The 57671-nt window shown below is 47.2% G+C and carries 48 protein-coding genes and 1 tRNA gene (1 of these 49 cut by a window edge); 17 read left to right on the forward strand and 32 right to left on the reverse strand.

What is annotated here, in order from left to right; all coding sequences use genetic code 11:
• Window positions 1-145: 145 nt before the first annotated feature.
• Both HMPREF0663_RS00015 and HMPREF0663_RS00020 read right to left on the reverse strand, forming a co-directional pair.
• Window positions 146-1315, reverse strand: a complete 1170-nt coding sequence (locus tag HMPREF0663_RS00015; RefSeq protein WP_004367934.1) for a glycoside hydrolase family 5 protein — start codon at window positions 1313-1315, stop codon at window positions 146-148.
• A gap of 170 nt (window positions 1316-1485) precedes the next feature.
• Window positions 1486-2484 (reverse strand): hypothetical protein, encoded by a 999-nt coding sequence (locus HMPREF0663_RS00020; protein ID WP_004367936.1) that lies wholly within the window; start codon window positions 2482-2484, stop codon window positions 1486-1488.
• Window positions 2485-2621: 137 nt separating this feature from the next.
• On the opposite strand from HMPREF0663_RS00020, the gene HMPREF0663_RS00025 reads away from it, so the two are divergent.
• Window positions 2622-2694: transfer RNA gene (locus HMPREF0663_RS00025), tRNA-Met, on the forward strand.
• A 58-nt stretch (window positions 2695-2752) separates the two neighbouring features.
• On the opposite strand, the gene HMPREF0663_RS00030 is transcribed toward HMPREF0663_RS00025, so the two are convergent.
• The 3 genes from HMPREF0663_RS00030 to HMPREF0663_RS00040 form a co-directional block, all read right to left on the reverse strand.
• The gene (locus tag HMPREF0663_RS00030) at window positions 2753-3436 is read right to left on the reverse strand and encodes a GDSL-type esterase/lipase family protein (RefSeq protein WP_004367937.1); all 684 of its coding nucleotides are present in this window, start codon (window positions 3434-3436) and stop codon (window positions 2753-2755) included.
• A gap of 1 nt (window position 3437) precedes the next feature.
• Complete coding sequence (locus HMPREF0663_RS00035; protein WP_004367938.1) at window positions 3438-4445, reverse strand: M48 family metallopeptidase; 1008 nt, start codon at window positions 4443-4445, stop codon at window positions 3438-3440.
• 305 nt (window positions 4446-4750) lie between these two features.
• Window positions 4751-5311, reverse strand: a complete 561-nt coding sequence (locus tag HMPREF0663_RS00040) for a LemA family protein (RefSeq protein ID WP_004367939.1) — start codon at window positions 5309-5311, stop codon at window positions 4751-4753.
• Window positions 5312-5597: 286 nt separating this feature from the next.
• Between HMPREF0663_RS00040 and HMPREF0663_RS00045 the strand changes: the two genes are divergently transcribed.
• Window positions 5598-6527 carry a hypothetical protein gene (locus HMPREF0663_RS00045; protein WP_004367940.1) on the forward strand — a complete coding sequence of 310 codons (930 nt, stop codon included), beginning with the start codon at window positions 5598-5600 and terminating at the stop codon, window positions 6525-6527.
• A gap of 348 nt (window positions 6528-6875) precedes the next feature.
• Here the strand turns inward: HMPREF0663_RS00045 and HMPREF0663_RS00050 are convergent, their stop codons facing one another.
• Window positions 6876-7310, reverse strand: a complete 435-nt coding sequence (locus HMPREF0663_RS00050; RefSeq protein ID WP_004367941.1) for a transglycosylase SLT domain-containing protein — start codon at window positions 7308-7310, stop codon at window positions 6876-6878.
• A gap of 440 nt (window positions 7311-7750) precedes the next feature.
• Here HMPREF0663_RS00050 and HMPREF0663_RS00055 point away from each other — a divergent pair, with 440 nt between their 5' ends.
• The 5 genes from HMPREF0663_RS00055 to tamL all read left to right on the forward strand — a co-directional run bounded on the left by HMPREF0663_RS00055 (window position 7751) and on the right by tamL (window position 17442).
• Entirely contained in the window at window positions 7751-8344 is a 594-nt protein-coding gene (locus tag HMPREF0663_RS00055) for a TetR/AcrR family transcriptional regulator (RefSeq protein ID WP_004367942.1), read from the forward strand.
• A gap of 35 nt (window positions 8345-8379) precedes the next feature.
• Entirely contained in the window at window positions 8380-9132 is a 753-nt protein-coding gene (gene fabG, locus HMPREF0663_RS00060) for a 3-oxoacyl-[acyl-carrier-protein] reductase (protein ID WP_004367943.1), read from the forward strand.
• Between the two features lie 12 nt (window positions 9133-9144).
• Entirely contained in the window at window positions 9145-9846 is a 702-nt protein-coding gene (locus HMPREF0663_RS00065; protein ID WP_004367944.1) for an RluA family pseudouridine synthase, read from the forward strand.
• A gap of 604 nt (window positions 9847-10450) precedes the next feature.
• Window positions 10451-15085, forward strand: coding sequence for a translocation/assembly module TamB domain-containing protein (locus tag HMPREF0663_RS00070; protein ID WP_004367945.1), 4635 nt, complete (start codon window positions 10451-10453; stop codon window positions 15083-15085).
• Window positions 15082-17442: a translocation and assembly module lipoprotein TamL gene (gene tamL / locus HMPREF0663_RS00075; RefSeq protein ID WP_004367946.1), complete on the forward strand. Its 2361-nt coding sequence runs from the start codon at window positions 15082-15084 to the stop codon at window positions 17440-17442. The genes HMPREF0663_RS00070 and tamL overlap by 4 nt, the downstream gene beginning before the upstream one ends.
• 394 nt (window positions 17443-17836) lie before the next feature.
• Here the strand turns inward: tamL and HMPREF0663_RS11550 are convergent, their stop codons facing one another.
• Window positions 17837-18031 (reverse strand): hypothetical protein, encoded by a 195-nt coding sequence (locus tag HMPREF0663_RS11550; RefSeq protein ID WP_016665593.1) that lies wholly within the window; start codon window positions 18029-18031, stop codon window positions 17837-17839.
• A gap of 209 nt (window positions 18032-18240) precedes the next feature.
• Here HMPREF0663_RS11550 and HMPREF0663_RS00080 point away from each other — a divergent pair, with 209 nt between their 5' ends.
• From HMPREF0663_RS00080 to glmM, 4 genes are all read left to right on the forward strand, one after another.
• Window positions 18241-19152 (forward strand): glycosyltransferase family protein, encoded by a 912-nt coding sequence (locus HMPREF0663_RS00080; protein ID WP_016665594.1) that lies wholly within the window; start codon window positions 18241-18243, stop codon window positions 19150-19152.
• Window positions 19153-19432: 280 nt separating this feature from the next.
• Window positions 19433-20473, forward strand: a complete 1041-nt coding sequence (locus HMPREF0663_RS00085) for a DHH family phosphoesterase (protein ID WP_004367949.1) — start codon at window positions 19433-19435, stop codon at window positions 20471-20473.
• 111 nt (window positions 20474-20584) lie between these two features.
• Window positions 20585-21223: a BamK family beta-barrel-assembly machinery protein gene (gene bamK / locus HMPREF0663_RS00090; RefSeq protein WP_004367950.1), complete on the forward strand. Its 639-nt coding sequence runs from the start codon at window positions 20585-20587 to the stop codon at window positions 21221-21223.
• 30 nt (window positions 21224-21253) lie between these two features.
• Window positions 21254-22639 carry a phosphoglucosamine mutase gene (glmM, locus tag HMPREF0663_RS00095; RefSeq protein ID WP_004367951.1) on the forward strand — a complete coding sequence of 462 codons (1386 nt, stop codon included), beginning with the start codon at window positions 21254-21256 and terminating at the stop codon, window positions 22637-22639.
• Window positions 22640-22849: 210 nt separating this feature from the next.
• Here glmM and HMPREF0663_RS00100 read toward each other — a convergent pair whose 3' ends face one another.
• From HMPREF0663_RS00100 to HMPREF0663_RS00155, 12 genes are all read right to left on the reverse strand, one after another.
• Window positions 22850-23128 carry a hypothetical protein gene (locus HMPREF0663_RS00100; RefSeq protein WP_016665595.1) on the reverse strand — a complete coding sequence of 93 codons (279 nt, stop codon included), beginning with the start codon at window positions 23126-23128 and terminating at the stop codon, window positions 22850-22852.
• Window positions 23097-24053, reverse strand: a complete 957-nt coding sequence (gene queG / locus HMPREF0663_RS00105) for a tRNA epoxyqueuosine(34) reductase QueG (RefSeq protein ID WP_004367953.1) — start codon at window positions 24051-24053, stop codon at window positions 23097-23099. Before queG ends, HMPREF0663_RS00100 begins: the two co-directional genes overlap by 32 nt.
• Window positions 24031-24642, reverse strand: coding sequence for a polysaccharide deacetylase family protein (locus tag HMPREF0663_RS00110; RefSeq protein WP_004367954.1), 612 nt, complete (start codon window positions 24640-24642; stop codon window positions 24031-24033). Before HMPREF0663_RS00110 ends, queG begins: the two co-directional genes overlap by 23 nt.
• A gap of 14 nt (window positions 24643-24656) precedes the next feature.
• Entirely contained in the window at window positions 24657-27986 is a 3330-nt protein-coding gene (locus HMPREF0663_RS00115; protein WP_004367955.1) for a protein O-mannosyl-transferase family, read from the reverse strand.
• Between the two features lie 798 nt (window positions 27987-28784).
• Window positions 28785-29564 (reverse strand): metal ABC transporter ATP-binding protein, encoded by a 780-nt coding sequence (locus HMPREF0663_RS00120; protein WP_004367957.1) that lies wholly within the window; start codon window positions 29562-29564, stop codon window positions 28785-28787.
• A gap of 3 nt (window positions 29565-29567) precedes the next feature.
• Window positions 29568-30401: a metal ABC transporter solute-binding protein, Zn/Mn family gene (locus HMPREF0663_RS00125; RefSeq protein ID WP_004367958.1), complete on the reverse strand. Its 834-nt coding sequence runs from the start codon at window positions 30399-30401 to the stop codon at window positions 29568-29570.
• 6 nt (window positions 30402-30407) lie between these two features.
• Window positions 30408-30851 carry a YqaA family protein gene (locus HMPREF0663_RS00130; protein ID WP_004367959.1) on the reverse strand — a complete coding sequence of 148 codons (444 nt, stop codon included), beginning with the start codon at window positions 30849-30851 and terminating at the stop codon, window positions 30408-30410.
• Window positions 30845-31780 (reverse strand): hypothetical protein, encoded by a 936-nt coding sequence (locus tag HMPREF0663_RS00135; RefSeq protein WP_004367960.1) that lies wholly within the window; start codon window positions 31778-31780, stop codon window positions 30845-30847. The genes HMPREF0663_RS00130 and HMPREF0663_RS00135 overlap by 7 nt, the downstream gene beginning before the upstream one ends.
• Before the next feature lies 1 nt (window position 31781).
• Window positions 31782-33050, reverse strand: a complete 1269-nt coding sequence (gene purD, locus HMPREF0663_RS00140) for a phosphoribosylamine--glycine ligase (RefSeq protein ID WP_004367961.1) — start codon at window positions 33048-33050, stop codon at window positions 31782-31784.
• Window positions 33051-33353: 303 nt separating this feature from the next.
• Entirely contained in the window at window positions 33354-35519 is a 2166-nt protein-coding gene (locus HMPREF0663_RS00145) for a S9 family peptidase (RefSeq protein WP_004367962.1), read from the reverse strand.
• Entirely contained in the window at window positions 35509-36924 is a 1416-nt protein-coding gene (locus HMPREF0663_RS00150) for a THUMP domain-containing class I SAM-dependent RNA methyltransferase (protein WP_004367963.1), read from the reverse strand. The genes HMPREF0663_RS00145 and HMPREF0663_RS00150 overlap by 11 nt, the downstream gene beginning before the upstream one ends.
• A gap of 151 nt (window positions 36925-37075) precedes the next feature.
• The gene (locus tag HMPREF0663_RS00155) at window positions 37076-37996 is read right to left on the reverse strand and encodes a serine O-acetyltransferase (protein WP_004367964.1); all 921 of its coding nucleotides are present in this window, start codon (window positions 37994-37996) and stop codon (window positions 37076-37078) included.
• Window positions 37997-38469: 473 nt separating this feature from the next.
• On the opposite strand from HMPREF0663_RS00155, the gene HMPREF0663_RS00165 reads away from it, so the two are divergent.
• Window positions 38470-39231 (forward strand): head GIN domain-containing protein, encoded by a 762-nt coding sequence (locus HMPREF0663_RS00165; RefSeq protein ID WP_004367965.1) that lies wholly within the window; start codon window positions 38470-38472, stop codon window positions 39229-39231.
• Window positions 39232-39423: 192 nt separating this feature from the next.
• On the opposite strand, the gene HMPREF0663_RS00170 is transcribed toward HMPREF0663_RS00165, so the two are convergent.
• From HMPREF0663_RS00170 to HMPREF0663_RS00185, 4 genes are read right to left on the reverse strand one after another with little or no spacing between them, the layout of a single operon-like run.
• Entirely contained in the window at window positions 39424-40260 is an 837-nt protein-coding gene (locus HMPREF0663_RS00170) for a phosphatase PAP2 family protein (RefSeq protein ID WP_004367966.1), read from the reverse strand.
• Window positions 40261-40896, reverse strand: coding sequence for a CDP-alcohol phosphatidyltransferase family protein (locus HMPREF0663_RS00175; RefSeq protein ID WP_004367967.1), 636 nt, complete (start codon window positions 40894-40896; stop codon window positions 40261-40263). It abuts the gene before it with no gap.
• Window positions 40886-41293, reverse strand: a complete 408-nt coding sequence (locus HMPREF0663_RS00180; RefSeq protein WP_016665600.1) for a GtrA family protein — start codon at window positions 41291-41293, stop codon at window positions 40886-40888. The genes HMPREF0663_RS00175 and HMPREF0663_RS00180 overlap by 11 nt, the downstream gene beginning before the upstream one ends.
• Window positions 41281-41751: a phosphatidylglycerophosphatase A family protein gene (locus tag HMPREF0663_RS00185; protein ID WP_004367969.1), complete on the reverse strand. Its 471-nt coding sequence runs from the start codon at window positions 41749-41751 to the stop codon at window positions 41281-41283. Before HMPREF0663_RS00185 ends, HMPREF0663_RS00180 begins: the two co-directional genes overlap by 13 nt.
• Before the next feature lie 133 nt (window positions 41752-41884).
• On the opposite strand from HMPREF0663_RS00185, the gene HMPREF0663_RS00190 reads away from it, so the two are divergent.
• From HMPREF0663_RS00190 to HMPREF0663_RS00200, 3 genes are all read left to right on the forward strand, one after another.
• Window positions 41885-44425 (forward strand): DUF5686 and carboxypeptidase-like regulatory domain-containing protein, encoded by a 2541-nt coding sequence (locus HMPREF0663_RS00190; RefSeq protein WP_004367970.1) that lies wholly within the window; start codon window positions 41885-41887, stop codon window positions 44423-44425.
• A 206-nt stretch (window positions 44426-44631) separates the two neighbouring features.
• The gene (locus HMPREF0663_RS00195; RefSeq protein WP_004367971.1) at window positions 44632-45117 is read left to right on the forward strand and encodes a PaaI family thioesterase; all 486 of its coding nucleotides are present in this window, start codon (window positions 44632-44634) and stop codon (window positions 45115-45117) included.
• Between the two features lie 6 nt (window positions 45118-45123).
• Complete coding sequence (locus tag HMPREF0663_RS00200) at window positions 45124-45765, forward strand: response regulator transcription factor (RefSeq protein ID WP_004367972.1); 642 nt, start codon at window positions 45124-45126, stop codon at window positions 45763-45765.
• Between the two features lie 1392 nt (window positions 45766-47157).
• Here HMPREF0663_RS00200 and HMPREF0663_RS00210 read toward each other — a convergent pair.
• Both HMPREF0663_RS00210 and HMPREF0663_RS00215 read right to left on the reverse strand, forming a co-directional pair.
• On the reverse strand, window positions 47158-47817 hold the full coding sequence (locus HMPREF0663_RS00210) for a DUF4230 domain-containing protein (protein ID WP_004367976.1): 660 nt from the start codon (window positions 47815-47817) through the stop codon (window positions 47158-47160).
• On the reverse strand, window positions 47807-48478 hold the full coding sequence (locus tag HMPREF0663_RS00215) for a DUF4230 domain-containing protein (protein ID WP_004367978.1): 672 nt from the start codon (window positions 48476-48478) through the stop codon (window positions 47807-47809). Before HMPREF0663_RS00215 ends, HMPREF0663_RS00210 begins: the two co-directional genes overlap by 11 nt.
• Before the next feature lie 164 nt (window positions 48479-48642).
• Here HMPREF0663_RS00215 and HMPREF0663_RS00220 point away from each other — a divergent pair, with 164 nt between their 5' ends.
• Together HMPREF0663_RS00220 and HMPREF0663_RS00225 are read left to right on the forward strand one after the other, a co-directional pair.
• The gene (locus HMPREF0663_RS00220; protein WP_004367980.1) at window positions 48643-49161 is read left to right on the forward strand and encodes a DUF4890 domain-containing protein; all 519 of its coding nucleotides are present in this window, start codon (window positions 48643-48645) and stop codon (window positions 49159-49161) included.
• Window positions 49162-49313: 152 nt separating this feature from the next.
• Entirely contained in the window at window positions 49314-49904 is a 591-nt protein-coding gene (locus HMPREF0663_RS00225; RefSeq protein ID WP_004367982.1) for a DUF4738 domain-containing protein, read from the forward strand.
• Between the two features lie 379 nt (window positions 49905-50283).
• Here the strand turns inward: HMPREF0663_RS00225 and HMPREF0663_RS00230 are convergent, their stop codons facing one another.
• From HMPREF0663_RS00230 to HMPREF0663_RS00265, 7 genes are all read right to left on the reverse strand, one after another.
• On the reverse strand, window positions 50284-50814 hold the full coding sequence (locus HMPREF0663_RS00230; RefSeq protein WP_004367984.1) for a 5-formyltetrahydrofolate cyclo-ligase: 531 nt from the start codon (window positions 50812-50814) through the stop codon (window positions 50284-50286).
• On the reverse strand, window positions 50807-52531 hold the full coding sequence (locus HMPREF0663_RS00235; RefSeq protein WP_004367986.1) for a S41 family peptidase: 1725 nt from the start codon (window positions 52529-52531) through the stop codon (window positions 50807-50809). The genes HMPREF0663_RS00230 and HMPREF0663_RS00235 overlap by 8 nt, the downstream gene beginning before the upstream one ends.
• Window positions 52518-52964 (reverse strand): dCMP deaminase family protein, encoded by a 447-nt coding sequence (locus HMPREF0663_RS00240; RefSeq protein WP_004367988.1) that lies wholly within the window; start codon window positions 52962-52964, stop codon window positions 52518-52520. Before HMPREF0663_RS00240 ends, HMPREF0663_RS00235 begins: the two co-directional genes overlap by 14 nt.
• Window positions 52961-55057: a M3 family metallopeptidase gene (locus HMPREF0663_RS00245; RefSeq protein WP_004367989.1), complete on the reverse strand. Its 2097-nt coding sequence runs from the start codon at window positions 55055-55057 to the stop codon at window positions 52961-52963. Before HMPREF0663_RS00245 ends, HMPREF0663_RS00240 begins: the two co-directional genes overlap by 4 nt.
• 760 nt (window positions 55058-55817) lie before the next feature.
• A complete protein-coding gene (locus tag HMPREF0663_RS00255) occupies window positions 55818-56591 on the reverse strand; it encodes a Crp/Fnr family transcriptional regulator (RefSeq protein ID WP_309545627.1) in 774 nt (257 codons plus the stop codon).
• Window positions 56549-57580 (reverse strand): FAD:protein FMN transferase, encoded by a 1032-nt coding sequence (locus tag HMPREF0663_RS00260; RefSeq protein WP_004367992.1) that lies wholly within the window; start codon window positions 57578-57580, stop codon window positions 56549-56551. Before HMPREF0663_RS00260 ends, HMPREF0663_RS00255 begins: the two co-directional genes overlap by 43 nt.
• Window positions 57577-57671, reverse strand: partial view of a DUF6048 family protein gene (locus HMPREF0663_RS00265; RefSeq protein ID WP_023984955.1) — the final stretch only. 601 nt of this gene lie beyond the right edge of the window; the window shows 95 of its 696 coding nt (coding positions 602-696); the start codon falls outside the window, past its right edge — the gene reads right to left on this strand; the stop codon is at window positions 57577-57579. The genes HMPREF0663_RS00260 and HMPREF0663_RS00265 overlap by 4 nt, the downstream gene beginning before the upstream one ends.

The following is a 57671-nucleotide window of genomic DNA, read 5'->3' on the forward strand; positions in this document are numbered from 1 at the left end:
GTTGACACGCTGAAGCACGGAGGTTGACGCGATGAACCACGGAGGTTGACCTTGCGGAATAATTCATTACACAATATTTCCTCTTCCTTCTTACAGGAAGAGGAAACGTTAGGAATGAAAAGTGAATGTTTTTTATAAGGTTTTCTTACTGTTCGTTTTTCTTAAATCCTGCTTTAACGATTTTTGCCCTTTCGGTTTCGTATGCCACAGGGGCAGGTGTCGGATCTTTTTTAAACCAGAAAGCATCTGTGCCTTCTGCATGTTCTAAGCTCCAACCTTGCCACTCACGGAAAGCATGATAGCACCACGAGAAGTTATATTTCTCAAAAGTGTAGATTGCATCCGTCAGCCATGCTTTTGAGCTCTCGATGGGTGCCCATGCTATAACGCTGAATTCGCCGATGAGTATGGGGACGTTGTTTTTCTCTGCAAAATCGGCAACAGGACGTAAGTCTGTTTCCATAGCAGAACGGTTCCAATTCCCATTAGGGTACTTGTTTTGGATAGCGGCAAGTGCCTGTTCGCGCGACATGTTTTCAGCTCCGTATATTTTTTCGACACCCTGATGAGTAAAGCTGAAAGGTTTATAGAAGTGAATACTGTAGATAACGCGTTTATCTTTCAGTGGAACATAAGTTTTATATTCGTTATCGTTGATACCGGGTTGATAAACAATCCATACATCTTTATCGATTGCTCTGATAGCTGCGATGATATCGGGAGACATCTCTCCCCATTGCTTTGGTGGATGTTGCCAGTTGATCTGCGGTTCGTTGAAAAGATCGTAGCCCCAAATCACGTCATTGTATTCATTACCTTTGAATTTCGTGGCAATCTCTTTCCACATCCTAATAAAATTAGTTTTGAGTTCAGGATTTTTCCAAAAATCTTCCGTTCCTTGTGTCGTAGTTGAAGGGACTTTTCCATCAATCGTTATTGGTGGCTCATGTAAATCTATGATAACTTTTATACCAGTACTACGGGCTGCATCGATTTTTGTTTGAACCATATTGAGATAATCCGGCAGAGCTTCCCAAAAGTCGCGTTTCCGCTTTGTTGCATAATTCACGGGGTTAAACTGCATTCTGATAACATTAGCACCCCATGATTTAGCATCGCTGATGGCTTTTTGGTCTAAATATTCTGCGCTGCTCACCATAAAGCCGCGCACTCTTGGAGGTGTAACAATCTCTTCGGGAGGTGTGGGGGGATTGGGTTTAGGATCCGGTTTAGGTGTATCGGGGACAATGGGAGAGTCTTTACCTCCGCATGCAATTAGTAAGGATAGCGTAAATAATACAATGACTTTTCTCATAATTAATAGGTTTTAAGTTAAGAATTAAAGTATAAATCTATAAATTGTATTTAGGGATGGCAGATATGTTTTGAAAATAATTTGCTCACGATGTCTGTTTGAGTTACTTCGTTATGAGTAAAAATCTTTATAAAATAAAAGATATCTCTTGTGCCTCTGATTTCGTTGTTTTAGTCGTTTGGCAAGGTTGTACTTAGAATACGTTCTTTACTCAGCACCTTGTCGCTGCAATCTCTCGCACCTTGCCCGCCTTCGTAGTTTATCCAGTTAATGGTTTTCCATTTAGTGGAAATAGTAATAACACGTGAAACTCCGAAGCCATGAGCCCATGGCTTGTCAATGCCGATATAACCTCCGTTCATGCTGATATCCATGCCTACCTTGCCATCGGGAGTGCTCGGATCTAAGCGTACATCCACTGAAATGTAGATACCCTCTATACGAGTTTGGTCTATATCTTCGGGGAGATGCATACTGTTGGTTCCGAAATGGTTGATAATTACTTTGGCATCACACCATTTGTTTCCGTAATAATAGTAATTACCTGATTTGGGAATGGGGATAACAGAATATCCGTCGCGCTGGATGGGCTTATAGAAACCGAAAGAGTTAGAGTCACCCGGTTTATAAAGTACGTTAACATAGTCCTTGTCGTATGCGCCCGACCATCTGATAGGTGTCTCGTCGGTTATCTGCGACTCGGGGAAATTTATGCGTCGCCATACGTTTTCACCTTTGTAAAGTATGTATGCACGATAGTTTTTTACGTTTATCAAAGTGTTAGGATTGGGGTTGTTAGCGTCTATGAATAAGCCTCCTGTGAGACAATAACGATCCATGTTGCGATTTTCATCGGGATAGACACATGCCCCTTCTTCACCGTAAAGTCCCCATCCACACGTCTTGTAAAAACGCGAATTATGGTTCCAAGAAGCGATGTTAAGAGCTGCACCCAAATCTACCGTTCCTCCTTTTTGCCATAATTGCCTTGGATTATCAAAGCCCTTGAACACAAAAGGGGTGCCATCGTTATTGGCTTCGTGCCCTGCTTGAGTGTTACGTATGGCTTGTTCGAATAAGATAATGGATTTAGAGTGTTCGTCTGTTTCCGAAGTACTGCAACCCGTAATAACGATAACAGATATAATCAAACAATATATTTTTCTCATATAGCTAAGAATTTTATAGTTACTTTAGTCGTTTTAAAAGCGATGTGCGGAATATAGGCATTTAAGATAAATATGTTGGAATATATTTGGAGATATCAAATAAAAGCCTTATCTTTGCATCCGCAATTAAGAAATATCGCGGAGTGGAGCAGTTGGTAGCTCGCCAGGCTCATAACCTGGAGGTCGCATGTTCGAATCCTGCCTCCGCAACTTAAAACGCTCAAAGGTCTTATTTAACGGACATTTTGAGCGTTTTTTATGTTGGTTGTTACTCTATGGCGTATTTACGAAGCTCGAATGCCCAGACTTTATAGCCGAAAGGTGTCAGGTGCAGGCCGTCTACAGTGAGCTCCTTACGCATTTCATTAGTACCATGACGCACGAATTTTGCAAAAAGATTGATGTATGTAATGCCTTGTGCGGCACAATAGATGCGTAATGCTCTGTTGATACGTGCCACATCATCGGTCTTTCCTTCGAGCGTTTTCCATCGGCCAAACGACTCGTTGATGGGCAGCAGACTCTGCACATAGAGCTTCGTTTCGGGCGCTTCGCGTCGTATCTTTTCAATTACTTGCTTGCACAATTCCACCACCTGTTCGGGCGATAGGTTGTGACTAAGGTCGTTAACGCCCACCATCAGGAACAGTTTCTTGGGTTTTCCGGGCAATATCTGTATCAGTCTGCCCATGATACCCGCTGCGTCATCGCCGGCTATACCGCGGTTACGTATGCGTTTCCACCTTAATAATTTGTTCCAATCTCCGCCAAGTTCCGTTAAACTGTTGCCCAACATCACAATGTCGGTGCTGTCTATGGGCCTCATTTTCTCAAATTCTGCCACCCGTTCATTGTAGTGCGGAAACGATTTGTACGTTACTTTTTGCTGTCCATACATGCCCATCGCCATGCCTACCGATAGCGTTATCATCGCCAATCTTATCCCTTTCATCTTAGAATTGCTCAAGTATTTCAATCCTTTTCTTAGTATCCGGATGGGTACTGAACAGCGAATTCATGAACCCCATGATACCTGTAGCCATCTCATCCGGATGCATTATGAACAGTTGAGCTACATCCTCGCGCCCTACATTGTCCAATCCGGGATCATCGGATATCTTTTTTAGCGCCGAAGCCAGTGCCAACGGATTGCCCGAAAGTTCCGCCCCGCCCGCGTCGGCCATATATTCGCGTTTGCGAGAGATGGCAAATCGGGTAATCAACGTGAAGAAGTAAGCAATGGCGCAGCACACTATACCGATGAGAAATATCACGATAATAGAGCCTCCGCTGCCTTTCCCGTTGCTGTTGCTGCTGCGTCTGCCGCCGCCATACAGCATGGTGTTGTACATTAAGCGCACCGCCAAGCTCATTATTGTAGATACGATACCCACGAAGATGATGCTTGTTATGAGCAACCGAGTGTCGTGGTTGCGGATATGGGTGAGCTCATGACCGATCACGCCAGCAAGCTCTTCGTCGTTTAAACGGCTCATCAGTCCTGTTGTAACGGTTACCGTATAGCTGTTCTTGTTAATTCCGCTGGCGAAAGCATTCAGTTGCGGATCGTCTACAACGTTGATCTTCGGCATATCCATGTTACATGTGATGCAGAGATTTTCCACGATATTGTAAATCCGAGGGTTCTCCTTGCGTGTCAGCGGGCGCGATCCGGTAGCATGACTGATCATGCTTGTATTCGTAAAATAGGCGATTGCGAACCACAAGGCCACGCCCCCGATTACCCAAGGCACTGTGGTTACGAAGTAATAATTCACCGTTTCCACGTCGAGGGTGTATATTCTGTTTCCCATTTCGTCGTAGTATTCCGCACCGAAATAGTTTACCAATGCCAGAAATACCCATACCATGCCTAAGATAATAATGGGAAACATCATCAACAATATTAGGCTCAACAGGTTATTCCGGCGTATCTGAGTTTGTATTCCTACATATTTCATGTGTGTAAGAGTTAGTTCTTTATTCGTAAGGAGATGGCCTCTTTATCGTAAGGAGATGGCCTTTTTACTGTAAGGAGATGGCCTCTTTATTGTAAGGAGACGGCCTCTTTACCGTAAGGAGACGACCTTTTTACTGTAAGGAGACGGTCTTTTTACTGTAAGGAGATGGCCTCTTTATTGTAAGGAGACGGTCTTTGTAACACTGAACAAGTGTAGAGAAACGGCATAGTCCTTAGGTTCGAGTAAACCAAAGGGTGCTTCTCTGCCTGTAGATGCGGTGGTGCAGAAGTGCCGTCCGCACCCTGTCAGAACTTTACTTCGGGTGCCTTCTCGTAACTGTCGCGCTGTTCTTGCGGCACTTCATACATCGGTTCTTTCTTAAAACCGAACATGTTGGCAAAGAGGTTCGAGGGGAAAGTCTGCACGGCATTATTCAGTTCGCGCGTTGCCGAGTTGAAGTAACGGCGCACGGCTGCCAGTTTGTTCTCGATATCGGCTATCTCTCCCTGCAACTGCAGGAAGTTCTGGTTGGCCTTCAGTTCCGGATAAGCCTCTAAAGACACCTTGAGTCCGGCCAGTGCACTGGTCAGTGCGTTGTCTGCGGCCATCTTATCATTAATCGTAGTTGCACTCATTGCGGCCGCCCGCGCTTCGGTTACGCGCTGGAATACTTCTTTTTCGTGTTCGGCATAGCCTTTGACTGTTCCTACCAACTGCGGCACAAGGTCGTAACGTTGCTTCAGTTGAACATCGATATTTGCAAAAGCATTTTCTCGATTATTACGCAACTTAACGAGGTTGTTATAGATGCTGATTGCCCAAAGTGCCAGTAGCACCACCACTGCCAATACGATAATTCCTGTCATAATATTTTGTTTTTAGTTGATAAATCGTACGTTTCCGCCCGACGGCATACCCCTATAGAGGTTTGCAGGCAAATGTATGTACCGATTGCAAAGATACGATTTTATTCTGAAAAATGCTAAGTATAAGATTTATTAACAGCCGGTGGCCCCTGTATAGCTGCGATATGAGTTTATTTTTCGTACCTTTGTCTGCGGTTAGTAACCTTATATATAATATGTAGATGCGCTCCCTGAAAACTCGCAGGTATTTATCCGACCAAAGTTAGATTGGTGATTTTCTATCGATATGACACAGGTACAACTCTCGTTCATAGCCATGTGTGTGGTTTTTGTGCTGCTCATGGCTGCCATATATTATGGTTTTTACAGATTTTTGAAACGTCCTCAAAGAGATGAAGAGGGGCGTCTGACCTCGCAATGGGATGTTATTTTCGGCATCGATACGCGTATCGATGTTTCACCTGAAGGTAAGACATTAGGTATCAAGCATCGCGATATCGAAAGTATGCGTGCGGTTGTTGTGGCTCTTTTCGTGTTGATACTTTTCTTGAGCGGCGTGTTTGTTTATACTCTCATCGGCTTTCCTGTTCGCCCGCCCGTCTTCCGAATAGGACAAACTGAGTTGGTTATCGGTAAAACAACGGTACGAGATTTGATGCAGGAAGGTTATGTGCTTTATCTGAAAAATACCGATACGCCCGACACCATACGTGCAGAACGTGGCCGGAGCACAGTTGTGTTGGGCCTGTACACCCCGCAGAAAAGAACCATAACGTTTACCTGCAAGCACGAAACATCGGCAGAGAACAGCGATTTAGCCCTTGTTAAAGACGGTATTGTGGTGGCCTTCGTTAATCTCTACCCCGAAGAGGGCGAAACATCTCCCCTCGAACGTTGCGCTATCAAAGAACTGTATATGTATGAGAGCAACCTCGCTGCATTGCAAAAGGCGCATGTCGACGTATCTGTAGATCGTGTTTTGCTCACCGATTTCCATCGTAAACAGTTCGAAGCCACGTTCGGTAAACGCATTTGGCTGTATCCCTCTTACGCCGATCATACGCGTACGAACGACTCATACTGTGTGGCGAAGACGTCGATAAGTGACGGTCTCTTTTGGAACCGCTATAATTTTTGCGTGAAAGTAAACCCTACCGGCACTGTTGTAACCGGCTTCGAACTGAATTGCCGGTATCGGAAAGATAAAGAAGAGTAGGCTTTCTTGAAAGCAAAAGCTACGCCCTGTAAAAGGCAGATGTGCCATTTAAGCCCGATAGAGTGCCTGTGTAAGGCGGTTAGGTAGGCAACATGAGAAATGAGTTTGCAATGTGTTTGTAATAAACAAGTTATAGGTGTGAATTATAGAGTGTACTCCTGTCTTTGGTAAAGATGGGCAAGGACAGGGCGATATCTTTCTGAAATAAGAGACGGGCGTTATATTAGGGAGCGGCAGCTATAAGAGGCGGCGGAAGAATGTTGACCGAACGGGCCCGACGGAAATGAAAATCCGGTTGTTCGAACCCTGTAAGCAGTAAGAACAACCGGATTGTATAGTTGCAATATTTTATTTCATTGCTCGCATAACCTTCTCGAAATATCGCTGCGTTTTCTTCACGCTATAATGGGTACCCCCATTCCATGAACGAATTGCATGTTCGATATTGTTCGTTGGATTATGTACAGACTGGATGAGAAGGAACATTTCTTTCGACTTAGCAATGCTGAATCTGTCAGATAATTTGTATCTCTTTTTGCTTTTTTTCCTTTTAAGAATCTGGTTACATTCAGCTACCAAGATCGGTGTTATCTGCATTACGCCCACCGAGTTGCCATGTTTAGCGTAGCGTTGCCCACCGCTTTCTACTTGAATAATGGCTTCTATCACGGGGTTCCAGTCTACTTTGTTTGCCTTTTTCCCCTTGCCTGCTGCCGAAACAGCGCTTGGGAATCCTGAAAATACAATTAAAATTATTACTACATACGTTATAAATCTCTTCATACTTTGTTGTTTATGGAGTTCTGAGTATAGGAAAAAAGCAAAGATTACTCGCGACTGTAGCTTATGTGAGAATGAGTTGTGCCAACAGTCTAAACTCCGTTCAGATACCTTAGTGAATAGCTTTTCCGAAACAAAAAGAATGTGCTATCCTTATTCTTATCGGGCGCAAAGATACGAAAAAAATACGAACAGGCCAAATAATTTATATAAATATCGGCGATAGGCTATGAGTATAAGGCAGTTAAACGGCCTGTCTGTCGGGCATAGACAGTACTTATGTTGTAAGTGGAAAGTACGTAAAAAGTGTTCGCTTTTACCAATAAATTTGATCGAAGAGCAATAATAAAATGTTTATTTGCTTGCATAGTCCGAATAAAAATAATATTTTTGCACAACGATAATACATGTGCATTTAACATAAAGCCACGGAGGAGCTGAATATGTCGATATCTAAAACACGGCAAAAACTGGTAGATGTTGCCCGTCAGTTGTTTGCCAAAAACGGGATAGCCAATACTACAATGAACGATATTGCCGTGGCTTCCGGCAAAGGACGGCGCACACTCTACACGTATTTCAGCCGGAAAGAAGACGTATATTCGGCAGTTATCGAGTCTGAACTGGAGCGTTTGTCCGATAAACTCGACGAAGTAGCAGCCATGAAAATGCGTCCACAGGACAAAATCATAGAGCTTATCTACACTCACCTAAGCATGATCAAGGAGACTGTGGTACGAAATGGCAACTTAAGAGCCGAGTTTTTCCGCAATATATGGATGGTGGAAAAGGTACGGAAGAACTTCGACGAGGACGAGATAGAGCTTTTTCGTAAGGTATATGTCGAGGGTAAGGCTGACGGAGAGTTCGATATCGACGATGTGGACTTAGTGGCAGACATTACACATTATTGTATTAAAGGGCTCGAAGTGCCGTTCATTTACGGACGTTTGGGGCACGGACTCACGGAAGAGTCAAGCAAACCCTTGGTTGCCAAGGTGGTCTATGGCGCTTTGGGTAAAGCAAGTCTGAAGTAAAATCAATCATATAAACAATTTAATCGATTAGAAAAATGGGATTATTAACAGGAAAAACGGCGCTTGTAACGGGTGCCGCACGCGGTATAGGCAAGGCTATAGCACTGAAATTTGCGGCAGAAGGCGCAAATATAGCATTCACTGATCTCTTTATTGACGAAGAACATGGAGGCTTAGAGACCGAACGCGAGATCGCTGCACTTGGTGTGAAGGCGAAAGGTTTTGCCAGTAATGCGGCCGACTTTGCACAGACTGAAGAGGTTGTAAAGCAGGTAAAAGAGGAGTTCGGATCGGTAGATATTCTGGTAAACAATGCAGGTATTACCAAAGATGGGCTGATGTTGCGCATGACAGAGGCACAATGGGATGCGGTAATTGCCGTGAATTTGAAGAGCGCATTCAACTTTATCCATGCTTGTGTGCCGGTAATGATGCGCCAGCGTGGCGGCTCTATCATCAATATGGCGTCTGTTGTGGGCGTACATGGCAATGCCGGACAGGCGAACTATGCGGCATCTAAGGCCGGTCTTATTGCCCTTGCGAAGAGTATCGGGCAAGAAATGGGACCGAAAGGGGTGCGTGCCAATGCCATTGCACCGGGCTTTATCGACACTGCAATGACGCAGGCGTTACCGGAAGAAATCCGTAAGGAGTGGATTAGCAAGATACCCTTGCGCCGCGGGGGTACGGTAGAAGACATCGCAAACACAGCTCTTTACCTTGCTTCAGACCTATCCAGTTACGTCAGTGGGCAGGTTATACAGGTAGATGGCGGTATGAATATGTGATGTAAACCATTCATGGAGGTTCTCTACGAAGACAATCATATTATCATAGTCTCTAAGCGTAGCGGCGAAATCGTGCAGGGCGATAAGACCGGCGACGTGCCTTTGAGCGAAACGGTAAAGCAATATATCAAAGACAAATATGCCAAACCGGGCAACGTGTTCATAGGTGTAGTGCACAGACTCGACCGTCCTGTGGCCGGTATAGTGGTGTTTGCCAAGACTTCTAAGGCACTCTCGCGGTTAAACAGCATGTTTAGAGACGGTGAAGTGCACAAGACTTATTGGGCTATAACCAAGAACTGTCCGCAGCAAACCGAGGGAACGCTGACCGATTGGCTTGTGCGTAACGAGAAACAAAATAAGAGTTACGCCTACGATCATGAGGTTCCGAACTCGAAAAAGGCCGTATTGAAGTACGATATAATAGGCAAATCGGAGCGATATACCTTGATCGAAGTGCAATTGATGACCGGTAGACACCATCAAATACGGTGCCAATTGGCTCGTATAGGGTGCCCCATCAAGGGCGATCTGAAGTATGGAGCGCCGCGAAGCAATACTGATGGCAGCATTTCTTTGCTTGCCCGTGGGGTAGAGTTCGTGCATCCGGTTTCTAAGAAAACCATCTCCGTAACCGCTCCTTTGCCCGATGATAACCTGTGGCAGGCCATTGCGCCGCAAACAGAGAACGGGCGAAGCGATAATATGCAATAGGTTTATCGGCGATAGACGAGGCTTCTATTGCCGATAAACTATCCGTATATCTTGCACAGACATACGGTGTGTTTTTCTGTATTCAACTCTCATCTTTCATTTTTCATCCCGTACATCTTGCACAGACATGCCCCGTATTTCCGTAATGTGTAATTAAAAATGGCATGAAAACGTCATCCTGTCTCTCCCAAGTAGAGGAAACATGTCCGTAAAATATCTGAAAGGCGGGCTGTAAAGCCTCATCTTATATAAACCAAACCCTTACGATACAGCCCTCCCTCATCCTTCATCCCCCATCCTTCATCCAAAAGTAGGCTAAGCCCCTGCATTACAGCCATTACTCCCTCATCCTTCATCTCTCATCCCTCATCCAAAAGTAGGCCAAGCCCCTGCAATACAGCCATTACTCCCTCATCCTTCATCCCTCATCCCTCATCCATATCGCCCTCCTCCGTAGGGGGTAGGGGAGATTTACCCCCTCCTCGTTGCAGAAAACCCGCATAAATAATGCCGCTAAAACCATAGACTTTCACGAAAAAATACCTATATTTGCACGAAATATCTTTTTAGTACATTCATTGCAACCAATGTATATACGTCGTTTATGAGAAAAGCCCTGAAGTGGATAAGCATTGCTCTGGCCGTGCCCATTCTGCTGTTTATCATACTTTCGCTGTTGTTTTACTTCCCCCCGTTCCAGCATTGGGCAGTGAAACAAGCTACTTCTTACGCCTCTGAAAAGACCGGCATGCAGATCAGCATAGCCCATGTAAACTTAGAATTTCCGCTCGATCTGGGTGTCGAGGGCATCGAAGTAATCCGGCAGAACGACTCTTTGCCGCAGATGAAAGATACCGTTGCCAGTGTCGGCAAGGCGGTGGTCGACGTGCAGTTGTTGCCCCTGTTGCACAAACAAGTAGAAATCGACCGTCTCGAACTCAACGATATGAAGGTGAATACCGCCAACTTTATTCACGAAGCCCGTGTGAAAGGCACCATCGGCCGTTTGGCCTTGCAGAGCCACGGCATCGATCTATCGGGCGAAACCGTAAGAATAAACTCTGTTACTTTGGCCGATGCAAAGATGAATATAGAACTGAGCGATACCGTTCCTCCCGATACTTCGCAGAGCAAGAACTATTGGAAAATCTATGCAGACCATCTTGATATAGGTCGTACAGACGTCACCGTGCACATGCCGGGCGATACTTTACAGGTGCAAGCCTATCTGGGTAAAACCGTTGCCGAGGGCGGCTTTTTCGATCTCTACAAAGGACTGTACCGTGTAAAGCGTTTGGATTGGACGGGCGGACGGCTGAAATACGACAATAGTTTTGAGACCTATGCCAAAGGACTCGACTATAATCATCTTTCATTAAGCGGCATTACGCTCGGTATAGACTCTTTCTTGTATTGCAGTCCGCAGCTTTCGATGCGCTTGCGTGCCTGTGCTTTCAACGAAAAGAGCGGGCTGCAGGTAACACAGATGGCCGGACCTGTGGCGATGGACTCGCTGCGTTTGCACCTTCCGTCGTTTGTTCTGTGCACACCGGAGAGCAGTATAACGGCGCAATTCTCTATGGATTTGAATGCTTTCGATGCCCGTCGCCCGGGCAAGATGAATGCCACAGTCCACGCATCCATAGGTAAGCAGGATATTATGCGTTTCATGCAATCCATGCCGAAGGCCTTCCGGCAGCGGTTCCCCAACTATCCGTTGCAGATAGACGGCGTGGTACGCGGCAATATGCGGCGCATGCAGATCGTTGGGGCGAGCCTGAAACTGCCCACGGCCTTTACTTTCAAAACCGCCGGATATGTTGAAAATCTTGCCGATATAGACCGTCTGCGGGCCGATATCGATGTGAATGCGCGTACTTACGACCTCTCTTTCGTGGCTTCGATGCTCGATCGGGAGCTGATGAAAACCATTCGTATCCCCCAAGGAATAAGCCTGAACGGGCACTTAAAGGCCGACCGGAAAGATTATCAGGCCCGTTTTATAGCCCGAGAGGGGCAGGGTAGCCTGAACGGAACGGCCCGTTTCAACCTCGATCGCATGGCTTATCAGGCGAAACTTACGGCTGCCAATCTGCAAATACAACACTTCGTGCCCAATATGGGGTTACGTCCGTTTACGGGATATGTAGAGGCCGACGGCGTTGGAACCGACTTCATGTCGCCCCGAACGCGCCTTGCAGCCAAAGCACGTGTTACGAATTTCAGCTACGGAGGTTACAATGTAGACCGTCTTACGGCCGATGTACGGGTGGCAGGGGGCAAGGCCCATGCATTCATCAGCAGCAACAACCCGTTGTTGAAGGGCGACATAACGCTCGATGCCCTGCTCCATACCAAGAATATACGCGCCACGGTATCGTGCGATTTGGCCAAAGCAGACCTTTATCGCCTGCATCTAACCGACGTACCCGTTACGGCTGCTTTCTGCGGGCATGTGGATTTGGGCACCGACATGAAAGATTATTATAAGGTACAAGGACTTGTAAGCGACATAAGCGTAGTGGAGAACGGGCGTACAAGTAGACCTGAAGACATAGTACTCGATGTGTTGACGCGACGGGATACCACTCATGCTGTGGTAGACTGTGGGGATTTTCATCTTAAACTGAACGGCAAGGGCGGTTACGAACATCTAATGAAAGCCGCAAACCGCGTGGCCGGCGAGCTTCGGCGGCAGTACAAGAATAAATACATAGACCAAGTAGCCCTGCGAGAACGACTTCCGTACATGCAACTTTACCTGTCTACGGGCAACGATAACTTCTTTATCCGTCTTTTAAATAGGTATGAATTTGCACTGAAAGGCGCTTTGGTAGACATGACCTCGTCGCCTGTTGCCGGTATCAATGGCAAGTTGCAGGTCGATTCGCTCGTAGCATACGGCGTGCGCCTCGATACTATCCGGTTTAATGTGGCTTCTACCGACGACAAGATTACCTATTCGGGCCAGATACGTAACGGAAAGAACAATCCTCAATATGTGTTCAATGCTCTTTTTGGCGGGGGAATGACGGAGAGAGGCACATCGCTTACGGCTCGTCTTTACGATATCGATGAGCAGTTGGGCATCGACCTCGGCATGACGGCCGAAATGGAAAGCGGCGGTATTCGTGCCCACATTCTCGGGCAGAACACCGTATTGGGGTACAAAGAGTTCGGCGTAAACGACGATAATTATATCTTCTTGGGCAACGACAGGCGCGTTTCGGCAAAGGTGAAACTGCTGGCCGCCGATGGTACGGGTATTATGTTGCAGAGCGATGACGATAATCATGATGCCCTGCAAGATATAACCGTCAGCCTCAATAAATTCGATTTGGAGAAGATTTTATCGGTAATACCCTATACACCCAATATTTCCGGCAGCATGAACGGCGATTTCCATGTTATCCAGACTGCCGACGTGGTAACCGTGTCTTCTGCCGTTTCTGTGGATAATATGTATTATGAACACTGTCCGATCGGCAATGTAAGTACAGAGTTTGTCTATATGCCGCGGTCAGATGGCTCTCATAGCGTGAACGGCATGCTGATGAGCGAGGGCAATGAGGTAGCAACGATTGAAGGAAGTTATGATAAAAACGGCTATCTGCATGCCGCCTTGGGCATGAATCACCTGCCTCTACAGGTCGTAAACGGTTTTATTCCCGAGCAAATTGTTGGCTTGCGAGGCTACGGCGACGGCGAACTAACCGTGAAAGGCACCCTTTCTAAGCCTTACGTAGATGGCGAAGTGTACTTAGATTCGTCGTATATTGTAAGCGTACCCTATGGAGTTGAGATGCGTTTTGCTAATGATCCGGTACGCATAAAGGGCAGTAAACTGCTGTTTGAGAACTTTGAGATGTTCGCTAACAATGCCAGTCCGCTGAACCTTTCGGGCAGTTTCGACTTCTCGGATATGGATCGTATGATGCTCGATGTGCGTATGCGTGCACAGAATTTCGAACTCATAGATGCCAAAGAGAATGCACGTTCCACAGCTTATGGTAAGGCCTTCGTCAACTTCTTCGGCTTTATGCAGGGCCCGATAGATAATTTAAAGATGCGTGGAAAGCTGGATGTGCTCGGTACAACCGATATGACGTACGTATTGAGAGATACTGAACTGACGACAGACAACCAACTCGACGAGCTTGTAAAGTTCACCAACTTCAAAGATACGGCCCAACAAGTGGTGAAAAGGCCCCCTCTAACGGGCTTAGATATGCAACTTGCCATGAGTATAGACGAAGCTGCGCACATTACATGTATGCTCAATGCCGAACACTCCAACTATATAGACCTGATGGGAGGCGGCGATTTGATCATGAGTTATAATACTGTAGATAACATACGTCTTACGGGTAGGTACACTTTAGATAACGGAGAAATGAAATATTCGCTGCCTGTAATTCCGCTGAAGACCTTTAAAATCAGGAACGGAAGTTACATCGAGTTCACCGGAGATGCCCTGAATCCGAAGTTAAGTATTACCGCTACCGAGCGTGTAAAGGCCTCCGTGAACGCCGAGACAGGCTTGGGAAGGTCGGTAGAGTTCGATTGTGGAGTGATACTTTCACGGTCTTTGCGCAGTCCGGGTATACAGTTCGTTATTTATGCGCCCAATGATGTATCCACACAGGATGAACTTAACACCATGACAACCGAGGAACGTGGCAAGATAGCCATTGCCATGTTGGTGTCGGGTATGTATCTTACCGACGGCAACACGAGCTCTTTCTCCATGAACAGTGCCCTTAGTTCGTTCCTGAACACCGAAATCAACAACATTGCAGGTACTGCCATGCGCTCGATGGGGCTCGATATAGGCATGAGTGTTGATAACTCTACTACCTCTACAGGTACCATACATACCGATTACAATTTCAGTTTTGCCAAGCGATTATGGAACAATAGGCTCAGTGTTATAGTGGGTGGAAAGGTTTCTTCGGGCACTGAAACCGACCAAGAGCGTAACGATACCTTCTTTGATAATGTGGAATTGGAGTATCGTTTGGACCAAAATTCAAGCAAATATCTCCGTCTGTTCTACAATAACAATACGTATGATTGGCTTGAAGGCCGCATCGGGATGTACGGAGCGGGCTTTATGTGGAAGCGAAAGCTGCAACATTTCTGGGATATTTTCCGTTTCAAGAGCGAGAAGCCGGTACTTCCGCCGGAGCCGGAAGTAAAATCCGACTCAGCAACAATTAAAAACAATCAGAAGAAATGAACAAATCCAAGACGCGTATATTTGCTGTATTGCTGTTGCCGGCAGCAGTGTTGTCGGTGCTGTCGTGCTCGTCTACGCGTGCCATACCCGAGGGCGAACAGCTCTTTACCGGCCTGAAAAAGATAGAATATACCAATTATAGTAAAAACGAACATGCCGTTAAGACGCAGGAGGAGATGGAATATGTGCTCGCATCGGCCCCTAATGGAGCCTTGTTCGGCAGCAGTTATTACCGTACACCGTTCCCCATTCGCCTGTGGATATGGAATGCGTTTTCGCAATCTACGTCGGGTATCGGCAGATGGATAGGCAACACCTTCGGTTCAAAGCCCAAGCTGATGAGCCAAGTCAATCCGAATTTGCGTGCCAGTGTGGCCGAATTGCAGTTACGGAAGTACGGTTATTTCCGCGGAGATGTGGATTATAAGGTCGTTACAGGGCGAAATGCCAAGAAAGCTAAGATTGCCTATACCGTGAATATGGGCCCCCTGTGGACGGTAGACTCCATAGAATACCTTCGTTTCCCGTTGGTGGCAGACAGTTTGATACGTGCTCATCGTGGCGAAGCTGTTATCAAAAACGGCGATCCCTTCAGTGTTTCGGCCCTTTCGAACGAGCGTCTGCGCCTGTCGAAACTATTTCGCAACAACGGTTATTATTACTACAACGAGGGGTATGCCTCATATCTGGCCGACACGGTGAACGTGCCCGGCAAGGTTTTACTGCACTTCCAGATGGCCGACAGCTTAGATGAAAGCGTGAAAAAGAAATGGTATATCGGGAACGTGGACATCAACCTCCGCCGACAGTTTACCGATGTACTCCAAGATTCCATACGTCGCCGCAGCGTTACAGTGCACTTCAATGGGCGCAAACCGCCTATAAGAACGGGTGTTATCCTGCGCGAACTAAGGTTGAGGCCGCACCAGTTGTACAGCGTAGACAATGAGGATATCTCGAAAACAAACCTGCAGAACATGGGACTCTTCAGCTATAGTGCCCTGCGATTTACGCCACGCGATACCACTGCAACTACCGACTCGCTCGATTTAACGCTCGACTTGGTGCTCGATAAGCGTTACGATTTCTATATCGAAGCCAATGCCAAAGGCAAGACTTCGGGCAGGATAGGGCCCGAACTTGTGGTAGGTTTCACCAAACGCAATGCTTTTCGTGGCGGCGAGAAGGTAGATATAAACATGCATGGATCGTATGAATGGCAGACCGGACATAATGCCGAAGGCTCTTCTTCGGGCGTAAATTCTTACGAATACGGTGGAGATGCCGCACTTATCTTGCCCCGTATCTTTACACCTTTCAACCTTTTCGGACGCTCAAGAATAAGGCGCGACAGTCTTCCGCGCCGCAGAAATCTGCTCTCTTATACCACACCGTCGACCACGCTCAAGGCATCTACCAACACTTTAAACCGTGCCGGATACTTCAAGCGCCATATTGTATCGGGCGAACTTACCTATGATTTCTGGACTTCAGAACGCTCTCATCATACTTTCAGCCCGCTTATACTTTCTTATGAGTATATGAACAGCAAAACCGAAGAGTTCGAAAATCTGGTGAATGCCAACCCTTATCTGAAGATATCCATGCAAGATCAGTTCGTGCCCAAGATGAGTTATACTTATCATTATACCAATGCATCGGCAACAAACAACCCCATCGTGTGGGATGCGACTGTGAGCGAGGGCGGAAACCTTGTATCGCTGGGCTACATGATAGGCGGCTATAAGTGGAGCAACAAAGATAAAAAGATGTTCAAGAACCCCTATGCGCAGTTCTTCAAGGTAGAGACCGACTTCGTTAAGATGTGGCGCTTTTCGGAACATTCCACCCTTGTGGGGCACCTGAATGCGGGCATTGTTTACGCTTATGGCAATTCTTCGCAGGCTCCTTACTACGAACAATTCTACGTAGGAGGTGCAAATAGCATTCGTGCATTTAATGTTAGGAGCATCGGACCGGGCAAATACGTGTCGCGGCAGTCGCGTATGTCGTACATAGAGCAGACAGGTGACGTTAAAATATTGGGAAATATAGAATATAGACCGCGCCTCTTCGGCAGTTTGTTTGGCGCTCTATTCCTCGATGCCGGCAATGTGTGGACGGTACATGCCGATTCCGGCAGACCTGACTCGCAGTTCAAGTTCAAGAACTTCATATCTCAAATGGCGGTAGGAACCGGTGTAGGCTTGCGATATGATATGGGTTTGTTCGTTATCCGCGTGGATTGGGGTATCGGGTTGCACGTTCCGTACGACACAGGCAAGAGTGGTTTCTACAATATCAAGAGCTTCCGCGACGGACAGAGCATACATCTCGCTGTGGGATATCCGTTCTAAAGCAGTGATAGGGGAGAACTGTGGTGACCTCCCCCAGCCCCTCCAAAGGAGGGGTGTGCCTTGCGGAAGACGGGTAATTGGACGGTATGACGGCCTCCCCCAGCCCCTCCAAAGGAGGGGTGTGCCTTGCGGAAGACGGGTAGATGGGTGGTGTGGTGACCTCCCCCTGCCCCTCCAAAGGAGGGGTGTGCCTTGCGGAGGACAGGTAGATGGGTGGTGTGGTGACCTCCCCCTGCCCCTCCAAAGGAGGGGTGTGCCTTGCGGAGGACAGGTAATTGGACGGTATGACGGTCTCCCCCAGCCCCTCCAAAGGAGGGGTGTGTCTTGCGGAAGACGGATAGGGGTATTGGTGCTTTGGGGAGTTAATTCCATGCGATGAGAATAGGCCGTACGTTTATTGGTCATGGATGGCGTGCCTATCGGGCGTAAGTTGTACATCTAACGAAAATATGTTGTAGGTGTTTGCCGGTTGCTTCCAACCTCTCTCAAAGAGAGGGATAAAGAATTGGGATGAATTATGATAGATGAAGGGCAGATGGCTGTGTCGCATGTTTTTAATCGGTATAATCCTTTTCAGGAAAACCATCATACTTTTGCCTCTTTACTTTTAGAATATAGAAGATTTAGACGAGCCAAATCACAACTGCACAGCCATTAATCGCCCATCCTTTATTCTGCATCTTTCTTCTCTATTTGCCTCGAACAAACAAAAACATGATGCGGTTGGGCCCGTTTTCAATTAAAAACGTTACTTTTGCAGACAGTAACTCATTAAATCATTTAATAAACAATATTGACATGAAACCTACATTATTGCTCCTTGCTGCCGGCATGGGTAGCCGTTACGGAGGCTTGAAACAGTTGGATGGTTTAGGCCCTAACGGCGAAACCATTATGGACTACTCGATTTACGATGCCATTAAAGCCGGCTTCGGCAAGATAGTTTTCGTAATTCGCAAGGACTTCGAACAAGACTTCCGCGATAAAATTCTTTCGAAATACGAGGGACATATTCCTGCCGAACTGTGCTTTCAGGCGCTCGACAACTTGCCTGCAGGCTTCACAGTTCCCGAAGGCAGGCAGAAACCTTGGGGCACCAATCATGCTGTGATGATGGCTAAAGATGTGATAAAGGAACCGTTTTGCGTAATCAATTGCGACGATTTCTACAATCGTGATGCATTTATGGTGCTCGGAAAGTTCCTGTCTGATCTGCCCGAAGGCTCTAAGAACAATTATGCTATGGTAGGTTTTCGTGTGGGAAACACACTGTCTGACAACGGTACAGTGGCCCGCGGCATTTGCTCGAAGGACAAACAGGGGAACTTGACCACCGTTGTAGAGCGCACGGAGATAATGCGTGTAAATGGCCCTGTGTGCTATAAAGATGAGCAGGGGGCATGGGTAGCCGTGGAGGACAGCACTCCGGTGAGCATGAACATGTGGGGTTTCACGCCTGATTACTTCGAATATAGCGAACAGTACTTCAAAGAATTTCTGTCGGATGCTAAGAATATGACCAATCTGAAGGCCGAATTCTTTATTCCGCTGATGGTAAATAAGCTGATAAACGACGGTACAGCCACCGTAAAAGTACTTGATACTACGAGTAAATGGTTCGGTGTAACTTATTCGGCCGACCGTCAGAGTGTGGTAGACAAAATTCAAAGTCTCATCGATGCGGGCGTATATCCCGCTAAGTTGTTCTAATCTTTGGATGAAAATGAGGACGGAAAGGTGAATGTGAACCCCTCCTATCCTTTCTGAAGGGGAGGAATACAGATAAAAGATGAGAAGTTGGGGGCAAATGCTTGGCGGTTATGCCGTAGAGACTTGGCTCGCCTAAGTGGTTTATGTTTCTAAGACAAGAGAGCCGAGGTGCGTTTGTTCCTTTAATAAGATTTGAATATGTCAAGTTTCTGCAGCACGACGTTCAATCCTTCATCCCTCATCTTTAATCCCTATTCCTCCTGATCACCATAAACACATTATGCAAATAGACATTCTAAATGAACAAGAACTGTGCTTACTTGTACAGCTTATAACCGATGCACAGCGCATCGTGGTGTGTTGTCATAAAAGTCCGGATGGCGATGCCTTAGGTTCTTCGTTGGCTTGGACCGACTATCTGCGCACACAGCACGGCAAACAAGTGAGCCTAATGATACCGGATGCCTTTCCTGATTTCCTGAAATGGATGCCGAATACCGAGAAGGTAGTGCGTTTCGACAAGCATCCCGAGGCTTGTAAAGAGGCTTTTGCCAATGCTGATCTTGTGTTCTGTCTCGATTTCAATGCCACTTCGCGCGTAGATGACATGCAGCCTTTGCTCGACGGAACACCTGCCAAGCGGGTGATGATAGACCATCATCTGTCGCCGGATATGGATACCGTGCTTACTATATCGCACCCCGAAATGAGCAGTACATCGGAACTGATCTTCCGAATTATATGGCAGATGGGAGGTTTCGATACTATGACGAGCCAACAGGCCGTACCTATATATTGCGGAATGATGACGGATACCGGCGGTTTTACCTACAATTCGTCGCGTCCGGATATCTATTTTATTATCGGACAGCTACTGACTAAGGGTATCGACAAGGACAAAATCTACCGCAATGTGTACCATAATTACAGCTCATGGGCCATACGTTTGCGCGGTTATTTGATGAGTCAGAAGCTTAATGTGTTCGAAGAATTGCATTCGGCATACTTTACAATATCGCGAAAGGATATGTCTGATTTCCATTTCGTTAAGGGAGATGCCGAAGGTTTGGTAAATGAACCGCTGCAAATCAAGGGACTTAAGCTCTCTATATCGTTGCGCGAAGACGATCGGAAGGATAATCTCGTATGGGTAAGTCTGCGTTCTGTAGACGATTTTCCTTGCAACAAGGTGGCACAGGAGTTCTTTAACGGAGGCGGGCACCTTAATGCCAGCGGCGGAAAACTGTACTGTTCGCTTGCCGAGGCAGAACAGATAGTGCGCCGAGCCATTATTCATTACGACGATATGTTGAGGCGGTAACTCCTATATGGCTGTGAAGAAAGAATAAAAAAATGAAATCGTAAGGCATACATATATCGTCTGTCGTCTTTTTTTCTTACCTTTGCGTAGTAATTTCATATTATGTAAACAATGAGAAAACTTAGCTATTTAGTGCTTTTTACAGCCGGTTTGCTGCTGATAGCATCGTGCAGTCACAGGGAAACTTATGCCGATCAGAAGAAGAGGGAGCGCGAGGCAATCAGCCGATATATTACCAAACATAACATTAACATAATCTCGGAAGCCCAATTCGAAGCCGCCGGATTTAAGACAGATACGGCAAAGAATCAATATGTACTGTTCACCAGTTCGGGCGTTTATATGCAGATAATAAACGAAGGTTGTGGCAATAAGCTCAATAGCGGTGAGACCGCGACGGCTTTGTGCCGCTTTACAGAGCGCAATTTGCTTACTGATACGATTCAATTATCTAATAACATTCTGCGTTTTTCGTCTATTGTAGACAAGATGACCGTAAAGAATACTTCCGGCACGTTTACCGCATCGTTCTTGAAGGGCAGTAGTCTGATGTACACGGCCTATAACAGCGCGAGCGTTCCCACGGGTTGGTTGGTGCCACTCACATACGTAAAACTGGGCCGACCTGTTACGGCTACCGATCAAATAGCTAAGGTAAAACTCATCGTACCGCATACTTCAGGCCAGCGATATGCCACACAAGGCGTGTATCCATGCTCTTATGAACTAACTTATGAGCGCGGTCTGTAATGGCCATGCCCAAACTTAAATAATGATATTATGACGCTGATCAAGTCGATATCCGGCATCCGAGGAACGATAGGCGGGCATGCCGGCGACACTCTCAACCCCTTGGATATAGTGAAGTTTACGTCGGCATATGCCACATTTATACGTAAAAGCCGTGCTGAGGGGGCAACCAATAAGATCGTTGTAGGCCGTGATGCACGCATATCCGGTAGTATGGTGAAGAATATAGTATGCGGAACGCTCATGGGGATGGGCTATGATGTGGTGAATATCGGCCTTGCTACCACGCCTACAACCGAGCTCGCGGTGCGCATGACGGATGCTGATGGAGGCATAATCATAACGGCCAGCCATAATCCGCGGCATTGGAATGCGTTGAAACTGCTCAATCATGAGGGCGAGTTTCTTACGGCTGACGATGGTAAAGAGGTGCTCGATGCGGCTGAGAAAGAGGATTTTGATTACGCAGATGTAGACCATATCGGCAGTTATACGGACGATAACTCGTTCAACCGCCGCCATATAGACAGCGTACTCGCACTGGATTTGGTAGATACGGAGGCCATCCGTAAGGCGCATTTCAAGGTTGTAGTCGATGCAATCAATAGTGTCGGCGGCATTATATTGCCCGAATTGCTCGATTCTTTGGCCGTTGAGTACAAGATTTTGAATGGTGTACCTAACGGAGACTTTGCACATAACCCCGAACCATTGGCCAAAAACCTTGGCGGTATTATGGGTGAAATGGCGAAAGGCGGGTATGATCTCGGTATCGTAGTGGATCCCGATGTAGACCGTTTGGCATTTATATGCGAGGATGGCAATATGTTCGGCGAAGAATATACGTTGGTTTCGGTGGCCGATTATGTACTTTCGCATACGCCGGGCAATACGGTTTCGAACCTTAGTTCTACGAGAGCGTTGCGCGATATTACCGAGAGACATGGCGGAAAGTATGCTGCTGCTGCCGTTGGAGAGGTAAACGTGACTACGAAGATGAAAGAAGTAGGGGCGGTAATCGGCGGTGAAGGCAACGGTGGAGTAATCTATCCGGCCAGTCATTACGGCCGTGATGCGCTCGTAGGCATTGCTCTTTTCTTGAGTTCATTAGCCCATAAAGGATGCAAGGCAAGCGAGTTGCGTGCCTCGTTTCCCAACTATTTCATTGCTAAAAACCGCATAGACCTGACACCGAGTACCGATGTAGATGCCATATTGAATAAGGTGAAGGAGATGTACAGTAATGAACGTGTGACCGATATAGACGGTGTAAAGATAGATTTTGCCGATAAATGGGTGCATCTTCGTAAGAGCAACACCGAACCGATCATACGTGTATATAGCGAAGCTCCCACTATGGAAGCCGCCGATGCATTGGGTAAAACGCTTATGCAAGTGGTTTACGACATGCAATAAGCGGGCATCCGAGGCATACGTTATGCAGATAAAAGGCCGCTAAGAGCCGTGGCTGCCTGTAACGAGAAGGTTATCATCAGAAAGAAGGCGATAGAAATATCAATACCGTTCTATCAATCTTTCTGATGATAACCTTATTTTTATAGATGATAAGAGATGGGTTTATTTGACTTAGACCGACAATCTAAGACTGACAGACAATAGGTTTGTTCAAGGTAGGATGCCCGACAACAGCAGACTGAAATTGCCTCTGTACTCTTCGACCATTATTTCGTGCAACGCTGTACCATTGCACCGGCGGAATATTTCGGTTGTGCTGAAGCGGGGATATATCTCTTCTAAATGGTCGATCAAGGCCATTTTTACGGCTTGGGGATTATCGGGATCGGCATTGGCAGCCATGATCGTCTGCCACGCAAAGTCGTGGAAAAAGGCGTTAACCTTGTCTTTAATGTCTTTATGAGTGCTGTCGTTCATCCGTATATTCATTGCCTGTTTCTTCTTGATGCTTGTTTGCAGCTTGTATATTGCGCATTAAACCGGCGTATTTTGCACGCTTTACCGCGCTTCCTTTGAATATCTGCCGGTATTCCTCCTCGCTAAGATTGTGCCAACGTTCCTTGGTCATGCCGAGCAGAGCCTCGTTGGGCTGCAGTTCGGGTGTGGTGTTAGGCGTGGCAAAGCGGTTCCACGGGCACGCCTGTTGGCATCTGTCGCAGCCGTAGATGGTATTTCCCATCTTGCAGGCAAAAGCATCTGTCAGCTCTCCGCGGTTCTCTATCGTTTGATAGGAGAGGCATTTCTCGGCGTCGAACTCCCTATCCGGCAGTATCGCCTGTGTAGGACAAGCGTCTATGCAGGCATGGCAACGGCCGCATTTCGATACTTGCGGGCGGTCGTATTCTAACTCCACATCGAGAAAGAGCTCGCCTAAAAAGAACATACTTCCTGCTTTCGGAATGATTAGCTGATGGTTTCGTCCGGTCCATCCCAAGCCTGCACGCTCGGCCCAATAGCGTTCCAGCACCGGTGCAGAGTCGCAGAAGGCGCGATAGTTTTCGAATCCGAAGATGGCGGCCAGCCGGTGTAGCTTTGCTTTTACGATGTCGTGATAGTCTTTTCCGAGCGCATAAGCGGCGAATTGATATTCACCTTCGGGCAGTGTTCGGGCAGGAGCGTAGTTCAAGGCCACGCATACGATAGATTTAACCTCGGGCATCAGCAGTCTCGGATCGAGCCTCTTGTCGGTGTAGTTGTTCATGTAAGCCATGCCGGCATAATCGCCTTGCGCTAACCAACGCATCACTTTCTGCGCCGTGAAGTTATCTACAGGCTCGGCTTTTGCAATTCCACAAGCAGTAAAGCCGAGACCTATCGCCTCGGCTTTTATGCTATTCGAAAGTTCTGAACTCATAACCTTGCTCTTTTAACCACCTTATAGCTGCAGGAAGTGCATAGTGTAGCTTTTCTATACTCTTGAGAGAGTCGTGAAAGGTGATGATGGAACCGTTGCGAGCATAGCGCTTTACGTTGTTCAGAACGTCCTCTGCGGTCATCCATTTGGAGTAGTCGCGGGTAACAAGGTCCCACATTACGATCTTATAACGCCGCTTCAACCACCAATATTCGCTGAACCTCATCACGCCGTGCGGCGGTCGGAAGAGGTGACTATGTATCAGTTCGTTGGCTTTCTCGGTATTGATAACGTAGGTAACCGCCCAATGCTTAAACGCTCCAAGGTGATTGAACGTGTGATTTCCTACCTGATGACCGGCTTGTACGATACGGTTATACAGGTCATGATACCGGAGTACGTTCTCTCCGACCATGAAGAAGGTGGCTTTGATGCCGAACTCGTCGAGCGTATTTAGAATAAACGGCGTTGATTCAGGTATGGGCCCGTCGTCGAACGTGAGGTAAACAGCACGCTCGTTTCGGTCCATTCTCCATATTGCACGCGGGTATAACCAGTGCAACCACTTAGCCGGTTGTTCGATAAACATACGCTATGTTTTCGCTATTGTTCGGGGAAAGTTCCGCCTTTGGCCTGATATTGCATGTACAGAGCATTGAGTTGTTTCGTCTGTCGTGCCGCTTCGTTCTTGCCGATCATCGGGGCTACGCTTGCAATTTGGTTCAATATCATGAGATGTTTCAGGCATTCGCTCTGCGAAATTGCGAAGTTTTGTCCCGACAGACTAAGGTACCACTCCACATACTGCACATTGTTGCGCCACATATCTTTGATGATTGAAGCTGCTTTTTGTCTGTTTCCCAGCAATACATAGGCACGTGCGAGGTCGAGACTGCCACTTATAAATGAATGAGGTACATTGTATGTGGGAATTACCTGTTCAACCTTTTGCAGTGCTTTGAGTGCTTTATCCTTTTTGCCTTCTGAAAGTAAGTGCAGAACAAGCTGCCCGAAGAGCCGGCGATGCGTCTGACACATGCGCATAATCGTTTCGTCTAAGTAGAGTCCCCGCTTCTCCAGTCCGCCGTATTTATATCGGTTCATCAGGTTATTGTAGGTCTTTTCCGTATCAAAACTCCTCGTCCCATTGCCTTTGGTGGTAAAGGGAGTGATGCGATTGGCAAGGCCTTCCTGCACAAAGTTATCACCCAAGTTCATGTAATTATCTTCTCCAACGGTTGAAGCTATATAGAGCGGGCGCGTCCAATCGCACTGCGAAATCATTTCGAGTATCATCAGGTCGCCCTTATACAGTGCATTTTTACCTGCAAGAGATATCACCATCTTGTCGGGGATGGTATCTGAAGCCATCATCATACCGCTCTTTTTCACCGCTTCTTTGTCTATCTTCACGTACAAGGTATCGGTAGGAATGATGTGCATATCATTGTCTTTCGACCGTACCCAGTACTTCATGATGTTTTTCACCTCGAAAGGATCGTCGCCGAACTGCGCCTTTGCCTCTTTCGGATGTGTCTTGTAGTAATCGAGTATCTGCTGTTTGGCACGCGGTTCAACCTCTACAAATTCATTTGTTCCTAAGCAATAGTCGAGCCGAGACCACGAGATGGGAACGGAAGGCGAACTATATGCCGGCCTTCTCATTTGGTCTATGTACCAATCTGTCTGCAAATAACTGAGGTTACATACGCGGGCATCGGTACGTACACCTTCCACTTCCTGATTATACCACAACGGGAAAGTATCGTTATCTCCGTTGGTGAAGATGATCGGATTGCCTTTGTCTTGCAGCGTCATGAGGTAGTTACGGCCGAAATCCCTACAGGTATAGCGCCCTGAACGGTCGTGATCGTCCCACGTTTGACTAGCCATTTGAATGGGAATCAGCAGACATAACAGTCCTACGACCGATGCCAATGCCACGTCGTTCGTGCGGATACGGCGCTTAAGCAGGTCGATGATGGCCGCTACACCGATGCCGCACCATATTGCGAAGGCATAGAAAGAGCCCGCATATGCATAGTCTCGTTCGCGTGGTTGCATAGGAGTCTGGTTCAAATAGACAACGATAGCCAGTCCGGTCATAAAGAACAAGAAGAATACAACCCAGAACTGACGTATTCCGCGCTTACCTCTCCAAGCCTGCCAGAACATGCCTATCAGCCCCAGAAGCAACGGCAAGCAGTAGAACACATTATGTCCTTTGTTGTTTTTCAGTTCGTCCGGCAGCTTACTTTGGTCGCCTAATCGGGCGTTGTCTATAAACGGAATGCCGGTAATCCAATTGCCATGCTCCAATTCACCATTGCCCTGTATGTCGTTCTGCCTACCTGCAAAGTTCCACATAAAGTATCTCCAGTACATAAAGTTGCACTGATAAGAGAAGAAGAAACGCAGGTTATCGAACTGCGACGGAACTTTCACCGATACTATTTCCCCACAACGATCGTAAGGAACCTCGGTTCCGTTTACGCCGCCCAGTATATCTTCGTACGCTTGAGTATATTTCTTTTCGTACATTCTGGGGAATATCATGTTCTGAGCATATACATAATTGCTCTTATGATTTACCACAAAATAGGAGTCTTTCTCACCTTTACGGTTCTTCTCCTTACGACTGTAGACCGGTGCACCTTCTTTCAAACGCGGACGACACTTGTTTCCATCGATATCGAGTGCCACCTGCGACGTATACGCCGGGCCGTATAATAACGGACGGTCGCCGTATTGATCGCGGCTAAGATAGTTGCCTAAGGTGAATATATCCTCGGGTGAGTTCTGATCCATGGGCGGATTGGCCGACGAGCGGATTACTATAAGAGCATAACTCGAATAACCTATCATCAGCATAAGCATGCATAACAGTGCCGTGTTCTTAATTCTTGCACTGACAAGCGGTACGAGTTGCTTGCCGATTTTGCGATTATAATTGAGCACGAACCACAGAATGGCAAGCACAATGATACCGATGATCACTGCTGACCAGCCGTATCCGTAGAACGGGATGCCGAGCATAGCCACAGCAAGCAGGAACGATATGTTCTGCAGTTTGCCGTTACGATCGGTGTAACTCTCGTAAATAGCCCAGATAACCGCACCTACAAGAAGAACGATATATACGATTACGCCGGTATTGAACGGGCATCCGAGTACATTAACAAAGAACAGTTCGAACCATCCTCCTACGGTAATGATGCCCGGTATTACACCATAAAGCACGGCAGCCACAAGTACAAACGATACTGCCAAGGCGATGAGCGAGCCTTTGAGCTCGATGTCAGGGAACCTACGATAGCAGAATACGAGCACTATGGCCGGTATGCAAAGCAGATTAAGCAGGTGCACACCGATGCTAAGTCCCGTCATATACATAATCAGAACCAGCCAACGATCGCTATGGGGCTCATCGGCGTGGTCTTCCCATTTAAGGATCAACCAAAATACAATGGCCGTGAAAGCCGACGAATAGGCATAAACTTCGCCCTCAACTGCCGAAAACCAGAACGTATCACTAAAGGTGTAAATCAATGATCCTACCAGTCCACTCGCCTCAATTGCTATAAGTTTGCCCGTTGTAAGGCCATCCCAGTCCTTTAGGATTAGCTTTCGTGTGAGGTGGGTGACGCTCCAGAAGAGGAACAAGATAGTTGTAGCACTGAGAAGTGCACTCATTATGTTCACCATACGTGCCACCTGTGACGGATCGCTTGCCAACTGTGAGAACAAGTTGGCCGTTATCATGAAGAAAGGAGCACCGGGTGGGTGTCCTATTTCGAGCTTATAGCCGGTTGTAATGAACTCCGGACAGTCCCAAAAGCTGGCTGTAGGCTCGATGGTGCTACAATATACCACTGCTGCAACGAGAAATACGAGCCATCCCAGCACGTTGTCCACTAATTTGTACTGCTTCATTGATCAAAAACTTTCAATAAGTATCTATTTCGAAATATGCTTGCAAAGGTAACGTAAATCGAAATAATAGCAAAAAAAATATAGTATGTTTTCAGTAGTTTAACGTGTTTTCGGCGTTTTGCAGGTAAATTATGTGCGGCGGACAGGGGATATTGGAACCTCCCCCTGCCCCTCCAAAGGAGGGGTGTGCCTCGCGGAAGTCGGAAAGATGATGAGGATGATAACCTCCCCCAGCCCCTCCAAAGGAGGGGTGTGCTTTGCGGAAGCCGGAAAGATGATGAGGATGATAACCTCCCCCTACCCCTCCAAAGGAGGGGAGTGCCTTTCGGAAGACGGATAGATGTATTGGTACCTTGGCGAGTTAAGTATTTACGATGGGAGCAGACCATACGTTTATTGGGCATAGACGCGCCGTTTGAGTCCGTTAAACATATCATCTAAAACAGATAGATATGCTATTCGATAACGATACGCATAATACATTATCAGCCAACAAGTTATAAATTGAGTACAAACAGCATACCTTTCCCCTTGTTAAAGGGATGCGGGGAAAGATTTGTACGTAGCATAGAAATCCAATTTACCCCCTCTCTGTCTCCCTTTAAAAAGGGGAGAAGTGCGCTCATATTGCAACTCTCCTCCAATCGGAAAGACCGAGAAAGGGCGCTATTCCCCACATTTACCCGACTTCCGCGAGGCACCCCCCTCCTTTGGAGGGGCAGGGGGAGGCCGCTATACAGTTCAATTACCCGCCTTCCGAAAGGCCCCCCCCTCCTTTGGAGGGGCAGGGGGAGGTCCTTAAACCTCTATTTTAGGAGGCTTGTCCTCATGTTCTCGCAGCTGTATGCGGGGGAGGGAACCATGACCGAGCATCTCTATAGGTCCGCCGAATTCCTCGGCCAAATGCTCCGGAGACAGTTCTGTGGTAGGGTGGTAGTGCAGTGTACGGTTTACGCACGCCACATCTTTCACGTTTTGAAGTATCGTACCGATGTCGTGGCTTACGATGATAATGGCGCAATGGCGGTTGAGCGTTTCGAGCATGTCGTACATCTTCTCTTGAAAGCGCTGGTCTATGTAGGTGTTGGGCTCATCGAGTATGAGTACTTTAGGTTGCGAAACCACGGCACGGGCGAGTAATACACGCTGCAATTGTCCGCCGCTTAAGGCTCCTATAGGGCGTTTTGCCAAGTCTGCAAGTCCCATTCGTTCGAGCGTTGCGGTAGTTTTATCGCGCTGATATTTATTGAATGGTCGCAACAGAGGCTTTTCACTGCTCAGTCCGGAAAGCACTACATCATAAACAGAAATAGGAAACTTGCGGTCTATGTCGCTGTATTGAGGCAGATATCCCATGGTGATTTTGCTTACAGGGCGCCCTTTGTCGAAATAAGACACAGTGCCTACGGCAGGTTTCATTAGTCCCAATATTACACGCATGAGCGTAGTTTTACCGCCACCGTTCGGACCTATCACACCGAGAAAGTCGTTCTCGTAGACCGAGAGCGTGGCATTTTCGAGCACGTTTCTACCGTTGTAGCCCGCTGAAACTTGGTTAAGTTGTATGAGGGTGTACATAATTCACTTCAAAGATTGTGCTATTTTCACCATTTCTTTATCCCAATCGTAGCTCAAGGGATTAATTTCAACCTTCTCGGCTCCCGTACTTCGTGCCACGATATCGGTGTTGCGGCTGTCGAATTCGCGCTGTATGAATATGATCTTTACGTGGTTTTGCCGTGCCGTGTTGATAACCTGTTTCAGCTGTACGGCGCTCGGTTCGCGCCCATCTTCCTCGATCGATAGCTGTCGAAGGCCGTATTCTCGGGCAAAATAGGTAAGGGCAGGGTGATAGATAAGGAATGTAGTGCTTTTGTCCTTGGTGATTTCTTCGCGTATTTGGGTATCTACCGCCTCTATCTTGCCCATGAGCCGCTCCAAGTTCTTCTTGAAATACAAGCTGTCTTTACTGTCTATCTCCGCAAGAGCCTTGTAAATGTTGCGGGCTATGTACATGGCATTGGCGGTACTCATCCATGTATGCGGATCATGAGTGTACATAGAATTGTCCGAGGAGGTAATACCGTCTGAAGAGTTTATGATAATCGTGTGGGGTGCATTGGCTTCGAGGCGCTTCATCCATGTGCGTTCAAAGCCTATGTTCCCTACCTTTATATACAGATCACTGGCCGACAAATCCACCATCTGCCGTGCTGTAGGCTCGTAAGTTTCGGGGTTTCCGCCACGTGGAACCATGGTCTTTACCGTGAATTTGTCGCCTGCAATCTGCTCGGTAAAGTAGCGTAACGGTTCTATCGTAACTGTAATAATGCGCTTGTCGGAGGGTGAACCGCTGGTACAAGCCGCGATCAGCAGTGCCGTAAGCACTGTAAAAAAGCCTATGTTCTTATTCATTTCGATTTAAAATAATAATGTTGCCCCATAAATCAGCAGCACATAACGCAGCACTTTGCCGATGACGATGCTCGTAAGCGATATTGCTATGTTGGCTCGCATGAGCCCCAAGACGATCGTAATGGCACTTCCAAGTATCGGAACAAAGGCAAAGAAGCCCATCCAAGCGCCATGTCCCGCCATTAGACGTGTGGTCTGATCGAGTTTCTCCTTCTTTACGTGCATGTACTTTTCTATCCAATCCAGCCTTCCGAGGCGCCCTATCCCGTAATTGAACATAGATCCGGCCACGTTACCCACCGTTCCGTACACGATCAGGGGGGCAGGCTTGAGGCCCGCGGCAAGCAATCCAACCATCACAGCCTCACTGCTGAAGGGGAAAAAACTGCCTGCCAAGAACGCTGATATGAGCATTCCCCAATAGCCATAGTTGATGAGTAAGTCTACCATAGCATATGTAGATTAAGTGCGGTAAGTGCTAATATGAGTGCTGTGAGCATATAGAACGACAGGTTGGTGAGCCATGTATGGGTGAAAGTAATATAATGTGCCGCCAACGGAGCGACACTTACGATCAGCAGGGGCACAAGATATGCCGAATGCTGCGGCTGTATGGCGATAAAGAACAGGCCGCATACCGACATTGTGATGAGTGTTTCGTAAAGCAATCGCGTGCGTATTTTATCTTTGTAGATGGTGCGCAGGTAATGTATGCTGCCCGTTAAAACCACTAATACCATAAATGCAAAGACGGCAATAGGGTAGGTATGGTCGCTTCCTTGCAATATGAAAGGTGTGTCGAAGTGGGCTATAGCCGTGAAATGAGTTATCGTCAGCAGCGGTTTCCCTATGGTTATATTATAGCCTTCTATAAACCAATAAGGGGTTATCAGGCCGAGCAACGAGGCACAGAAAGTACGTATGCTCATGGCCATGATACGGGTTGTGAGCACAAGCCATAGTATAGGAACGAAGAAGAGTATCTGTATAAAAAAGACGCTTGCCAATCCGATGGCGACAAATGCCGTGAACACCTTGCCTGTAGCACGCTTGTCTTGGTAAGAACCGAACAATGCAAGATAGCAAACCGCGCCACTTAACTGCACAATGCCCACGGTGTAGTTGCGGAAGAGGTAGATACAGGCGGTGCTGAGCATAATAAACGAGCAGGATACCATACGGCTGTAAGTGCGCATGAGCGCGTTCTGATTATTCAGTTCGGCCATTATATAGGTGGTAAGAGCCAGCAATACCGTAGGCAGCCACATGCTGTGATCCCGATAGATGGCCGAAAACCACACCAAGGCAGCATATATAGCGGTGACAGGCAGTGCATATCGGCTTGTCGCTATTCTGTTTTGTACCCTCTTTTTTACCATTCTACAAGTCTTTTCCTATATCTCTGCGGAAGTATCTGTCCTTGAATTGTATCTTTTGGGCTTCGTTGAAACTCTTTTGCAGCGCCTCTTCCTTGATGTTGCCGTAGGAAGATACGGCGATTACCCTGCCCCCATTGGTCACAAGTTGCCCGTTTTTGAGTGCCGTACCGCTGTGGAATACGATCGATCCTTCTACCTTGTCGATGCCCGAAATGGGGTATCCTTTAACGTAGTTTTCGGGGTATCCGCCGCTTACGAGCATTATGCATACCGCCGAACGGGTATCTATATCCACGTTACATTGGCCGAGTGTGCCCGTTGCAACGCCTTCTAACAGGTCTACAATATCGCTCTTCAGGCGTAACATTACGCTTTCAGTCTCGGGATCTCCCATTCTACAGTTGTATTCTATTACGTTTGGCTCTCCTTCAACGTTGATCAATCCGAAGAAGATGAAACCTTTGTAATCGATATTCTCTTGGGCCAGCCCCTCTACAGTGGGCCTGATGATGCGTTCTTCTACCTTTTTCATCCATTCGGGTGTGGCGAACGGCACTGGTGTAATGCTGCCCATGCCGCCCGTGTTGAGCCCTGTGTCGTGCTCGCCTATACGCTTATAGTCTTTTGCTTCAGGCAAAATCTTGTAATGTTTGCCATCGGTAAGCACAAAAACCGAGCATTCTATACCGCTTAGAAATTCTTCTATCACTACTGTTGCCGATGCATTGCCGAACATTCCGCCCAACATATCTTGCAATTCTTGCTTGGCTTCTTGCAATGTAGGTACGATGAGCACCCCTTTTCCGGCGCACAGACCGTCGGCCTTGAGCACGTATGGCGGCCGTAGAGTGTCGAGGAAAGCCAGTCCTTCGGCAATATTAGCGCCATTGAACGTACGGTATTTCGCCGTCGGAATGCCATGACGCATCATAAAACCCTTGGCAAAATCCTTACTGCCTTCGAGTGTAGCTCCTTTTTTCGAAGGCCCTATCACCGGTATATGGCCCGTCCGGCTGTCGTTCTTGAACTCATCGTAGATGCCATTTACCAAGGGATCTTCCGGTCCCACTACCACCATGTCGATATTGTTGGCAAGAGTAAACTCTTTGAGTCGGTCGAATTCATTTGTTCCGATATTCACATTCTGCCCGATTTCGGCCGTTCCGGCGTTGCCCGGCGCTATGAATAGTTTGTCTACCCGCTTGCTCTGTGCAATCTTCCATGCCAGAGCATGCTCTCTGCCTCCGCTACCTAACAGTAATATTTTCATGTTTTTGTGGATTGAAGAATTATCTGTGTACAAAGTTAATGATAAACCCTGTAAAAATAGAAATATTTTACAATTATTGTATGTTTTACACCTAATGGAAAAGGGGTGATGGCGTAAGGATGAGCGACTTACGATATCGGTGCGATAGACCTATGGCATAACCGCGATAGGGCTACGGTTTATCGGGTATAGGAGGTATGTTTACTTGTATTATATCGGTGCACTTCTCCCTTTGTTTCTTCTTTCTAAAGGGAGAAGTGCTTGCGAAGAGCAGCGAGAGTGTATGTGTCTGTCGCCGACAGATTATTTCAGATAATCTTCAAAATATTGCGTGATGCGCTCATGCAGGTGCACGCTTTGGTGCCCGCGCATATTGTGTGGCTCGCCCGGATAGAGGAAAAAGTCGGGCTGTGTGCCCGCTTTGATGCACTCGGCAAGGAAAGACAAGCAATGTTGAGGTACCACCGTCTTGTCGTTGTAGCCCTGTATAATCTGCAATTTTCCCCTAAGGTTTTTCGCTTGATGCAGCAAAGAAGTCTTTTCATAGCCCTCTTTGTTGGCGGTAGGCGTATCCATATAACGCTCTCCATACATCACCTCGTACCATTTCCAGTCTATTACAGGACCGCCGGCCACGCCAACTTTGAATACTTCAGGGTAGTTGGTCATGAGCGAGATGGTCATGAAACCGCCGAAACTCCACCCGTGTACGCCTATTCTATCGACATCTACGTAGGGTAGGCTTTTAAGATATTCCACACCTTTCATCTGATCTTTCATCTCGATCTGCCCGAGTTGGCGGAACGTAACCTGCTCAAAGGCGCGTCCTCTGTTCTCGCTACCGCGGTTATCTATAATGAACAGCAGGTATCCTTTCTGTGCCATGTACGTTTCCCAGCTACGTGAAGCGTAATGCCACCGTGCATCTACATTGTGTGCATGGGGCCCTCCGTATACGTAGACCACGGTGGGATACTTCTTGTTTGCATCGAACCCCACCGGTTTTACCATGCGGTAATACAGGTCTGTGGTGCCGTCGTCGGCCTTTAATGTACCGCACGAGAACTCCGGAACGCCATATCCCAGCCACGGATCGGCCGCCTTGAAGTACAAGGTGTGCTTGGCAGTGGCGGTGTTGATGATTTCTATGTTGCGCGGAACGGCGGGTTCGCTGTAATTGTCGCATGCGAAAGCACCCGTAGGCGACAGGTTCGGGTAATGATAACCGTGCCCGTTGTCGAGCAAGGTGCGCTTGCCGGTCTTGATGTCTACGGCATACGTGTTGCGCTGGATGGGGTTCTTCTCGTTCGAAGCTATGATTACAGCCTTCTTCTTTATATCAAATCCCAGCATTTCGAGTACTACCCATTTGCCCGAGGTGAGCTGTTTTTGCAGCTTTCCGTCGGCAGAGAAGAGGTACAGATGGTTATAACCGTCGCGCTGACTCTGCATGATGAACGACTTACTGTCCCATGGCAGAAATGTAATAGGGTGCTGGGGTTCCACATATTTGTCGTCTGTCTCGCGGTTAAGTTCCGCAATCTTGCCTCCTGTTTTTGCATCGTAGCTCACCAATCTGCAGTCGTTTTGGTCGCGATTTAGTTCGAATATGTAGATTGTTTTGCTGTCCGGACTCCACGAAACATTAGTAAAATAACGGTCGGTAGGATCGCCTGCCTGTAACGTAGTTATATTTTTAGACTGCAGATCGTATACCATAACCGTGACTTTATGGCTGGTTTCGCCCGCCATGGGGTATTTGTCGGGCTCGTAGAGGGCTATTCTGTGAAAGATATCCACCTGCGGATAGTCGGCTACCATTGTCTGATCCATGCGATAGAAGGCCAGCTTGGTGCCGTCGGGCGACCAGAACAGTCCGCCCCGTATGCCGAACTCGTCACGATGTACGCTCTGTCCGTAAACGATGCACCGGCTTCCGTCGGTCGTCAGTTGGGTGCTGTCGCCGTCTTGCGTCTTTACCATGAGCTGGTTATCTTTCACGTATGCCAAGGCTTTCGATGCTTCGTTCCACGCCTCTGCCTGCCAAGCAGCAGAGCCGTCTGTGGGCATTTGCCATTCTGCGCGGTGCTTCTTCCAGTTCAAGAGATACATTCTGTTCTTCGTGCGCAGCAGTACGAGCGGCTTATCCGCATAGGGAAAGGCTGCTCGATACAGCGAATGAACCTTGTTTGCAGTATCTGTACCGAGCCATTTGTTAACGTCTGCGAGTGTAAAGAGCATGCTCTCTTTGCCTGTCACCTTATTTATAATGCTGCATTCTTCGGCATCTAACCTTATCAGCTCGTCGCCCCACCACGTCGTGTAGCAGTTTTCAGGCACGAACTTTCTATAGTTTGTGCCGCCGAAGTTTAAGTCTTCGAGGGTGAATTGTTTCTGTGCCATGCCCGTAGATGGTATGAATAATGCCGATAGAACTGCTATGTAAAGCCGATAGATGTTAGTCCTCATCGTCGTATCTCCTATGTCTTTTGCCGGAATCGCGGTTGCTGTAATCCCGACGTCCGGGCCGTTCGAACTTCTTACCTCGTGCTCCTCGGTCTCTTCTGTCTTCCCTCAAGCGTTCGAAAGAATGGAACTTGAACGACCTGATGTCGGCTTCTTCGTTCTCTGCATCTTCCTCCAATCGGCGTTTGAACTCTCGGTTTTCTTTGAAACGATGCTTCTGTGCCATCTCTTTACGTTCCGTATCGGTCTTTACGATGCCCCCTTCAGCACGGAAATCTTTCATCTTTCCGTCGAATATGGCGTACTTGCGGAACTCGCATTCCAGCGATCCGTTGAAGACAGGTATCTTGATCGACGGCTTCAGACCGATCTGTTCGAAGCACTCTTCGCGGTAACTTAACACCCATGCATCGTTGCCCATGAACTCGTGTTTGAGGCGTTCACCGATCATTTTGTAGGTGGCTAAGAGGTTCGGGGTGGATATGCGTTCGCCGTAGGGCGGATTCATAACGATGATACTCCTATCGGCCGGCTTCTTAAAGTCCTTGAAATCGGCCTGCTCTATGGAGATATCGGCGGTTAATCCGGCCGCTCTGACGTTCGTACGTGCCGTGTTTACCGCTTTCATATCTACATCATAGCCGTAGATGTGATGGTTGAAAGGACGCTCAAGCGAGTCGTCATTGTAGATTTTATCGAACAAATTCTGGTCGAAATCGGGCCATTTTTCGAAAGCAAACTCCTTTCGGAACACGCCCGGACTCATGTTGTGTGCTATCAGGGCTGCCTCTATAAGCAAGGTACCGCTGCCGCACATCGGATCTATAAAGTCGGTGTCGCCCTTCCATCCGGTCATCATAATCATGCCGGCAGCCAATACTTCGTTCAATGGAGCCTCGACTGATTCCTGTCGATAGCCCCTGCGATGCAGCGATTCGCCACTGGAATCGAGGCAAAGAGTGGCATCTTCGTCGGCTATATGGATATGGAACCGCATGTCGGGATTGCTTACAGAGATGTTAGGCCGTGTGCCTGTGTTCTCTCGAAATTGATCTACGATGGCATCTTTTACCTTGTAAGTCACGAAGCGTGAGTTCCTGAACTCCTCAGAGTATACCACTGAGTCTACTGAAAAGGTTTTTCCCTTCTCTATGTATTGGCTCCAATCCACTTTCTTTACCTCTTCGTACACGTCTTCTGCCGAATATGCCTTGAAATGACGTATGGGTTTAAGGATACGGATGGCCGTGTGAAGTTGGAAATTGGCGCGATACATCATTTCTTTATCGCCTGTAAACGACACCATTCTGCGCCCTGTTTGTACGTTGTTTGCACCCATTAGGGTAAGCTCTTGGGCCAAGATGTTCTCTAATCCCATAAAGGTCTTGGCGATGAGTTCAAATTCCATTGTTAGATAAAACTGTTTTTATTTTATATACTTTATTTTCTTGTCGTTAGGAAGTTATGCCGTTAAGCGGTTAAACCATTGGTTCAGGGCCTTGAATTCGATGGAAAGATAGATCGCAGACCATCGCCTTAAAAACTTAATTCCTTAGGACTTAACTTCTTTCAGATAATGAATGATCGGTTATTTTGTATTTCTTGGTGCGGGGTTTCATATCTTCTGTTACCCATACATTGGCTCCTACCACGCATCCTTGGCCTATCGTGATGCGTCCCAATACCGTTGCATTGGCGTAAATCACCACGTTATCTTCCAGTATAGGGTGCCTCGGCATGCCTTTGATGGGGTTGCCATCGTTGTCGAGCGGAAAGCTTTTGGCTCCTAAAGTAACGCCCTGATACAGTTTAACGTGGTTTCCGATGATGCAAGTTGCACCGATTACCACGCCAGTACCGTGGTCTATGGTGAAATAGTTGCCGATTGTAGCGGCGGGATGTATGTCGATACCAGTCTCAGAGTGTGCCATTTCGGTTATCATTCGTGGGATGAGCGGCACGTTGAGCGTATGTAATTCGTGAGCGATACGATAGTTTGTCAGTGCTTTAATTACCGGATAACACGAGATAATCTCGCTATAATTGTCTACAGCGGGATCTCCATCGTAAGCAGCTTTTACGTCTGTGGCCAGCGTGCTGCGTATCTGCGGCAGACGGGCAATGAGTTCGGTGGCGATAACATCGGCTTGCAAGCGCCATGCAGGCAGGTTGCGGCGCGACTCTTCGTCGCAGGTAGCGGCGAAACATAGGCCTGCTAATACCTGTTCAGTGAGCTTTCGATGCAATTGTTCTACGTTTACACCTATTTGATATTTAATTGTATTGCTGTTAACTGTAGACTTTCCGAAGTATCCGGGGAACAGAATGGCCCGCGAAAGGTTGATGATATCTTCGAGTTCCGTACCGGATGGCAGCGGACTTCCGTCGCGGTATTGGTGACACAGGCCTTCCAAAGAATCGGGATTTGAAAGGAATTCCACTGTTTGAGTTAGTACATGAGTCAGTTTCGAGACACTCATTGCGATGCTTGTGTATCAGTATATTTTCCGTGCAAAGATACTGTTTTTACTTGAAAACGGAGAAATGAATGTGATAAAAATATTAAATGTTGGGCTCCGGAGGGGGATTTTTGGATGAAGGATTAGGGATGAATGATGAGGGATTGATGGTTGTGTTGCTGCGGCTTGGCCTGTCTATGTTGTCTTGAACCGCGTTGTTTTTGCCATACATATATAAGGACTAGGACAAACTGCGTTCCTACGGCTCGATTAGACTGTCTGTCTGTCGGACATAGAGGGTACACCTGTCGGGCATAGACTGCATATCTGATAAAAATACTTTATAGATATGTCTTTTTAAAACTATCTTTCTTCCCCCATTGAATAAGCGGAGAAGGGGTGCTGTTTGTGCCGGATAATGAAAAAATATGCACAACACTGCAACATTTTCCCCGCTATCTGCGTCTAACATGTAGAACTAAAATCGTAAAAAGATGAAAAAAGTAAATTTGATACTTTGCGGTGTATTGGCAGCAACTGTGCTGTCTTCTTGCGTTTATCGCAGTGAAGTTTTGGGCAAAAGAGTTGTTTTAGACAGCACGCGCAAAACAGACGTATTTAATAAGGTGACGCTCTTTGCTTCGTGCAATGTGCACTATAAGCAGGGCGACACATGCTCTGTGCGCGTGGTTGGCGACAAACAATTGGTGAAAAACTTAATTACACAAGTGATAAACAACGAATTGCAGATACGTATGAAGCCTTACAAAGGCGATTTGATGCGGCTGTTAAACAAGACAGAGCTGAATGTTTACGTAACTTCGCCCGATTTGTTGGCGGTGAAGGTGGCCGGTTCGGGCGATTTTGAAGCTACGGGTACGGTGGACACCGATACGATGCGCATTGCTTTGACGGGCTCGGGAGATATGGATTTTGCCAACCTTATCTGCGACAGGGTAGAGGCCACGTTGCGCGGTTCGGGCGATGTAGAACTGAAAAACGTGCAGGCCGACTATGCTAACTTGAATTTGTTGGGCTCGGGAGATATGAAGGTAAACCTGAAAAATGCACGCAATGCCGATGCTTCGCTTACGGGTTCGGGCGATTTGAAAGTAGGTTTCGATAACTGTGGCATAGTAAATTGCAAGCTCTTAGGTTCGGGCGATATAGAATTGAAAGGCAGGATAAGGCAGTTAAACCAAAACTCTACGGGCTCGGGAGATATAGAAACATCGGGTTTGAAAGTGGGATATTAGAAGTTAACGGGTGCCTTTTTCGGGGTTAACCGTGGTTAATGGGAGTGTTACTCGCTTCGTTCGTGGGAGTTAGCGGACAAATGTTTTTGTGTAGTTTGCCGATTTCAAAGCTAATGTCTGTTACCTCTCGAGCCTATAGGAGAGATACCTCCCGTTAACCACGGTTAACTCTAAAAGAAACAACAAATACTTTCAGGAAAGACTGATGAAGCGGACGTATCGCTCCAATCCATGTTTTACGGCCGGAATGCGGAAGATGAATTTCTCTAAAACGAATATTCCTACTATGGCAACGGCGATGCCTAAGAGCACATCTATTACGTAATGATGCCCCGTATATACGGCTGTGAACCAAATACCCATGCAGATTAGCGCAAATATGCACACCGTTTGCCACCGCTGCCTACTGATAACGGCATAGACGGTTGTAATGAGCATGTAGGCTGCATGCAACGAAGGAACGGCAGCAAACACATTTGCATTGGCGCCGTAGAGTGCATGGAATACGGGTATGCCCGTAAGCTGGTCGAAACGTCCTAAACCCGCAACGTTTCCGGAGGTGTGGAGTAGGGGCTCGAAACCGTAATGCATGGCATACCAAGGCGGTGCTGCAGGATGGATATAATAACCGCAGAAGCCCAGCAGATTGACGAAAAGAAAGGCCAAGGAAAACCGAAGATAACTCTTGCGCTGCCCTTTGAAATAAAGATAAAGGCCGAAGCAAAGCGGCAAGGGCACCCAACAAAGATAGAAAAAGCCCGCTAGCATGTCGGCTGCAGTACAGTGATGAAGAGCGAAAAACTCGCTTGGAATAAGCACAGATGTACCCGATGCGATACCGAAAAGATGTTTTTCGGCGTCATAAAGTCCGCGTATGTCTATGGCATTCGCCTCGTAGTTGGGCCACAGGCGCATGGCATCGTAGGAACAGGCGAAGACGAGCCACGGCGTAAGAGCTACGGCTATCTTCCTTGTAGGCCTGAAACCCACGAGCAAGATATATAAAATAAGGATATAAATACTGAACATTTATCTGCCTTTCAGTTGCTTGTAGCAATGCCACACACGCCAAAAAGCCGTGATATTGGCCAGCACTGCAATGAGCATCATCGGCACCGAAAGCACCCACAGGTTGGCATAAATGCCGCAGAAGATGGCACCTATCGATGTTGCTACCACCCTTTCGGGGCGTTGCATGAAGCCTACTTTACACTCGATGCCTATGCCTTCGGCTCGCGCACGGACATAACTCACCATTACAGAGCCCACCATGGCAAGGAAGGTTACCACTCCGCTGCCGATCCACCCGTCGAGTAAGAAGTATATGGCTATGCCGAAAAGCGTGAAAAGCTCGCTATAGCGGTCGAGAGTGGAGTCCCAAAGAGCGCCGAACGTAGAAGACATGTTGCCCATACGTGCCAGACGACCGTCCATCATATCGAATAAACCGGCGAAAAGTATAATGAATCCGCCCCATCCGATGAGCGTTAAACTGTTTTCGGGCTTATATGCAGCGGCATAAACGAATATGCCTGCCGCCACGATATTGAGCAAAAAGCCGATTGTGGTGATAATGTTAGGAGTGATGCCCACCTTGATCATGCCCTTTATCAGTGGGTTGATAATTCGGTAGATCGCCTTTTGTAAGAAATCTCTATAGTTCATATCTTTTCTTGAATACAAATATACGTTGCATTTGATAGTTCCATAACACCGCTACGGCTACGGCCACCACGGCTTTAACGATGATAAAATAAACGCCGGAGAGTTCGGTCAGCAGGAACGTTCCGAGGGTATTGAGCAGGATACTGCCCGTCCAAACGAGGAAATACCGCATGGCTATGACCTTTTTCTTCATGCCCATGGCATGGAATACCCACCGGTAGTTGATGATACAGTTCGTGATACCGCCGCTGAGTGCACCGAAGAATATGGCGTAAGCATACCACATGTTGCAGAAATGCGACAGAAGAATGGTGACACAGAAGTCGATTATCGAGGCTATCCATGCCGAACATTGCGCTTTGACAAACGTGATGAGATTTTCTTTTATGCTGCCCATCGTGCCAAAACTATGATAATAAGACTGTAAAAGCCGGCAAGCAGGTCGTCTGCCATTACCCAGAAACCGCCGTGCCTGCGGTCGAGAGCACGGATGCCCAGCGGCTTTAGTATGTCGAAGAAGCGGAAAATAACGAAAGAAGATGCTGCATATATGAGGTCTCCTGCGGGCGAACAAAGCAGCGGAACCCATACTCCGGCCATCTCGTCTATTACGACTCGGCTCGGATCTTCGCCCCAATAAGGCTCCAATTTATCGGCTGCCCATGTGCCGATCCATGTAAATAGCAGTATTAGAACGAGAGTTGTGAGAAATAGAGGTATGGTGTTCAGCACTTGCGCCATGCCTAACCAAATAACGGTGGCAAGGAGTGCTCCTGCTGTTCCGGGCCCCCAAGGCCAGAAACCGGAGCCGAAACCGGAGCCGAATACTACAGCAAGAATCGGTGGGCGTTTCATATATGCGGTGCAAATTTAATGGAAAAAATATAAATAACCAAAAAGTTTTCTCGCTTTTTACAATATTATATATACCTTTGCAGCCATATTTATTAATATTAAGTAGCGCAAACGCGTTTATATTTTTATTGATGTGAAGAAGGTTATTGGGATATTTATCATGATAATAGCCTTGGTAACGAGTGCCAAGGCGCAGATTTCAGGTGACATTGTAGATACGAATGGTTTTCCTATAGCTTATGCCAGCGCCATGTATAAGGGGCATCATATTGCTGTATCCAGCGATATGAACGGTCATTTTACTATAGATAGGCACGAAGGATGGGCACTTACGTTCAGTTCGATGGGCTTTAAAGCGCAGACGATAAAGGTGGATGCGAAGACTCCTTCTACGATGAAGATCGTGTTAAAGGAAGATACGAAGAACTTGACTGAGGTGCTTGTGAAGTCTCGGCGTGGTCGCTACTCGCGTAAGGATAACCCTGCGGTGGAGTTGATGCGGCGGGTGATCGCCGCCAAAAAGCGAACTCACCTCGATAACCATGATTATTATCAGTACAACAAATACCAGAAAATATCGCTGGCATTGAATGACATCAATCCCAACGACGCCATGCAGGGCTCTTCCAAGAAGGCTCAGTGGATGATAGACCAAATAGAAACCAGTCCTTATAATAATAAACTCATCCTTCCGGTGTCCGTCGACGAGACCGTAACACAGCATATATATCGGAAAGAACCCAAGAGTGAGAAAGATATCATTAAGGGACAGCAGAGTCAGGGCGTCAACAACGTGATACAGACAGGCGAGATATTGAACACATTGCTTAAAGAAGTGTTTACCGATGTCGACCTCTATGACGATCATATCCGCCTTTTGCAGTACCCGTTCACAAGTCCTATCGGCGAGACAGCCATCTCTTTCTACCGCTATTATATAGAAGATACGGTGTATGTCGACCGTGATTTGTGCTATCATTTGCAGTTCATTCCCAACAATCAGCAGGACTTTGGCTTCCGTGGAGACCTATATGTGTTGGCTGATTCTACACTTCATGTGAAGAAATGCGACCTCACTATTCCGCATAAAAGCGATGTGAATTTCGTACAGAACATGCATCTCACCCAAGAATATACCAAGCTCGACAACGGAGAATGGGCACTTTCCAAAGATGACATGTGGGCCGAACTGTCGTTAACGAGCTTCCTGTCGAAGATACTTGTAGTGCGTAACACCCGTTTAACGGATTATGCCTTCGATGAACTGCCCAACAAACTCTTTAAGGGCAAGGCTAAAACGAGGCATGAAGCCGATGCTATGATCCGTGATGAGGCTTTCTGGAACCAATACCGCACCGTGGAACTTACGAAAGGTGAGTCGTCTATGGATGCTTTTGTGCATAGAATGGAGCAATCAAAGAACTTCAAATGGGTACTGATTGGCGTAAAAGCGCTGTTAGAAAATTATGTCGAGACCGGTTCCCTTAAGACTAAAAGCAAGTTCGATTTCGGTCCGATCAACACATTCATATCGCATAACTTCGTCGACGGTTATCGCTTTCGCCTCAGCGGACGCACGATGGCGGCGCTAAATCCTCACTTTTTCTGGAACGGATATATCGCCCGTGGCGTTTCTTCGCACAAAACATACTATGGAAGTGAGCTTACGTGGTCGATAAACAAAAAGAAGAACTCGCCTTTTGAGTTCCCCCAACGCAATTTGATATTAGAAACAGCGTACGATGTTATGTCTCCTGCCGATAAATTTTTGCTGCATAATAAGGATAATGTGTTCATGACGTTCCGCTCGCAGAAGGTTGAACAGATGTATTTCTATAATCGTCAGAAACTTTCTTTTATCTACGAAACCGATTGGGGATTAAGTGTAAGTACGTCGTTAAAGGCAGAAAGCAACGAAGTTGCAGGCGGATTGCGCTTCATAAAGAAGCTCGACGGCAGCGAGACCTATAAGATACGTACGACAGAGTATAAACTTGGCTTTAAATTCTGCCCCGGACAAACCTTCGTAAACACCAAACAGCAGCGCTGGCCCATAAATCTTGATAGCCCAGAGTTTACCATTAGCCACACTATAGGGCTGAAACACGTGCTTGGAGGGCAATACAATCTGAACTTAACCGAACTTGGAGTGTACAAACGTCAATGGCTTGGCAGCTGGGGATATATAGACATGCACCTCAATGCAGGCGCTCAATGGAACAAAGTGCCGTTTCCTTTGCTCATCATGCCGCCTGTGAACCTCTCGTATTTCGAGGAGGAAGGTACGTTCAGTCTGATGCGTAACATGGAATTTCTTACCGACCGTTATGCTTATTGGGCCGTTTCGTGGGACTTAAACGGCAAACTTCTTAACCGTATTCCGCTTGTTAAGAAGCTCAAGTGGCGTGAATATGTGGCTTTCAAGGGTATGTTCGGCAAGTTGACAGATAAGAATAACCCTTTTCTTGCGCAAAATAATGGCGATGATATGCTGTTCAGCTTCCCGCAGGGTGCGCATGTGATGGATCCGAAAGCACCTTACATGGAACTCGTAGCGGGTGTACATAATATATTCAAGTTCTTTGCAGTCGACTTTGTTCACCGTTTCAATTACAACGGCCATGCCGATACGAAGAAGAATGGTATACGTTTCGGCTTCATGATGAGCTTCTAAACCACTTTCCGAGGAGGCTTCTGTCATCTGTAAGACATTCCGTTGTTTGCCGAACCCGATATGAATATCGCGTTTAAATATGCTTTTTTTTTCGGCTTTCAGTATAAATCGTTATCTTTGCAACGAACAGCAAACAAATTTGGCAAGCAGCAATGTCGGTGATAAACCGGCCCTACTGTCAAGATATCGCTAAACGATAAAGATGTATGAGGAAGCTAATAAACCCGTGGATAGGGAAAGATGGTTACGATTGTTTTGGCTGTAACCCCGAAAATCCGATAGGTCTTCACATGGAATTCTATGAAGACGGCGATTACATTATTTCATTCCTCCGGCCGCAGGAGCACCTGCAAGGTTGGGTAAACACCGTGCACGGCGGTATTCTGAGCACCATTATCGACGAGATTGCGGGCTGGACAGTATCGCGAAAGCTGCAGACTACGGGCGTTACCTCGCGGCTCGAAGTTAATTACCGGCACCCCGTAGCGGTAACAGAACAGCAACTTACCGTGCGTGCCCGTATCAGAGAGATGAAGCGAAACCTCGCTTTTATCGATGCAACCATAGAGAACAGTCGCGGCGAAACATGCGTGGAAGGCACTGCCGTGTATTTTACGTTCGGTCCGGATAAGGCACGCGAGATGGGTTTCACCCGCTGCGATGCGGTAGACGAGCAACTGCTATCTATGTAATAAGGTATGAAAAGATTTCTTTTAGCAGACAGGCAAGGCATCACCCGTGCCGGTCTGATGTTCTTGTTGGGTGGCTTTTCAGATACCGATTATAAGTTTACGGAAGACAAGACCGAACTGATAAATGCGTTGCGCGAGGCTCCCGACAGCATCGTTGTGCTCGACTACACGCTCTTCGATATCAATGATGCAGCCGAACTGCTGATACTTAGTCAGCGTTTCGGTAATGTTCATTGGGTGTTGTTCAGCGAAGATTTAAGTACAGATTTCGTGCGTATGATCATTGCGTCAAGTCCGCAATTCAGCGTTTTACTGAAAGAATCGCCATTGCAGGAGATACGCGAGGCACTCAGTTTTGCCATGCGTGGCCGGAGGTTTATCTGTCAGCGCATGACGGAGTTGCTGCTCGTGCCCGAAACACGCGAACAGGAGCAGGTGAAACTTACACGTACAGAGACCGAAGTGCTGAAAGATATCGCGCTCGGAATGACCACCCGTGAGATTGCCGAAAAACGTTTTTCGAGTTTCCATACCGTGAATACTCATCGTAAAAATATATTCCGTAAGCTCGGAGTGAACAATGTACACGAGGCAACCAAGTATGCTCTCCGCGCCGGATTGGTGGACTCGGCGGAATATTATATCTGAATTTTAGCGATAATGGGATGTGCGGAGGGCCTTATTCTGGCCTTAGCTCTGCTCTAACTCCTCGCTGTGGAAAGAGAATAGAGAGGGGAGAAAAGAGAGGGAGAGGGGGTGTAGGGACCTCCCCCAGCCCCTCCGAAGGAGGGGTGTGCCTCGCGGAAAGCGGATAAGGATGGGATATTGCAACCTCCCCCAGCCCCTCCGAAGGAGGGATGTGCCTTGCGGAGGTTGGATTAAGCATGGATATGGCGGCCTCCCCCAGCCCCTCCGAAGGAGGGGTGTGCCTTGCGGAAGTCGGATTAACACGCTACATGTGGGACTTTTCATGCTTTTCTGTTTGGAGCGAAAGCGCAGTCTAACCATACTTTTCCCCTTAGAAAGAGGTGACAGAGGGGTGATAGAACAATTTTTCCTTACCTCTCTAATTAGAGAAAAAAGTTGGAATGAAGCAGATAAGTGGACAAGGAAGTACTCTTTCCTTATCCATCCAATTGAAAGAGACAAAAGAATTTAAACAGGCAGATATACAGGATATCTTTATTAGATGTGTAACTTAAATTTGATAGATATGCCATCTGTGCCCGATAGACAGACGGTCTGACAGAAACGTAAGGATTTTGTTTGTCTAAATTCATATACATGTATCGTGCAAACAATATTACCAAAGGGAATTTATGTAGACTAAATACCTGCAATACAGCTATCAAGCGTTTATTTTTCATTTCTTATATTTCATCTTCATCCCCTCCCTCTTTCATTTCTAATCACTTTTTTCTACGTTCGAAAACAAACGGAATTCATGCAATATAACATACCCTTCCCCTTGGAAAGAGATAGGTCGTCTTTCTCCAACTCTCCCCTGTAAGTGAAGAATATGGACAGGAGTAAGTTGTAAGATGGTGCATGGCCTCCCTCTGACTCCTCCCTGTAGGGGGAGAATATGGATTGGAAGAGGTTATAAAAGGATGCCCCTCTTCTTGGAAAAGATAGGGCGGGAGGGGATTGAACATGGCAAACAAAAGAAATCGGTCCCTTTTCCATCTCCCCTTGGAAAGGGTAGAAGCATAATTAAACTAAATCACCATTTCTTTTAAAAGAGTAAAGATGAAAGTTTACATTTCGCATCTATCCGCTTTCCGCGAGGTACCCCCCTCCTTCGGAGGGGCTGGGGGAGGCCGCCATATCCATGCTTAATCCAACCTCCGCAAGGCACATCCCTCCTTTGGAGGGACAGAGGGAGGTCGCAATATCCCATCCTTATCCGCTTTCCGCGAGGCACCCCCCTCCTTCGGAGGGGCTGGGGGAGGTCCCTACACCCCCTCTCCCTTTCCTTTCTCCCCACTCTATTCTCTTTCCACAGCGAGGAGTTAGAGCTAGTCCAAGTATCGCTTAGTCTTATTTCTTGCTCTTTGTTTCGCGGTTATTCTCAAACTTTACATGTACAAACTTGAACCCCATCGACCGCAATAGATTATTGAATTGCGCGATAGCATTCTGCTCTGCCGCTGCTATGTTACTACTGTTCAGGCACCGTTTCTTCATGGCAACATAGGCTTTACGGTAAAGTGCGTCGCGTGAAGCCTCTGTCCATGAGCCGCTTTCATAGAAAGAACGACTGCGAGCTTCATCAATGAAGTCGTTCGAAAGTAATTTAATGGGCGGCAAGGTGGCCACGATAGTATCTTTATTTGCCTTTATCCAGCCGGGTTTAGCCTCGTGCAAGTTCACTCCGAGGCGCAATGTACCGTAATAAATACGTACGAGTTGGGCATCTCCGAAGAACCCATGTCGCACCGTGTCTACCAGTTCTTCATCGCTGATCGATAGAAATTCCCATTCTCCTATGCGCTCTATGGAGCGTATCTGCGTAGGTGTAATGTCGATACGATTATTTTGTGTGATGCCTATGCTGTTATTATTGGTGAGCCATACCAGCGCCGGAATACCCACAAGCACTATTAACACCACTGCAACAATGGATATCTGCATGCTTTGCGGCATCATTCTGTAAAGTCTTTTCAGCCTTCCCTGCAGCTTATTCCTATTATTTTCCATGTTCGTTTGTCGTTTTTTCTAAGATTTCAGGTATATCCTGCCACGTGAATTTCTTACGGAAACTGATGGTGATATCCTCTTCTTTGTAGCCCATTTGTACAATCATAGGCACTAAGATGCGTGCCGCACTCTCACGAGCAGTCTCTATAATACCCATCTGCGGTATGTCTTTTATGATTGCCTCGCGCCCCTGCCGTTCGTAAGAGGTAAGTTCGGCATCGGTAAAATTGCTGCGCAGCATGGCTACATACTGTTTCACGTCGTCGTGGTTGATGCGTGTACCGGTGAGAGTTACCTTGGGATCGGGCAATGTTATTTCTATCTTGCGCCCGTTCCGATGCACATTGTTTGCGCTGAAGCCATCGAAATCTACATATGCCTTTACCGTAGCATCCATCGGGATGGCCACCTTACGTTCGCCGAGCGGCAGATCTATGCTGAAACTTTTCTGCAAAATCTTGCCTTCCAGCTTCTTCGTGTCATCATGAGTCACTATCTTATGCACGCGTACTTCTGCCGTGTAGAGCCGCGAACACTTCTGTATTTGCATCACCATCATGGGAATTGTGTCTACTGCAAGCGTCTCCTTGGGTGCCTGTTTGCCTGAACAGGACATGATAAAAGGCAATATGAGCACGAAATATAATAGCTTTTTCGTCATTATAGAATATGTTAATACTCGCGCAAAGATAGCAAAAATATGTCAAATTGTAGGAGGTAGCGCACATTTTTTCGTCTCTCGTTAAACTTTTACGACCGCTCTACGTCAAACTGGTAGTTGCAACGTAGAAACGATTATGTACGAACAATTAAAATGTAGTGAAAATGAAAAAGAAGATGATGATGACAATGGTTGCCTTGCTGATGCTGAGCGTATCGGTTATGGCACGTGAAGATAGATGGCAGGATAACGACAGAAAGAAGCCCGATACGGAACAAATGGTGAAAATACATACCGACCGTATGGTAGAGAAGTACGGTTTGAACAAGAAACAGGCAAAGAAACTCCTCGAACTTAATGCCAGATATGCCGGCAAGATGTCTCCGATGGAAGGTTGCGACAGGTGTTTTAATAAAGGTAAACGGCCCGATGACGGCAGTCAACCGCCGCTGTTGCGTGACTCGATGCCGCGTCCGCCACGCCCAGATAGTGAAGCTATGCAGGCTGAACATAAAGAAATGCAGGAGAATATGGCTGCCTATCGCAGCGAACTGAAAGAGATAATGACCGAAGAGCAATATGCCAAGTACGAAAGCGATGCAAAACAGATGCAACACCGCCATGGTCGTGGTGCCCGTTTTGGTAAGCAAATCGGAACTAAACCGCCAAAGAAAACCGAATAACGGCACTAACTGAACTTTTATTATATCACTGCAATCTTCAATGGTATTTGGTTTGATTAAAGGCAACGGCGCTTCCTGAGTTATTTAGGAAGCGCCATTTTTCGTATTTGTCGGATAAATATGTTACCTTTGTAATCTAAAATGATTGAGGTATGAAAAAGCTTTTTATGCTATTGACGGTGGCCGTTGCGGTGGTAGGTATTGCATCTTGCGGCGGTAAATCGGACAGTAATCGCATTATTGCACCCAAACCGGTGAAGCAGAAGCCCAAGGCAACGCAGAAAGTGGGTGATTATTCGCAGACTCGTGATGTGGAATGGTTGGGATCGCATTATAAGATAGAGGTGAAACGCGTGGCAGATACTTCGCTTCCGCTTGCCGACGATGGCTCTGGGAATAAGTATTTCGACAACCGAATTACGGTGCGTATCTTGCGTAGCAACGGCACGGAGTTCTTTTGTCGTACGTTTACGAAAGCAGATTTCGATGCATCTCTCGAAGCTACATATCGCAAGAACGGCGCCTTATTGGGCATCGTGTACGATCAGGTAGTGGGTAAACGGCTGATATTTGCAGCGAGTGTGGGTTCTCCCGATAAGATGAGCGATGAATACATGCCGCTTCTGCTGAAGATTTCTAATCTTGGCAGTGTAGAGATAAGTAAGGATAATCAGCTCGATACAGGTGGTGAAGGGAGCACAAAGAAGTCGGAAATCGATCTTGCAGAGGAGGAAGGTATGTGATGCAGGACCTCTGATCTGAAGTTTTCCCGCAAAGTTAGATGTGTTAAACATTATCTGAATTTGGAAAGAGTCTGGTATTGCACCGGACTCTTTCTATCTAATCAGAGTTTTATTCTTTTATTGTTGTAATGATAGATGTTTCTTTCTAAAGCCTTAACGAAGACTTCTAACGTTTCTATTTTTTCTGTATACAGAAGTTCGGCCTCCATAATATAAGAAGTTTTCAGCCGTCGTATTATCGCTGCGATGCGCCGATAGTTTCGTTTGTTCTTTTTTCTATCTCCCCTTGGAAAAGAGAGAAGTATCCATATTCATAACATTTCTAAGGTCTATTCTCTCCCTACAGGGGGGAGTTAGAGAGTGACTGCTTCACCTATTCCTATAATATTTCTTGCATACGCACATCGTTTTCGTCGGTCGGAATGCAGGATAATTTTTGGAAATCGAAGCATACACCTATTTTATATATATAGGGCAGCGGCCGTAGAAAGCGGTCGTAATAGCCCCGCCCGCGCCCCAGACGGTTGCCGTTTGTATCGAATGCCATACCCGGTATAACTGCAACGTCGATTTCCTCATAGGCTGTAAACGGTTCACCTGTGGGCTCCATAATACTGAGACTGCCTTTCTGCAGGTCTTTTTCACCGTAATATTCGCGTAAAATCATGGTTTCTTCGCCTGTTACCACGGGCAGTAGTATGCGTTTACCCATACTTGCAAGGCGGTCGATGGTATCGTGTGTATCCGGTTCATCGGGCAGCGAATAGTACATGAGTACAGTTTTGGCCGCCGCTATTCGCGGGTGTTCCGTCAGTCTCTGCATAATACGAAGCGACAGTTCGCGCAATCTTTCGGGCGTGAACTGCCGCTTCCGTAGGCGTATTTCGCTTCTTATCTCGCTTTTAAGCATGGGCTGTCAGATGTGGAAAGGCATGCAAAGGGCGGTACTCGTAGGGTATATTGGGCGCAACGGCTACCTTTTGCGTTCGTTTCGGCACTGTCTTGGGAGCGGGTTTCTGCGGAAAAGCCGCCTTGTTTTTAAATACTTCCAGTGCTGTACCTATCACCGGATCATCCATATTGATATATCTGTTCCACGCTTCTTCATCGAGCATGTTGTAAATAATACGACTGTTGATAAATCGTTCCAACAGTTTATGCGAACGTTGTATCATCAAATTCCGGCGTTTAAGGCCATGCTTGTCGGCATATACGGCAAACTTGTCTACCATATTTTGCTTAATCAGATAGTCTGCCATTGCGGTCATCTCTTTGAAAGTATTCAGTTTAAGACGGTTGTCGTCGGTATATGTGAATGCAAACTGCAGGATGAGTCCGCTCATGCTTGCCTGTTTATAATAGGAAGTTACGTCGACTGTATCCTCCGGAACAAAGATGTCGGGGGTAATTCCGCCACCTCCGTAAACCGTACGCCCTATACTTGTGTGATATGCGGGACCGGTGTGTTTAATAGAGTCTTGCGAGAAAAACTCGCCATGTTTATAGCGTGTGAGCAGATCTTGGGCATAATTGGCGTCATCTCCCAACGTATAAGGCTTCTGAATGCACCTTCCTGACGGTGTATAATAGCGTGCAATGGTCAGACGGATCATACTGCCGTCGGGGAAACCTATTTGCTGTTGCACCAGTCCTTTGCCGAAAGAGCGGCGCCCGATGATAGTGGCACGGTCGTTATCCTGCATGGCTCCCGCAAATATCTCCGATGCTGAAGCCGATCCTTCGTTGATTAAAACCACGAGAGGTATCCTTTGATAGCTGCCATGACCATTGCTCTTGTAGTCTTGGCGGGGCGATTTGCGACCTTGGGTGTACACTATAAGTTTGTTGTTGGGTAGGAATTCGTTCGCTATCTGTACGGCCGATTGCAGGTAACCGCCCGTATTGTCGCGCAAATCGATGATGAGATTTGAGAAATTCCTTTGGGATAACTTGGCTAAAGCTATAAGCAGTTCGGGATAGGTGGTTTCTCCGAAGCTCTTGATGCGTATATAGCCCGTGCTGTCATCGAGCATGTATGCGGCTCCGATGCTCTTTAAAGGAATGTCGCCTCGCGTAACTGTGAACTCTTTCACTTTCTTCTGTCCGTAACGCAGCACCCCTATACGGACCTTAGTATCCTTAGGTCCCTTCAATCTATGCATGGCCTCTTCGTTCGTAACGGCCTTTCCGACGAATTTCTTGCCATCTACAGTAACGATCTTATCGCCGGCTAAGAGCCCTGCACGTTCTGCCGGACCGTTCTTGATTACGTTTTGAACATGGATAGTGTCCTGACGTATCGTAAATTCAATGCCTACTCCAGAGAACGATCCTTTAAGATCATCGTTGGCAGCCTGCACGTCTTTGGCGTTTATATACACCGAATGGGGATCGAGTTCGGCAAGAATTTGCGGGATAGCTTTCTCTACCAGCAAGTCTACATCTACCTTATCAACGTATTGATCGTCGATGATATGCAACAAATCGTTAAGTCTTTTGCTGCCTGAATTAATGATATTCAGCCGATTTCCGGAGGAATGGTTCGCATAGAAAGAACCTATGATGATGCCGATAACCACGCAGAGCGCCATCAGCAGCGGCATGTATCGGTTTTTATTCTGATTCATATTCGTCGGGGTTTAAATATATAACTTCGATGTTTGCTCTCCTAAGCAGGTTGATACCGTCTTCTAAGCGGTAACGTTCGCCGTAGACAACGCGCTTAATGCCTGCTTGTATGATGAGTTTAGCGCATTCTATGCAGGGCGAAGCGGTTACATAAAGCGTGGAACCGTCGCTGTTGTTAGAGCTGCGTGCCAGTTTTGTAATAGCATTAGCTTCTGCATGGAGCACGTAGGGCTTGGTGATACTGTTTTCATCTTCACAGACATTCTCAAATCCACTGGGCGTTCCGTTGTAACCATCGCTAATTATCATCTTGTTTTTTACTACAAGTGCGCCCACTTGGCGGCGTTTGCAATAGCTGTTTTCTGCCCACACGCGAGCCATACGCAGGTAGCGTAGGTCTAATTTCTGCTGCTTCTCGTCTGCCGATGTCATATTTCTATTTTGGTTTTACCGATGCCATCGCGTTCGAGCAGCGCCTGTATAGTGGGCTCCTGACCGCGAAATCGCTTGTATAGAATCATTGGGTGTTCGGTTCCTCCGCGCGATAGAATGTTGTCGCGAAAGCTTTGTGCCGTCTTTTGATCGAATATCCCGTTGCGTTTGAATACACCGAAAGTATCGGCATCCAGCACTTCTGCCCACTTGTAACTGTAGTATCCGGCCGCATAACCACCTGCCATAATGTGGCTGAATTGCGTTGTCATACAGGTATCCGGCAGTTGTGGCGTTACCATAGCCCGCTTCCATGCCTGCTTTTCAAAGGGGATAATATCGTCGGTAAATGCTTCTGTCTTCGTGTAATAGGCCATGTCGAGCAGACAGAAAGCCACCTGCCGCATACAGCCGTAGGCTGCGTTGAAGTTACGGCTGCGGATAATGCGCTCTATCAGGTCGTCGGGAATGACTTCGCCCGTTCGGTAATGAAAGGCAAACGTACGCAGGAACTCTTTTTCAACGGCAAAGTTCTCCATGAATTGCGAGGGTAATTCAACGAAATCCCACCAAACATTCGTGCCTGAAAGGCTCTCGAAACGGGTGTTGGCGAATATTCCGTGCAGGGAATGCCCGAACTCATGCAGGAATGTTTCTACCTCTCCGAGCGTCAGCAGGGCTGGTTTGTCGGCGGTAGGTTTGGTAAAATTCATTACCAGACTGGCATGCGGACGCACGTTGTTGCCCTTATGATCGATCCATTGTCCTTGGAATTCCGTCATCCAAGCGCCCCCCTGTTTGCCTTTACGGGGGTGGAAATCGGTATACAAAACGGCAAGATAAGAGCCGTCTTTATCGAAAACATCGTAGGCTTTCACGTCTTTATGATACACCGGAATATCTTTGTTCTCCTCGAAGGTGATGCCGTAAAGACGCGTAGCCAGACCGAATACACCTCGGATAACGTTGGAAAGTTCGAAGTAGGGGCGCAGCATTTCAGCGTCGATATTATATTTCTCCATCTGCAGCTTATGGCTGTAATAGCCGAAGTCCCACGGCATAAGCTCGAAATCGCTTCCTTCCATCTGCTTTGCCATAGCCTCTATCTCGGCCACTTCTTTCTGTGCTGCGGGTTTATAGGCATCGATCAATTCGTCTAAAAGCTTATATACGTTGCCTACATTGCTTGCCATGCGGTGCTTGAGCACATAGTCGGCGTAGGTATCATAGCCGAGTAACTGCGCTATTTCGCGACGCAGGTTGATCAGACGCTTGCAAATGTCGAGATTGTTTTCCGTATTATCGTGCGTACATTCCGTGTTTCGCGCCATATACATGCGTTTACGCAGGTCGCGTTGGGTAGAATAAGTCATGAAAGGCGAGAAACTTGGAAAGTCGAGAGTGAATATCCACCCCTCCGATCCTTTCTCTTTAGCAGCCAAAGCCGCCGCTTCTCGTGCCGTTTCAGGCAGTCCGTCAAGCTGTTTCTCATCGGTTATATGCAGTTCGAAAGCCTTGTTTTCTTTCAATAGGTTTTGCGAGAATTGCAGCGAGAGCATGGCTGCTTCTTCGGTAAGTTGCCTGAGTTGCTTCTTTCCGGCTTCATTCAACAGCGCTCCGCTACGCACAAAACCGTCGTAACATTTATCGAGCAGCATTTGTTCTTCGGACGAAAGTTTGCGGTCGGGGTGCTGGTAAACGTGCTTTACCCGTGCAAACATGCGTTCGTTAAGCATTACATCGTTGGCATGTTTGGTAAGTATCGGACTCATTTTCTGTGCCAATTCGTCGAGTTCATCGTTGGTCTCGGCCGATAACATGCACGAAAAAACGTTCGAAACCCTATCGAGCAGGTCATAATAATGTTCTCCCTTCGAGGTGTCTACATGTATGATAGTGTTGTCGAAAGTCGGTTCATCGGGGTTGTTCGTTATCTTTTCTATCTCTTCATCGTCGCGTTGTATGCCTTCCATGAATGCTTTTTCGTAGTCGGATGTCCGAATACGATCGAAAGGCACCGTGTTGTGCGGCGTTTCATAGGGCAGGAAGAAGGGATTTTGGTGTTCTGTGTTCTCTATATTCTTTTCATTCATACTAATCGTACCATCTATTTTACTTGCAAAAATAGTAAAAATATCAGAGACACATTATTATAAATAGCATTTTTAACGAATATTACAAGACGAGTGGGGACCTCCCCCGTCCCCTCCAAAGGAGGGGTGTAGGGTTGATGGATTAAGGAGGAGGGAGGAGTGATTAATGGGTGTATTGTAGGGATTTGGCTTATCTAAGGCCTGTTGTGCCATTCCGTTTTTATGATACATGTATAAAATGATGTGCGAGTTAAGTTCCCGCAGTTCAACCGAAGCAACTACCTGCGGAGCATAGAAATGCCATCTAAGTCTGTTAGAAACACCATCTGAAGCAGACAGACACACCCTCTAACGGCAATACACATAACATATTATTAACCAACAGGTTATAAATTAAGCGCGAACACCACACCTCTCCCTTTAATAAGGGTAAATTGTGAGGGGCTGAAACATGATACCCTGAAGCAATCCATCCCCTCTCTGTCTCTCTTTTCCAAGGAGAGAAGTATGTTTAAACTGCGCCCTCACTCCAAACAAAAAGGCAAGAAAACTCCTACGTATAGTGTGTTTACCCCTCTTCCGCGAGGCACCCCCCTCCTTTGGAGGGGCCGGGGGAGGTCGCAATATCCCATCCCTATCCGCTTTCCGCGAGGCACCCCCCTCCTTCGGAGGGGCCGGGGGAGGTCCCCACATCCCCCATTTATCCGCTTTCCGCAAGGCACCCCCCTCCTTCGGAGGGGCCGGGGGAGGTTAAAATTCCCTACATAATCAATCGTTCCATTGCAGGAATAACGATATGATTTCGGCTGAGTATGAGCAGTCCTTCGGCCTGCATCTCGTTCAAGGCACGCGAAACATCGAGCCTACTGTCGTTCACTTCGGCCCCTAACTGTGTCATCTTGATCTTGAAGTCCTTGCTTCCGGCAGGGTATAGACAGTGGTCTATGAAGAAACGAACGATACGTTCGCGCAGGCTATGAGGCTGCCTTATCCACGGTCGATGCTGGAAACGCTGGCTCTGGGTAGACAGAATGTTAAGCAGATTGGTACGGAATATGTCGTAAGAAGACGACATGCTAACCACATATTCCTTTCTCAGAAAGAGCGTACCGCACCGTGTGAGAGCCTGATAAGTACGCGTATAACGCTGCGTAAGACCGAAGATACGTTCGGGTTGCAGTACGTTCGGCGCTTTTAGTTGTTCTTTTAATGAGTATTGTCTGTCGTCCGACCATGCCGTAGTTTCTACCACTCCGTCGAGCAGGAATACCATATTGCTGCACGGGGTGTCTTCTTTAACGATAACATCTTGCTCTTTAAACGCCTTAAACTCAAAAGGTATTTGTTCTACAATCTGCGACAAATCGTTATGGCTCAGCCCTTGAAAGAGCGGAAGCGTAAGCAATTTGTCGTATAAATGCAGCATGGGCATGGGCAATGCGTTGTTTATAGGGTTATCGGATGGGGGATGAAGCGGCCGCGCGCAGGGTGTTATTCGGCCACGAACTTGCCGTCCATCGAGGGCGAATGCCATACCGAAGTCTTTCCTTCGGCATCGGCGTAGATGAAGTAGGCCATCAGTTCGGGATGTTTCTGCAACACCTGTTTGGCTTTCTCTATACCCATTACCATGAAAGCCGTGGCGTATGCGTCGGCTGTAGCGCAATTTGGCGCCAATACAGTGGCCGAGAGCAAGCTGTGTTGTACCGGTCTGCCCGTCTTAGGATCTATGGTGTGGGCATATTTCTTACCGCCCTTGTAGTAGAAGTTGCGGTAGTTGCCGCTCGTAGCCATGGCTTTATCCGTAACGTTTAGCACCGTCTGCAGCTCTTGGTCGATGCGGGTAGAGTCGTCTGTGGGCTTGGTTACCCCTATTCTCCACGGCAAACGTTTCTCGCTGATGCCGCTTGTGACCACTTCTCCGCCTATTTCAATCATGAAATTCTTTATGTCTTTGCTGCGTAGATAGCGTGCCACAACGTCGCAACCATAACCTTTGGCAATGGCAGAGCAGTCGAGCATGATGCGCCGGTCTTGCTTCTTCACCCGATTGGCTGCCAAACTAACCTTTTTGTATCCCACTATGGCGCGTAGACTGTCTATGGTTTGTGGCGACGGATGCATATTGTTTTTGAAGCCGAAGCCCCATAGATTGACCATAGGTGCCACGGTTATATCGAATGCACCGCCGGTTTCCGCCGATATTTGTTGTGCCTGTTCGAACACTTCCCTAAACATATCGTCTACAGCCACATCCTTATTCATGTTTACCTGCGATATAATCGAGCCTTTGTTGAAAGTTGAAAGCGAGGCATCCACCTTGTTCAACTGCGCTACAATCTCGTTTTGCAGGTTTTGGTCGCTCTGGTAAGTGATGTTATACACCGTTCCGAAGATAAATCCACTGTCGTGCTGATAGGGCATGGACTGCTGTTGACGGATGATGTATACCGTGCCTGCGATCAGTGCAAGCAAGAAAGGCACCTGCCAGAACAGTCTTTTACGTTTCTTGTTATCTGTCATATTTCGAGGATTACATTGAATGTAGCACCGAACTTTGCACCGCCTGCGCGCCCGAAACCGGGCACATACCACGGTTCACCTATCTCTCCGG

This window comes from Hoylesella oralis ATCC 33269 (assembly GCF_000185145.2).
GTDB classification, from domain to species: domain Bacteria; phylum Bacteroidota; class Bacteroidia; order Bacteroidales; family Bacteroidaceae; genus Prevotella; species Prevotella phocaeensis.

Coding starts and splice junctions, on each gene's coding strand:
- HMPREF0663_RS00015 (WP_004367934.1), bottom strand. CDS start 1,315: ATGAGAAAAGTCATTGTATTATTTACGCTATCCTTACTAATTGCATGC.
- HMPREF0663_RS00020 (WP_004367936.1), bottom strand. CDS start 2,484: ATGAGAAAAATATATTGTTTGATTATATCTGTTATCGTTATTACGGGT.
- HMPREF0663_RS00030 (WP_004367937.1), bottom strand. CDS start 3,436: ATGAAAGGGATAAGATTGGCGATGATAACGCTATCGGTAGGCATGGCG.
- HMPREF0663_RS00035 (WP_004367938.1), bottom strand. CDS start 4,445: ATGAAATATGTAGGAATACAAACTCAGATACGCCGGAATAACCTGTTG.
- HMPREF0663_RS00040 (WP_004367939.1), bottom strand. CDS start 5,311: ATGACAGGAATTATCGTATTGGCAGTGGTGGTGCTACTGGCACTTTGG.
- HMPREF0663_RS00045 (WP_004367940.1), top strand. CDS start 5,598: ATGACACAGGTACAACTCTCGTTCATAGCCATGTGTGTGGTTTTTGTG.
- HMPREF0663_RS00050 (WP_004367941.1), bottom strand. CDS start 7,310: ATGAAGAGATTTATAACGTATGTAGTAATAATTTTAATTGTATTTTCA.
- HMPREF0663_RS00055 (WP_004367942.1), top strand. CDS start 7,751: ATGTCGATATCTAAAACACGGCAAAAACTGGTAGATGTTGCCCGTCAG.
- fabG (WP_004367943.1), top strand. CDS start 8,380: ATGGGATTATTAACAGGAAAAACGGCGCTTGTAACGGGTGCCGCACGC.
- HMPREF0663_RS00065 (WP_004367944.1), top strand. CDS start 9,145: ATGGAGGTTCTCTACGAAGACAATCATATTATCATAGTCTCTAAGCGT.
- HMPREF0663_RS00070 (WP_004367945.1), top strand. CDS start 10,451: ATGAGAAAAGCCCTGAAGTGGATAAGCATTGCTCTGGCCGTGCCCATT.
- tamL (WP_004367946.1), top strand. CDS start 15,082: ATGAACAAATCCAAGACGCGTATATTTGCTGTATTGCTGTTGCCGGCA.
- HMPREF0663_RS11550 (WP_016665593.1), bottom strand. CDS start 18,031: ATGATGGTTTTCCTGAAAAGGATTATACCGATTAAAAACATGCGACAC.
- HMPREF0663_RS00080 (WP_016665594.1), top strand. CDS start 18,241: ATGAAACCTACATTATTGCTCCTTGCTGCCGGCATGGGTAGCCGTTAC.
- HMPREF0663_RS00085 (WP_004367949.1), top strand. CDS start 19,433: ATGCAAATAGACATTCTAAATGAACAAGAACTGTGCTTACTTGTACAG.
- bamK (WP_004367950.1), top strand. CDS start 20,585: ATGAGAAAACTTAGCTATTTAGTGCTTTTTACAGCCGGTTTGCTGCTG.
- glmM (WP_004367951.1), top strand. CDS start 21,254: ATGACGCTGATCAAGTCGATATCCGGCATCCGAGGAACGATAGGCGGG.
- HMPREF0663_RS00100 (WP_016665595.1), bottom strand. CDS start 23,128: ATGAATATACGGATGAACGACAGCACTCATAAAGACATTAAAGACAAG.
- queG (WP_004367953.1), bottom strand. CDS start 24,053: ATGAGTTCAGAACTTTCGAATAGCATAAAAGCCGAGGCGATAGGTCTC.
- HMPREF0663_RS00110 (WP_004367954.1), bottom strand. CDS start 24,642: ATGTTTATCGAACAACCGGCTAAGTGGTTGCACTGGTTATACCCGCGT.
- HMPREF0663_RS00115 (WP_004367955.1), bottom strand. CDS start 27,986: ATGAAGCAGTACAAATTAGTGGACAACGTGCTGGGATGGCTCGTATTT.
- HMPREF0663_RS00120 (WP_004367957.1), bottom strand. CDS start 29,564: ATGTACACCCTCATACAACTTAACCAAGTTTCAGCGGGCTACAACGGT.
- HMPREF0663_RS00125 (WP_004367958.1), bottom strand. CDS start 30,401: ATGAATAAGAACATAGGCTTTTTTACAGTGCTTACGGCACTGCTGATC.
- HMPREF0663_RS00130 (WP_004367959.1), bottom strand. CDS start 30,851: ATGGTAGACTTACTCATCAACTATGGCTATTGGGGAATGCTCATATCA.
- HMPREF0663_RS00135 (WP_004367960.1), bottom strand. CDS start 31,780: ATGGTAAAAAAGAGGGTACAAAACAGAATAGCGACAAGCCGATATGCA.
- purD (WP_004367961.1), bottom strand. CDS start 33,050: ATGAAAATATTACTGTTAGGTAGCGGAGGCAGAGAGCATGCTCTGGCA.
- HMPREF0663_RS00145 (WP_004367962.1), bottom strand. CDS start 35,519: ATGAGGACTAACATCTATCGGCTTTACATAGCAGTTCTATCGGCATTA.
- HMPREF0663_RS00150 (WP_004367963.1), bottom strand. CDS start 36,924: ATGGAATTTGAACTCATCGCCAAGACCTTTATGGGATTAGAGAACATC.
- HMPREF0663_RS00155 (WP_004367964.1), bottom strand. CDS start 37,996: ATGAGTGTCTCGAAACTGACTCATGTACTAACTCAAACAGTGGAATTC.
- HMPREF0663_RS00165 (WP_004367965.1), top strand. CDS start 38,470: ATGAAAAAAGTAAATTTGATACTTTGCGGTGTATTGGCAGCAACTGTG.
- HMPREF0663_RS00170 (WP_004367966.1), bottom strand. CDS start 40,260: ATGTTCAGTATTTATATCCTTATTTTATATATCTTGCTCGTGGGTTTC.
- HMPREF0663_RS00175 (WP_004367967.1), bottom strand. CDS start 40,896: ATGAACTATAGAGATTTCTTACAAAAGGCGATCTACCGAATTATCAAC.
- HMPREF0663_RS00180 (WP_016665600.1), bottom strand. CDS start 41,293: ATGGGCAGCATAAAAGAAAATCTCATCACGTTTGTCAAAGCGCAATGT.
- HMPREF0663_RS00185 (WP_004367969.1), bottom strand. CDS start 41,751: ATGAAACGCCCACCGATTCTTGCTGTAGTATTCGGCTCCGGTTTCGGC.
- HMPREF0663_RS00195 (WP_004367971.1), top strand. CDS start 44,632: ATGAGGAAGCTAATAAACCCGTGGATAGGGAAAGATGGTTACGATTGT.
- HMPREF0663_RS00200 (WP_004367972.1), top strand. CDS start 45,124: ATGAAAAGATTTCTTTTAGCAGACAGGCAAGGCATCACCCGTGCCGGT.
- HMPREF0663_RS00210 (WP_004367976.1), bottom strand. CDS start 47,817: ATGGAAAATAATAGGAATAAGCTGCAGGGAAGGCTGAAAAGACTTTAC.
- HMPREF0663_RS00215 (WP_004367978.1), bottom strand. CDS start 48,478: ATGACGAAAAAGCTATTATATTTCGTGCTCATATTGCCTTTTATCATG.
- HMPREF0663_RS00220 (WP_004367980.1), top strand. CDS start 48,643: ATGAAAAAGAAGATGATGATGACAATGGTTGCCTTGCTGATGCTGAGC.
- HMPREF0663_RS00225 (WP_004367982.1), top strand. CDS start 49,314: ATGAAAAAGCTTTTTATGCTATTGACGGTGGCCGTTGCGGTGGTAGGT.
- HMPREF0663_RS00230 (WP_004367984.1), bottom strand. CDS start 50,814: ATGCTTAAAAGCGAGATAAGAAGCGAAATACGCCTACGGAAGCGGCAG.
- HMPREF0663_RS00235 (WP_004367986.1), bottom strand. CDS start 52,531: ATGAATCAGAATAAAAACCGATACATGCCGCTGCTGATGGCGCTCTGC.
- HMPREF0663_RS00240 (WP_004367988.1), bottom strand. CDS start 52,964: ATGACATCGGCAGACGAGAAGCAGCAGAAATTAGACCTACGCTACCTG.
- HMPREF0663_RS00245 (WP_004367989.1), bottom strand. CDS start 55,057: ATGAATGAAAAGAATATAGAGAACACAGAACACCAAAATCCCTTCTTC.
- HMPREF0663_RS00255 (WP_309545627.1), bottom strand. CDS start 56,591: ATGGCATTCGCCCTCGATGGACGGCAAGTTCGTGGCCGAATAACACCC.
- HMPREF0663_RS00260 (WP_004367992.1), bottom strand. CDS start 57,580: ATGACAGATAACAAGAAACGTAAAAGACTGTTCTGGCAGGTGCCTTTC.